We start from the raw sequence: 57671 nt of genomic DNA, 5'->3' as shown, positions 1-57671 counted from the left end.
GTGCTTTACGCTCAACGCGGACTTGCAGGAACACCCGGTCATTATTTACCTAACCGGGGGTGCCTTTTTTGAGCGGCCGCTAAAGGAGCACTGGCAGTTTTTGAACCGGTTGGCGGACAGGACCGCTTCAAAAGTGGTGGTGCCCATTTACCCGACCTTGCCAGCCCACACGGTTGAGGACGCCTTTGCCGTGCTTAAACAGATCTATAACGAGGTCTACACCCAGGTGCCGGTCAGCCAGGTGACCGTAATGGGGGACTCGGCTGGCGCCGGGTTGGCGGCTAGTTTTTGCGAGTACCTGGGTGAACGGGGGCTTCCGCAACCCGGTCACCTAATCATGATTTCACCGTGGTTAGACATCGATTTAACTAATCCCCAGGTCGCTGACTACGAGGAAAAAGACGTTACCTTAAACGCCGCCGGTCTTCGGCAGTTAGGGGCGATATGGGCTGCTAAGTTGGACCACCGTAACTGGCAGGTGAGCCCACTGTACGGAACCCTGTCGCCCTTACGCGACGTGACGATTTTTGTGGGGACCGAAGAGTTGATGTACCCGGACGCCATGGACTTTGCGGAGCGGCTCCGTCAGCAACACGTCCCGGTAACCACCCACATCGGGCGGAACCTGTATCACATTTACCCGGTTTACCAAAGCCCGGAGAGTGAGCAGGCGGTTGAAGAGATCAAACGGGTTGTGAACAGCTAGAAAGAGGGATTCAAAATGACAAAAGTAGCGGTAATGATTGCCCCAGGTTGTGAAGAAATCGAGGCCCTGACGCCGGTAGATGTTTTTCGCCGGTTGGGGATTGAAACGACGATGGTGGGCCTAGATGATCGCCAAGTGATAGGGGCCCACCAGATTGCCTTAACTTGCGATACTAGCCTAGCCGAAGTAGGCGAGGGGCTCTTGGGGTTCGATTGCGTGGTCTTTCCCGGCGGCTCGGGTGGCGCAAAGGCATTGCGCGATGATGATCGCTTGATGCAATTGATGCAACGGCGCCAACAAGCGGGGGAGTGGAACGCCGCCATGTGCGCCGCCCCAATTGCCTTTGCCCGCTACGGACTCTTGGATGGTCACGACTACACTTGTTTTCCGGGGATTGAGCAAACGACCACGCAGGTCGCTCCCAGCGGTCGTTTCCACGAAGACATTAACGTGGTCGATGAAAAGGGAAAGTTGATCACCAGCCGGGGACCGGCAACGGCCTTGGCCTTTGCCTATTGCATTGCGGACGCCTTAGGGGTGGATGCTGCCGAGGTTCGTCGTCAAATGCTCTACCCTTACCTATTAGAGAACAACCACTAGACAATAAAACGCCCTCGCACCTGGGTTTCGAAGTGGGAACCAACCTGTATGGCAGGGTGTATAGCTAAGCTAGGCAGAAGGTTGCTGTGTTAAGCAGCGTTCTTCGGCCGTACTTAGATACTAGGCCTGCGGTTGGTGACCACGTTATCTGTGTAATAGTGAAAATGAAATAGAGATTGTCAAACTTCTTTCCAAGTAAAAAACCGGTCAACTCGTAAATAATTGCGAATTGATCGGTTTTTATTTGATGGTATATAGAAGGTTGGGTCACACTCCTATTTCTTCCACCACATCATTAGTGGGTGGCGGTCAACCTTTTGATCGGCACGTTGGTTAACGACCGATACTAGGGCGATCATGGTGGCCAACAGGGAGTTTTTCTTGCGGTAGACGGTGTAGCGGGAGTGCCACTCGCTAGCGTACTTATCCTTGTAGCGGCGCAGGCCTTGGAAGCCGTAGAGATGGGTCCCGTATTCGTAGATGAAGTGGGCAGCCCGCTCTTCGGTAAAGGAGTACCGCGATTCACCAACGTTGGCTAGTGGGGCCATCCCAAGGTCGAAGTAGGTGTAGCCCTTTTCCTGACCATACAAGAACATTGAAACAAAGATCATATCCATGATTCCGGACGGGGCGGCGTGGGAGTGACGCATCAAGTCGATCGTCAGGATCTCCTTACCCCCGGTCGGCATCAGAGTGGCAAAGGCCACCAACTTGCCGTCCTTGTCATCGACCAGGGCCACCGGGGCGGTGTTGATGTAGTCGGGATCAAAGAAGCCTAAGGAAAAGCCCTTTTCAACTTGGTCACCCAACCAGTCGTCGGAAACGGCCCGCATTTCTTGCATCAGCTCATCGGAAAAGGGTGGTTCAACGATGGTGAATTGGTAACCTTCCCGCTCAAACTTGTGCATTAAGGCCCGTTGGGAGCGTTGTTTCTTACCGGCCAAGGTAAAGTCGGCAAGTTTGACCAATCCGTCTTCACCGGTCTTTAGGAAGTCAAACCCAAATTCGTGCAGGAGCATAGTTAGTTGGCTATTGACCTCGTAAAAGACCAGTTGGTAACCGTATAAGTTGGCTTCGCGTAGAAATTCTAGGCTCGCCTCACGGACGACGGTTTGGTCTCCGACCGGATTCCCCATCACGATCAACTTATCGTACTTGCGCCGGTACATGAAAAAGAGGCGGTCGTGGCCGTCAACCTGGTAGAAGTAGAGGTTCTTGTCCTTTAAAAAGGCCAGGTGGGAGGTTTCGTTGCCCCCAAATTCTTCAATCAGGGCGTTGACCCGGTCAACCGGTAGCTTTTGTTCGCCAGCGAAGGGGTCGGGCCCCGAGGTGAAGTAGTGGATGATCAAAAGCATGATCGACAGACCGATCAGGATGCCAATAAAGCCCGACAGCCACACCTTTTCGCCGGGGAAGAGCAGGAAACTCGGGATCGAGTGCTTGGCCATGTAGGTGGGGTTGTTAACGAGACCAACGATGACGTATAAGATCACCGCCCCGGCGTAGATAACGGCGTCGAGGGTGAACTTACCTAGCGAGTACTGGAGTTTTTTACGGTATAAGACGTGGCGCATCGCCAGGGTCAAGAAAAATAGGACCGCTAAGAAGATCGCTAAGCTAAGGGTGCCTAGGTACCACAGGGTGTTGGCAATTCCGATTACGAGCAGGGCTAGCGAGGGCCAGTAGGCTTTAGCAACCTTGGCCTGGATCCCGCGGGCACAAGCCAGCAGGGCGATTGCAAAGGCCACCGTCGTTAGCTGATGCAAGAAGAAAAAGGTGAAGGGGTAGACCTGTTGCAAGAGCTTGTTGTTATCGGCCAGGTCGGGAACCGAAGCGGCTAAAAGCATCAAGATCCCCGAGCCGTACATGAAGGTCGTCACCACCCAGTGGGCGACTTGGTGACCGGCCGCTTGCGGGAGGTGGTCCAAGAAGTTATCGAGCTGGAGCCAGAGGTAGTGAACAAAGAAGATCCCGGCCAGGGCCAGTGGAATCAAGTAGTAAAAGACCCGGAACAAGACCAACCAGACGACAGTGGTGGCGTGGGGAACCCCCAGCATGACCAACTCGACCATCATCATTAGGTCAAAGGAACCCAGCGCCCCCGGTAGCATGGAAACGACCCCGAGCAGTTGGGCGACCACGTAAAGCGGGAAAACGGCGACCAGATTAACGTGGACGCCCATCATTGCCCCAACGAAGACGAAGAAGAGGGCGACCCCTAGCCATTCGAGCGTCGAGGAAATGATGATCAATAATTCCAGGCGCCACGACAGGTCGGCAAAGAGGCTCTTGGACTTCCAGCGGGTGAAGAAAAAGACGGCCGGGAAGTATAGTCCACCGCCGACCAGCCAGATGGCGTAACGGTTAAAGTGGCCCCCCTGGTGAAAACCAAACATGAGGACCAAGGCGACCCAACACATCACCGATAGACCGGCCACCAAGAAGATAGCAATTTTGGCAATTGCGTTTAGGATTTCCTTTTTGCTGGCCTGCTGGCCGTAAAAAGTCGCCCGCAGAGACGCCCCGAGCAGGCCACCGAAGCCGGCGACGTTGGTCAGGGTGTTGGTGACCCAGCCGCTCCTGATGATGTGGCCGACGGTAAACTTGCCAGGCAAGAGGTGGGTGATGGCGACGTCATAACCCAGCATCGGGATGACAGAGACAATCCCGGCGATGGTGAGCAGGGCGATCGTTAAGGGCGAAAGCGAGCTCAGCCCGTCGCCGACCCGGTCCCAGTTAACGCCGCGCAGGAACCCGGTCAAAGAAGTAATCACAAACAGGATTACCGAAATGATAAAGATAACCTTTAAGTATCGTGAATAATGTCCCCAAAGGGTCTTGAGTTGACTAATCAGGTGACTCATTTTTTCTCCTCCTATTCGCCATTCATTATACCGGGGAATGGGAAAGGGCGCTCCTGTTTTGAACAAAAAAGCAAAAAATGGTTGACGGTGAATTCACTCTCCCGTATACTATTATTTGTTGTTAAATGGTCCGTTGGTCTAGCTGGTTAGGACGCATCCCTGTCACGGATGAGATCACGAGTTCGAGTCTCGTACGGACCGTATAATTTTTCAAAAACTGGGTCTTCGGATCCGGTTTTTTTACATTCAACAGAAAAAAGGAGCCAAGCCGAGATGGAAAACACGTGGGTCTACCGGGGCCAAGAACCAATTAAGATTAAAACCTTTCTTCATTCGCTAGGGATGGGGCACCGTCTTTTCAACGACATCAAAAACGGGGCTGGCGAGTTCCAAGTCGACCACCGGCGGGTACGGCCAACCACCAAAATTTTGCCGAACCAACCGCTGACCCTGACCGTCCAACCTGAACCGGGTGACGCCACCGTAGCGACTTCCGAAGAGCCACTGACGATTGTCTACGAGGATGACAACTGGTTGGTCGTGAACAAACCAGTGGGGGTAGCCTCGGTTCCCGGCCCCCACGTGGTCAACGGGACGATCCTAAACCGGGTGAAGGGCTACCTAGTGGCCAAGGACGCGCCGGATCTGCGCCCCCACTTAATTACCCGCTTGGACCGCGATACGGCCGGACTACTATTGGTGGCTAAGCACAACGTCGCCTCCAGCATGATCAGCCCCCAAGTTGAGGGGCACACGATGCAAAAAGAGTACCGGGCGATTGTGGCCGGAACCTTTGCTAAGGAGCATGGTATCATTGACACTCCGATCGCTCGCATCAAGGGGCAAATCGAACGTGAGGTTAACCCGGCTGGCCAACCGGCAAAAACCGAATACTGGGCCGAAGAAAGTCGGGGGGATTGGACCTTGGTGCGCTTGCGCTTACACTCCGGGCGGACCCACCAGATTCGGGTGCACATGGCCAGCGTTGGGCACCCACTTTTAGGCGACCACTTGTACGGCGGTGACCTTAGCGTGACCGACCACCAAGCCCTCTACGCCAGCCACCTGGCCTTCACCGATCCGTTTACCCAAACGAACCTGGCCTTTGACGTTGAAATGCCGGTTGCCTTCAAGACCCTGTGGGATGGGTTAAATTAGTAGGGAGTGGGAGATAACTTCCGGTGGACGGTTGGTTCCCGTGTTTGTTATCCAAGGTTTGAAAAGACAGTAAGAGGTTGAGAGAAAACTAGCTTGAAGTGAACCCACAAGATTGGACAACAATCTCGGGGGTTCACTTCAGCCGCTCAAATCAAGTTTGGTTGGACAGTTGATTACTACCCGACCAACGAATTGGTAGCGGTGGTAAACGGAATCGCCGAAGACGAAATCGACGCCGCTTACAAGGACTTGGAAGCTAACTATGACTTGGTTGAAGGTGACAACGACCACGAAAAGTACGTTCACAACGTTCGCTACCAACTCCGTGAATACCTGGGGATCAAGAAGTTCTTGGATGACAATGGCTACGATGCCTTCACCGACAACTTCCAAGACCTGGAAGGCTTAGAACAACTGCCAGGGCTGGCCGTTCAACTGTTGATGATTGATGGTTACGGCTTTGGTCCTGAAGGGGACTTCAAGATGGCCGGCTTAACCCGCTTGCTTAAGATTGCCGCCGACAACAAGCAAACCGCCCTGATGGAAGACTACACGCTGGACCTTCGTCACGGTCACGAAGCCATCATGGGTTCGCACATGCTAGAAGTTGACCCAACCCTGGCCTCCGACAAGCCGCGCGTGGAAGTTCACCCACTGGGGATTGGTGGCAAGGACGACCCGGCGCGCCTGGTCTTCACTGGGGCCGAAGGGAAGGGTTACGACATTACCCTGTCTTACTTCGATGATGGCTACAAGTTCATTGGCTACCCGGTTGACTGCAAGACGCCAGAAGCCGAAATGCCGAAGTTGCCGGTCGCTAAGCAAATGTGGACGCCAGAAATTGGGTTGGCTGAGGGTGCTAAGCAATGGATGAAGTACGGTGGTGGTCACCACACCGTCTTGACCCTAGCCCTAAGCGAAGAACAATTAGAACAATTGGCACGTTTGTTCAAGGTCGACTTTATCAACATCAAGTAGTTATTTACCCCACACTCTTTAGCTAACAATTCCTCTAACCACAAAAAAGGGGCTCCCCAATTCGGAGAGTCCCTTTTAGTGTGGCATTAATTACTTTAACATTTGGCCGATAACGGTTGCCTCAGCGCTCTTTAAAGCGGCAGCCTGGAGCGCGGCTTGGTCAGTGGCGCTCATCGTTGGGTTAGCCTTGAGTTTGGCGGCCACTTCCTCCTGGACTAGGGCAGCGACCTTGGACTTCATCGCTGCTTGAGCGGTGAAGTCCTTCATCAGGGCTTGTAACTTAGCGGCTTGGGTGCTAGAAAGAACCAGCCACTGGTCGTTGATGTTGAAGGTGTAGGTTACTTGGTCGACTTCGTTATCGTCGCCTAAGATGCCAAACATCAGCTTGGAAAAACCATTCTTGTAAACCCAACGCTTGGTGTGCTTAACCACCGTGGCGTTGGTTGACGTGGTGGTCTTCACCGTTGACTTAGTGTTGGCGGCTAGGCGCGTTGTAGTGGTTTTCTTGGCGTTGGGGTCGGTCTTGTAGACGTAGACCTTTTCACTCCCAGATCCTAGCTGCTTGTACACTAAGACGTTGAGGTTCTTGATGGGAGACACCAAGCTAGAAGTGGTGTTGGTCGTTTCTAGTTTCATTCCCATGTGGTGGTTATCGTGTAAAACAAAGGACACGATCGAAAGCACCAAGACGACTAGACTTACAAACGACCAGAGCGTTCGGCCGGGCATTTTTTGCCAAACGGCGGTGAAGAGGTAAAAGGCAATTGTTGATAGTAATACTAAGACGATGATCATTGCTTATTCCCCCTTCTGTTGTTGCAAGGCGATTTCGCGGGCCCGGTTACCGTTCTTCAGGAAGAAGGCGAGGATCAAGGAGATCACGGCAAAGAGGGCGGCCACCAAGAAGGCGGCGTGGAAACCGGCCAGAGTAGCGTTGATGTAGTGGTCCTTGTAGGAAAGGGGCGCCTTTTCTAGTAGGGCGTGGGTTGGTTTTTGCATGTTGGTGACGTTGGTCAAGACGGTCGTCATAATGGCGGTCCCAATGGAACTCATCGTCTGGCGGAAGGTGTTGTTAACAGCCGTCCCGTGCGCCATTTCCGTGATTGGCAAGACGTTCATCCCCGAGGTCGTTACCGGCATGAAGACCATTGAGACCCCAAATAACCGAATGGCGTAGAAGACCACGATTGAAATAACGGGGGTGTTTTTAGTCAGGGTTAAAAACGGCACCGTTCCGATGATCAAGAGGGTCAACCCGGTGATCGAAAGGAACCGGGCCCCGTAACGGTCGAATAAGCGCCCAGTTACTGGAGACATTAACCCCAGCATCAAAGCCCCCGGCAACAGCATTAACCCGGAGTGGAAGGCCGATTCACCACGGATATTTTGGATGTATAACGGCAATAGCATTTCCACCCCGACCATGGCCAAGTTAACGGCACTGGATAAAACGGCCGCCAGGGTAAATTCACCGTACTTGAAGACGGTTAGGTCCAAGAAGGGGTCGTCCAAGTGGAGTTGCCGGTGGGCAAAAAGGACGATAAAGATGATCCCGATCACGATGCAAGACAGGACTAAGGCGTCACCCCAGCCGCGGTTGGATGCTTCTGAAACCCCGTACAAGAGGCCCCCGAACCCAACCGTAGAAGTGATGATTGACCAAAGATCCATTGGTTGTTGGTGCACCTTTAGCACTGGCTTCATGTAAACCAGGGCTAGGGCAATCACGATCACGATGGCTGGAATCATGATCCCGAAGAGGTCCCGCCAGGACCAATTGTCGACGATCAAACCGGACATGGTTGGACCAACGGCAGGGGCTAACCCCATGGCGACCCCCACCACCCCCATGGCGGCGCCCCGCTTTTCCGGCGGGAAGATCGATAACATGACGGTCTGGTTTAGCGGCATCGAAACCCCTACCCCGATTGATTGGATCACCCGGCCAGTTAAGAGGAGGCCGAAGTTCGGGGCGGTAAAGGCGATGATCGTTCCGATTAAGAACGTCGCCATCGCCGAAATGTACATCACCCGGGAGTTCAGCTTGTTGATTAACCAAGCCGAGATCGGGATCATGATCCCGGTCACCAGCATGAAACTAGTCGTCAACCACTGAACGGTCGAAGTGGAAATGTCAAAGGAACGCATGATGGCGGGGTAAGCGGTCGCCAAGAAGGTCCCGGTCAACATCGTAAAGAAGGAACCAACGGTCAGCACGGCAACCAGAATCGCCCGGTTGTATGGCTTGCCGTTGATGTCCATTGGTCGTTGATTGGACTGCAAGATAAAGCCTTCTTTCTTACTTTTTGTAAAATCTAAACAGGAATTAATATATTACTCTTGGAGATCTTTGTCAAATTATTTGACAAAGATTACGCAAAATTAGATAATAACCCTGTTTTATTTCGTAAATTAAGAGGAGGGATAGGCGTGTCGCTAGCATCGATCTACCGGAAACGATTTATCAAGGCGAACCTGCGGCTAAGTATGCGAGAACTAGCCGAAGCCGCGGAAGTCTCACCCAGTCAGCTCCGCTATTGGGAGCGCAAGGGCTACATCCACTCGGAGCAAACCCAAGAAAATTCCAGCCATAAATACCAGTTAGCAACCCTCTTTCAGGTAATGGGGATTAAGTACTACTTAGATGAGGGTTACACCCTACCAGTGGCGGTTGCAAAAGAAGACGAACGGCGCAGTCAAATGAAGGACTTTCAGCGCTTTATTATTGACCGGGTCTTTGAAATAGAGGCGACCAAGGAGGGAACCCGCATTGATTTAGGGCCCTTAGCAGACGACCCCAAGAAGTCGGTGGAGGCGATCGTCAAAGAAGATGACCACGTGGAGTTACGCCTGTTTGATACTAAATAATTGGTGACTCTTCTATGCCGAACCCGCTAAAAAGTGCTAGGCTATATTTATATAGTAGAAACAGGTTGTCTTGGTTGTGAAAGGAAGGCAAAAAATGCCAGAACAATACCAATTTAATCAGTTAAATGACGAAGCACAGACCGTGGCGGTAATGGAATTTGCTCCTTTTTACGTAGCACACTTCAAGCACGATGATTTGGAGATCATTGCGGCCCTGGCCGATGACCGCTTGGTGGCTGAAATTAATCACGTTTTAGGTGAGAACCGGCAGGGGACGATTGAACACGACACCGCCGTTAGCCTCCGGATGACGGTAGCGGCTTACCGGGGGGTCTTAGCGGCCCTCGACATGACCTATGATCAACGGGGGCATACCACTACTACTTGGCAACAGTGGTACGCCGATAAGCACGCCGGCCTAATTAAAGAAAACTAATTTGTGCTTAGGGGACTAAAACCGAACTATCTTTAAAGATTTAAACGGGGTTGAGGGAAATTCGCTTTCTCTTGGCCCCGTTTTAGTTACTCAGGTGATCCAACTATGATTCACCCCCCGCATGTGGTAAACTATTCATAGTTTATTACGGACGAAAAAATAACGAAAAACTGAATAAAACGTCAGGGCGGCAACAACTGGAGAAGCCCTCCTTTTGGTGTATCCAGAAGTTCCGATCGTTATCGCAACTAAAGATAAAGGAAAGGTACTTATGCGTAAGTTACAAATTAAGAATAATGAAGTGGCCTTCTTTGCTGTCGGGGGCCTAGGGGAAATTGGGAAGAACATGTACTGTGTTCAGTTCCAAGATGAAATTGTGATCATTGACTGTGGGGTACTCTTCCCGGAAGACGAACTACTCGGGGTCAATTACGTCATTCAAAATTACGATTACCTAGTTGAAAATAAGGAAAAGATTAAAGGGATTTTCATTACCCACGGTCACGAAGACCACATTGGAGGCTTGCCCTTCTTCTTGCAAAAGGTTAACGTGCCGATCTATGCCGGTCCGTTTGCCACCTCGTTGATTAAGGGGAAGTTAGACGAAAAGCACCTCTTGCGGAGCACGGAACTGCACGAGATTGATGAATTCTCCGAGGTTCACTTTAAGAAGCTGTGGGTTTCCTTCTTCCGGACTACCCACTCGATTCCGGATACGGTGGGGGTAGCGGTTCACACCCCGCAAGGGACGATCATTCAAACCGGGGACTTCAAGTTTGATTTAACCCCGGTTGGCAACTTGCCGGCGCCCAACTTCCAACAAATGGCCAAGCTGGGTGAAGAAGGGGTGCTCTTGTTGACCTCGGACTCCACCAACGCCGAACGGCCGGAGTTCACTAAGTCCGAACGCTGGGTTGACATCCATATTCGGCGGGTCTTCGAACGAATTAAGGGGCGGATCATCTTTGCCTCCTTTGCCTCCAACGTTTACCGGTTGCGGGAAGCCTCTGACGCCGCCATGCGCCAGGGCCGCAAGATCGCCATTTTTGGTCGGTCAATGGAAAACGCCATTGCGGCGGGTCAGGCACTGGGTTACCTAAAGATCCCGGAAGACTCCTTGATCGACCCCAACGAGTTAAACTCCTACCCACCGGAAAAGGTCATGATCATGTGTACTGGTTCGCAGGGGGAACCGATGGCCGCCCTGTCACGGATCGCTAACGGGACCCACCGTCAGATCACGATCCAACCTGAAGATACGGTGGTCTTCTCCTCCAACCCAATTCCGGGGAACACGACTTCGGTCAACGCCCTGATTAACAAGTTGGAAGAAAGCGGCGCTACCGTTATCCATGGTTACGTTAACAACATCCACACGTCCGGGCACGGGGGCCAAATTGACGAAGAACTAATGCTGCGCTTGATGAAGCCGAAGTTCTTCGCCCCGGTCCACGGTGAATACCGGATGCAAAAGATCCACACTAAGCTGGCCCAATTGACCGGGGTGCCAAAGGAAAACACCTTCATCCTGGAAAACGGGGACGTTCTGGCCTTGACCAAGGACACCTGTCGCTTAGCCGACCACATCGAATCGATGGGGGACGTTTACATTGACGGACGCGACGTCAGCGATTCAGTTGGTGATCCGGAAATTCGCGAACGGCGGATGCTCTCCGAAGAAGGGGTTGTAACGGCGGTGGCCGTGGTCGACTTAAAGGACTACCAGATCGTGGCGGGGCCAGATATTGTTTCCCGGGGCTTTGTTTACATGCACGAATCCCAGGAACTGATCAAGGCGGCCAATCACGAAGTCTTCTGGGCGATCCTAAACACCTTCAAGAACCACAAGCGGGTTGATCGCCGGGCCATTAACCGGATGATCGTCTTACGTTTGCAACGGCTCTTGTACGACCGGACCGGCCGGCGCCCAGTCATTATTCCGATGGTGACGATCCTAAACGCCGATGCTCAGGAACGGGCACCAAAGAAAAACCAAGCCGAAGATGGTAAGGAAGGATCCGGGGCAACCCGGCGTAACAACCGTAAGTGTCGTCCGAACGCCAAGAAAACGGCTGCGAAGGAAACGGCTACGGTCACCGAATAGTTAAATCAGGTTTCGTAAGCAATTAGGGTTCCGGTAGGTTCGGTTAACGAACTTGGCAGGGCCCTTTTTGATTGTGCGAACATTAAAATTTTGCTTTTCCCTTTTGCTTGACCCGGGACTTTGTTACCATCATAGTTATAGGAAATGAAAGTTTGATTGGAGGTAATAAGATGTCAGGAAGAGATTACCTGCACATCTGGTATGAGACCCAATTGGTCGCCGCACTCTTTTTCCTGCTCGTTATTAGTGGGTGGGAAATGTACGTTGGCATCCATCAGGGCTACCTGATGATTTTTTTAGGCGTAATTACGGCAATTGGGCTAATCGTTGCCTCCCTGCCGGCGGTCCCTACATGGCTAGCGGCCACCAACCGTTGGCTACAAGCCATCTTTCAGCCCCTGGCCTTGCTCATGGTCTGGGGAACGGTGACCCGCCAAATTATCGTTCGGCTCCAGCTTCCGGCCCGGGGCGTCGTCGTTTTGGCCCTAATCTACTATCTGATCATGTTCGCCCCCCTTGCTAGCGAAATTGGGGGTGCCTTTAAGTGGGGGCTTTCCCGGCTTTGCTACAGCTTTTACTGGTTCTTGTTGATTATTTTAGGAATGACAATTTCCCTACCGGTGAAGTTCGCTGGGCCGCCGATCATGCAAACCATCGTTAGCTCTCACGTGGTGGGGGCGTTGGCCTTTTTAATCACCGCTACTACCCTCATGCGGGCCTGGGAGCTGGCTTGGCCTGGCCTCCTGCCTAAATTTGGTTGGGGCTGGAGCTGGCTGACCTTCGCCTTCCTGGTGGCCGTGGACCTGGTCGTGACCGGAGTTAACATAGGTGGGGTTAGCCTAACGACCCTGCGCCAGGGCCTAACTAGTAGCAGTAACTTTTTGGTGGCCCTGTGTGCCGGAATTGGGGAAGAAACCCTTTGCCGCTTTGTTATCTTGGCGGTCCTTTTGGTGGCCTTAAAAAACACCCGCTGGCCCCTTGGTGGCCCCTTGGCCGTTTCGGCGCTACTGTTTGGGTTCGCCCACCTCTTGAACGCGGCTGGTCAACCCTTAGCAGATACCGTCCTGCAGATCACGGGGGCCGTGGGATTTGGCCTTTTTTACCTGGTGGTCTTTTTGTACACCGGCCAGCTTTGGTTAACGATTTTGATGCACTTTTTATTTGATTGGCTAGCCTTTGCGGCTGATGGAACTGGGGGGGTTACCCCCTTAACTGGAACGCCAACCACCTCTAGCTGGGTGTTGACGTTAGTGGAACTGGTCTTCTTCATCCTTCTAACGGTGTGGATGATGCACGGTAAGCGGCGGACGGTGCTAGAACGGCACGCCCAACGCTTGATGGGGAGTGACCAAAGCTTTGGCTACCGCCTTGATTTTCGCTTCTAATTAAAAACCTCCACCCTGACTAAGTTGATGGTCGGGGTGGAGGTTTGTTTATATGGCGGGGTGGGTCATTTTAACGTGTGGGGTTTGGGCGAGAATAAACGGCGCCCCTTCGCTTTGGAAGCCCCACTGGTGGTAGAAACGTTCTACCTGTTCTTGGGCGTGGATATGGATGGGATTTCCCGGGAAATATTTCCGGATGCAGTCCATTACGCCATCCATTAATTCCCGGCCCAGTCCTTGGCCGCGATGGCTGGCCGCGGTGACGACCCGCCCAAAGGAAACGCCGCCGTCCGCAGGGTACACCCGGGCGTATGCGACGATTGCGTCTCCGTCCTTGATGAAAATATGGCGAGCGATGAGGTCGACGTCGTCGGGGTCTTGGACGACCCGGGACTGGGCCACGATGAAGACGGCCGCCCGGAGCCGGTAAATTTGAAAGAGTTCAGTGGTGGTTAATTGCGAAAATGTCTTATCAAACAGCATCGAAGGTCCCCCTAAAAAGATGATTGACTAAGTATAGCACGGATCAGGGCTGCGACAATGGGATGAATTTCTAGGGTTAGAAAATAAAATTAGGGAAGGCTAAAAAATCTGATTTACAATCGGTGCTAATAGTGCAATACTAATTTATGAACACAATTAGGGGGACGATCCGGGTTGCCGGCCCCCGAAAGAGAGGAGAAATTTCATGTTTGAAATTAAGCCAAAAACGTTCCATAAGATTCTCGTCGGGGTCGATGACGCACCCGATGCCCGGGCAGCTTTTGCCTACGCCGTGGGGAAGGCCAAGCGTGACGGTAGTGAATTAGGGATTGTATCCATTCACGAAACCAACACGGTTAATGTCTTCCAAGCCCTCGACAAGGATTACGTTCACACCAGCCGCCAGGACCTCGAAAAACGGATCGATGAATACGTTCAGGCCGCCATTGATTACGGGATTGACCCCAAAAAGATCACGGCGATCGTAGACGAGGGGGACCGTCCCGCTGAACGGATTTGTAACCACGTCATTCCAGAGTTCCAACCGGACTTGCTGATTGTAGGCTCGATTAGTAAGCCGGGAAATCGCAAGGTGGTGGGCTCCCAAGCTTCTTACATGACTAAGCACGCCGGAACCTCAGTTTTTGTGATTCGCACGGAAGAGATCCGGGATTATCAATAGCATCCCGCCCGAGACGGACAACGCCAATTAAGGTGTGTCCGTTTTTTAGAACTATTCTAAATTTTAAACTATAAATTTGATAAACCACTTGCTTTTATATTCAGTTATATTATAATGGTTCTAAAGTAAAAGAAGAAGGGGTGGCGTAATGGCGAAGAAAAAAACATCGTTAGCGCGGCGGATTAACATTTTGCGGGCTAGCGTGATGGGCGCCAACGATGGCATTATTTCGGTGGCGGGGATCGTCATTGGGGTGGCAGCGGCCACTAGCAATAGTTATGCAATTTTAATTGCCGGTTTATCGGGGGCCCTGGCCGGGACGATCTCAATGGCAATGGGGGAATACGTTTCGGTTTCTACCCAAAAGGACTCGCAACGAATGGCCCTGATTGAAGAAAAGGAACGCCTAGACGAAGACTACCAAAGCGAGTATGACTTCGTGAAGCAAAAGTACCTGGATCAGGGGATTGACCCCGCGCTAGCCACCCAGGCGACCAACGAGTTGATGGCTAAAGATGCGTTAGGGACGGTTGTCCTGGAACGCCATGGCTTTAACCCCCATGAATTCACCAGCCCTTATGCGGCGGCGATCGCTTCTATGATCTCGTTTCCGCTTGGATCGATCCTGCCAATGGTGGCGGTGATGATTACTCCGGCGGCCACCCGGATTTGGGCCACCGTGGTTGCCGTTTTGATCGCCCTATGCATCACCGGGTACGCGGCAGCGGTGTTGGGGGACGCTGAACGCGGAAAGTCGGTGGTTCGTAACGTAGTGGCCGGCCTATTAACGATGGCGGTAACCTTCGTCATTGGGCAGCTCTTTGCCCGTTAAGCTAAAGGGGGATTAAAATGCAAAAAGTTAAGGTTAAAAACCTCCATAAGCAAACGATGGAAGAGCGCCTGAATACCTTGCGGGCCGGTGTCTTAGGCTCTAACGACGGAATTTTGACCGTAGTCGGGGTCTTGGTATCCGTGGCTGCGGCCACCACCGATCAATTCACGATCTTAATTGCGGGATTATCGGACCTTTTGGCCTGTGCCTTTTCAATGGCCTCCGGTGAGTACGCCTCCGTCTCCACCCAAAAGGATACCGAACGGGCCGCCGTTGCCAAAGAAGAAGGCCTGTTGAAAACGGACTGGGACGGGGAAGTGAGCGCCGTGCGGGCCTACTACCAAGAAAAGGGGCTCAGTGAAAAAACGGCCCAGTCAATCGCTGAGGATTTGATGGCCAAGGCGCCCTTGAAAACAATTGTGCGAGGTCAACCACCACTGACTAAAGTCAGTGGCTTGTGAGCAAGCACCCTTCTGATGAGTGTTTGAATCACAATTTGCATAGATACACCACTGCGAACAGTTCTACGAACCGTTTCGTCTTACACGGCAATTACCAATGCCTTTAGCGTCCCCAGGTTGCCATAGGGACGAGCCAAATTAGGCTAATTTAATAATTCCTTTAGTTAGAATATTCTGCGCAGCGTTATGGTCACGAACGTGGTGAGCATGGCACTTTGGGCATGTCCATTCTCGGTCTGCAAGTGTGAGTTTTTCGGTCCCTGCTGTGCCCATCACAAAACCACATTCATGGCAAGCCTGCGTAGTATTCTTAGGATTCACCGTAAGGAATTGGCGATGGTAGAGTTCTGCTTTATAAGCCAACATTCCTAAGAAAGTCCGCCAACCTACGTCCGCAATACTCATCGCTAAAGCATGATTCTTCAGCATATTTTTACTCCGCAATTCCTCTGCGGCTACGAAATCGTGGTTCTTGATTAGTGTAGTCGAGACATTGTGGAGAAAGTCACGTCGACGTTCAAAGACTTGGGCGTGTAATTTAGCCACCAACAAGCGTTGCTTTTGGTAGTTCTTACTAGTCCGTAATGGTCGATGTTCTTGTTTGGCCCGACGAGCCCGTCGCGATAAGATGCGCTGTGCTTTGGCTAAGCGACCCTTAATTATGCGGTAATAGCGTGGATTAGCCACAGTATCGCCATTACTAGTAGTTAAGAAGTTTTCAGTATTAAGATCAATCCCAATCTGCTTGCCTGTATTTTGCGGCCAATTGACAAAGGGAGTATCCGACGCTAACTGCATTGAGAGAAAGAAACGACCGCTAGCGTCCTTTACGATGGTTACCGTTCCAATACGGGTTTCAGCACTGCGAGCTAAGACTCGTTGATGGGAACCTTTAACACGGAGCCGACCTAATTTAGGCACTATAACATGCTTACTATCTTCAAAATGTACAGTTCCGTTAGTTAAGTATGCTGCCTTCTGTTTCAAATACTGGCAGTTAGTTTGATAACGCCAAACGTAACTTTTCCGGTGAAACTTAGGCACACCTGCGGTATGAACTTTGCGAAAAGCATTCCAAGCTTTATGGTAGTTTTGAATGGCATTGGCTTTAGTCAAGCTATCGATCCTTTTATCTTCTAAGAACTGGAAATGATTAGACATTTGTTTAGCGCTTTGGCGAAGCTCCAGTTGCTCAATCCGGTTCTGAATGGTATCAATCGGGAGTTTAACCTGTTTTAGCCGCCAAAGTTCCTTGTTAATAGCGACCATTTCGTTATAGATGAATCGACTAGCATCACTATTGATCTTGATAATTTTCTTTTGCCTGTCGCTTGGATAAATCCGCACCTTGAGTCCGTAATGATATTTCATCTGCGCCATTGACTTCATTTATTTTCACCTCCTTCACTGATATAGTGTTATTATACCACATGTCAATGACAATAATAATTAAGGAGCGTGGCAATCATGTCGAAGGACAAAATCGAAGATGCCATTTATACACGGCGTTATATTTATAACTTTCACTACCATTTGATTTGGGTAACCAAGTATCGTAATCCAACTTTTACTAGTGAAGTGTTAGTGAATGAAATGAAAGAAATCCTTACAACGGTTGCGGCAGATAACGAAATCGTGATTGAGCACATGGAAGTAATGCCTGACCACGTCCATGTGTTGATTAGTTTTCCACCTAGTAAAGCACCAACTAGCGCTATCAAAGCCCTCAAAGGACGCAGTGCCTTCATTTTCCTCAAGCGACACCCGGAAATCCGCCAGTCGCAGTATTGGGGTGGCCACCTCTGGTCCCCTAGCTATTACATGAGTACTTTAGGGAATATGAGCAAGGAGGTCGTTGAGCAATATATCAATAATCAAAAGTACAATGAAATAAAAAAACGCCCTAAAGGACGTAAGTAGAAGCCTATCCATCCCATGACTAAAGTCACGGGATTTCCGGCCAATATTTATTAAATATGATATTGAACTTGGCCACTACCTCAACCCGTGGGACGCCGCCTTTGCCTCGCTATTTGCGGCTGCTCTAGGGGGGATCTTACCTCTAATGGCGATGATTTTGGCCCCGGCGGGCTTGAAGTGGTACGCGACAATCTTAGCAGTGATCTTATCGTCTGCTTTGACCGGTTACATTTTCTCGAAGTTGGGGGATGGGTTGGTTAAGGTCGCCGTAATTAGAAACATCGTGATTGGTTTAATCACGATCACCATTCACTACGGCGTTGGACGGTTATTTTAAAGAGAGTGGCAATTAGCTGCAGGTCGGATGACTAGGCCCATAGTTGTTGGCCACGCTTTCTCTCTAACATTCTGATATACAGTAAGAGGCAGGGAGAAATCCGTTTTTCTCCCTGCCTCACTTTTATAATTTTAAACGTTATACGAAGCGCATATTATTCGCAAATGCTTTGACGGTCCGGTGGGGTGTCGAAGAGCTCCTCGTCTTGACCCCGTAAGCACTCGGCTTGAATGGTGACGTGGCAAATGCCGTACTTGGTTTCGAGGATTTGTTCGGCCTGGTGGTAGACTTCTTCAACCTGGCTCAAGAGCATGTCTTGGCAATTCAAGTGGGCAGAAAAGATGATCCGGTGTTCATCGATCGACCAGGCGTGGACGTGGTGGACGTTGACGACCCCGTCAATTCCGAGCAGGTCCTGTTTGATTTGGTCGTAGTCGAGGCGGGGGGCCGATTGCATTAGAATGCTCAAAGTCTGGCGAATGATGGGGATGGCTTCATAGCCAATGTAAAGGGCAACGGCGATCGTTAAAACCGGGTCCAACCAGGGGAGGTTGACGAAGGTTAGAACTAGCCCGCCGAGGATCACGGCGACCGAAGATAGGGCATCAGATAAGACGTGTAAGTAGGTAGCTCTGACGTTTAGGCTGTGGTGACTCCCTCCTTGTAAGAGGCCGGCCGAGATCAGGTTGGCCAGTAAACCGACAATGGCAACGGTGAGCATGATTGGTCCGTTAACGTGTTCGGGATGGTGGAGGTGTTTAATGGCCTCAATGATTAAAAAGACGGACACCACGATTAAAAAGAGGGCGTTTAGCATGGCGGCTAGAATTTCCGCCCGCCGGTAACCATAGGTGCGCCGGTGGTTTTCCGGTCGTCCGGCAATTGATTGGGCAAAGTAGCCCAGCACAATTGAAAGTGAGTCACCAAGGTTATGAAAGGCGTCGGAAAGTAGGGCGAGGCTCCCGGATAAGAGCCCCCCGATGATTTCAACAATGGTAATGGCGACGTTTAAGATGGTGACGGCTAGAAAACGGCCGCCACTCACCCGGTTGTTATGCATTGGTCTCCCCCCTTGGTACAGGAAAAATTAATTCTTTAAAAACAAAAGTTTAGGTTATCCAAATCGTTAAATTAATGATATGCTATAATCATTCTGGATTCAACCGGGACAAAGTGATCCGAACAAAAAGAAAGAAGGTTTGAGGCGATACAATGACGCCAATGAAAGAAGATTATTTGAAAATTATCTTTGAGCTAGGAGGGGGCCGCAAAAAGGTTTCCAATAAGGAAATTTCCCTGGGGCTAGGAATCGCCGCCGGGTCCGTGACCGAAATGATCACCAAGTTGGCCGATGAAGGACTCGTAGAGCATGAACCTTACGCTGGCATCGCTCTAACCGAAAAAGGGGGACGCTACGCAGCTGAATTGGTTCGTAAGCACCGCCTGTGGGAAACCTTCTTAGTTGATAAGCTTCACTATAACATGACTGACGTCCACCCCGAGGCCGAGATCTTGGAGCACAAGACCAGCGACCACTTGGCAACCGCCTTGGATGATTTCTTGGGGCACCCGGCCTACTGCCCGCATGGGGGCGTGATCCCTAGTGCCAACGGCCGCTTCACCAATATTAGCCACCGCTTACTGGCGGAGGGGGAAGATGGCGAAGAGGTAATCATTGAGCGCTTCTTGGATAATCACGACCTTTTGACCTACCTTAGTGAGATTGGCTTACGGTTGCGCGATCACATTAAGATTGTTAAGCACGAACCCTTTGAGGGGCCGGTCGTGGTTGAGCGACTAACGGATGGTCAAACGCTCAACATCTCTTACAAGGCGGCGCACAACGTATTTATTGCGCCGAAAGATAAATAAGTAGCTTTATAGTGGGGCGCATGCTATACTTATAAATGTAGTTTGACTCGGGTACGAAGTGGTAAATTGTTTCATTGAAGGAATCTCCCAGTTTGCTCAGGTAGAATTACCAAGTTTGATACATTTGTTTTAACAGGAGGATTCATCCATGGAACAAGGAACTATTAAGTGGTTTAATGACGAAAAGGGTTACGGGTTTATTTCCCGCGAAGCTGGTGACGACGTGTTCGTTCACTTCTCCGCCATCCAAGGCGACGGCTTCAAGACTTTAGAAGAAGGTCAATCGGTAACGTTCGACGTTGAAAACGGCGACCGTGGGCTCCAAGCAGCCAACGTTTCTAAGTCGTAATCATTTTTAAAAAGCGGGTGGTGACTTATGTCGCCGCCCGTTTTTTGTTTGCTTGGAAAGCCGGGGAATCCCTCGTTGGCTTGATTGATGATAAGTTTTTGTCCGAAAAGGCTTGTCAATCATGACGGCGCCCTTGCATAATGTTGCTATCGAATAAGGGGGTGGCTAGCCATGACACAAGAAGAAACCGACCTGGCAATCAGTACCTGCCTACTGGCGGGGCAGATCCTAATTGAAAACGGGTCAAACATGGAGCGGGTTAATGACACGATGTACCGAATCGCGGCCAACGCCGGTCTGCAGTCGTTTCAAGCCTTTACTACGGTGACCGGGGTCGTTGCCTCATCGAATCACCGCTCCAACGCCCAGGTAGTTGACGTCCGGATCCGCCGCAACGACTTAACTAGGATTGCCCAGGTCAACGCCATTTCGCGGGATTTTGCCGACCGTAAGATTGACTTGCGGGCGGCCTACCAGCGCCTAAGCCTCGTCGATCAAATTTCCACTAAGCAGCCGGCCTTGTTACAGTGCTTAGCAGCAGCGGTGATGAGTTGTGTCTTGATGGTTGTCTTTACGGGCGATACCAAGGATACGCTGGTGGCCTTTTTGGTCGGCGGCTTTTCCTACTGGGTCTACCTGTGGTTGGTTAGTACCTTCAAGGTTCGTTACCTGGGGGAATTTTGCACGGCCTTAGTGATTGGGGCCCTAGCCAGCACGGCGGTCCACCTTGGCTTTGCCCACCGGGTGGACGACATCATCATTGGTGCCATCATGTCTCTGGTACCCGGGGTGCCAATTACCAATGCGGCGCGCGATATTGTGTCTGGTAACGTAATTTCTGGGATCGCCCGGGCACTGGAAGCCGTTCTGACGGCGGCTTCCATTGGGTGTGCAATTGTCCTTGTCTTGCGGTACTTATAGGGGGTGGCCATGATTGAACGACTCTTGCTCCACTTTGTTTTTGCCTTTGTGGCTACGATTTGCTTTGCCATTTTACTTAACGTCCCCCGGCGCGCTTACTTAGCTGGGGGCGTAATCGGGGGGGCGACCTGGGTGATTTACGTGGTAATGTACTTTCACCTGCACGTTGGCTTAGCCCTTTCAAACTTGAGCGCCGCGATTTTAATCGGGATTCTCGCGATGATGGCGGCCAAGGTTCAGCACCAGCCAATGATTTTGTATAACGTTCCGGCCCTGGTCCCCTTTGTGCCCGGTGGCCAGGCGTACAAGGTGGTGCGTTACTTTGTTTTGGGCGATTACGGGCTGTCCTTATCCTACCTTTATCAGGTGGTCGTGATTGCCGGGGCGATTACCCTGGGCTTTGGGCTCGGTGACCTAATCAACACCGCTTTGTACGGTCGCCACCGCAAAGAGGCCCGGCCCTTTAGCCAACTCAAGGGCTGGAAAAAACGTGATTGAGATTCGACAACGTGGTATACTCAGCACATACTTTGCAAATGGAGATTTATTAAAATGCTAATTGAACGAGATCGCAAGCGTCCCATGCGCTTGATCGTGACAACCGTCATTTTTTTGGTGGTGGCTGCGATGATTTACAAGAATTCGATGCTGATCACAACGGTAGACACGGTCTGCCAGGCCCTCTTTACCTCTAGCAAGACGACCGGTTTTGTCCACACCCTAATGGTGTTGACCGCCTTTTTGGCTAGCCCGAAAATGGATATCCTCTGGGGCTTAATTATTGCCTTTTTCCTCTGGGGCTTTAAGGGTAAAATTCCCGCGGTCTGGGCCCTCTTGACCCTATTTGGGGGTGACGTTTTAGGGACCATCGTCAAACACGTTATTAAGCGAGACCGCCCGGCCCAACACCCGGTGTCTGACACCGGCTACTCCTTCCCGAGTGGTCACGTTTTGGGCTTCTTCTTGATTGCGGCGATCATTAGCCTGGTCGTGGTACCGTTGATTCGGAGTGGGGCCACCCGGGTAATTATTCAACTGGTGTTGATCTTTGCGGTGGTCCTCGTGGCAATCTCACGGGTATACTTGCAGGCCCACTACCCATCTGACACCTTTGGCGCCATGCTGTTGGCTTACGCCTGGCTACAATTTTCCGAAGGGGTGTACGTTTGGTACGCCCCACGGCTGCGGCGGTGGAAGATGACCCATAACTCTTGGTATTAAACATGCGAAAAAACAACAAGAGGCTGTGAGAAAAGCGCATTTCTCACAGCCTCTTACTGTATTCACGAATGTTAGATAGAAAATGTGGGGAATAACCACAGGCCTAGTGACTAAGCAGGCCGCAGAATGGTGTGTGCCGCATCAAACGTTCGGCCAATTTTACGTACGACCCACAGCGGATGTTATTTCTCACCCACCCCTTGTTTAATTTTCCGCCGTTATAGGGAGAGTGTTTGGGTGAGCCACTCATCGGCAAGGGTGACCCAGTGGTGAACGTGGGGTTTGTGAGGTTCTACCGTGGGTCCAACCAGATCGGTTGCCACGTCCATGGCGTGGGGACCGCCGTCAAAGAGGTGGATTTCCTGGGAAATGTTTTCCCGTTGCAGGGCTTGGACGTAATTAAGGGAGTTTTGCACCGTAATCAAGGGGTCGGTAACCGTAGCCCAAGTGAAGGTGGGGCGGTTTGCTTGGTTGACGTGGTGACTAGCGTTATATTTGGCCGGGTCGTCGGTCCACTTGGTAAGGGTGGCTTCGTCTGGAAAGCCCAGGTCGAGGTCAATAACCGGGTAGCCGAGGACGGCGGCGTCGAAGTGACGCTCGGCCTCTGTTAAACCACTCTCTTCCCCTAACCATGTTGATTGCCAGTAGTCGTTGTAGAGTGCCACTACTTGACCCCCGGCGGAAAAACCCATTACGGCAACCTTGCCGTTCAGGTGCCAAGAATCTTCGTGATGGTGAACCAAGCTCACAGCCTGGGCCAAATCAAGGAGCGGGGCGGGGTAGAGGGGCGTGGCCTCGCCGACAAAGCTGTAGCGCAGGATGAAGACCTGGTAGCCTAAGGCAGCAAAGGTCAGGGCCGTTTTTTCCGATTCTTCTTCTGGGATGTGGGTCATTGACCCGCCCGGGACAAAGATCAGGGCCGGGAATGCTTGAACGGGGGCCTTGGGGGTGGGGGTCTGCAGGTAAGCGGTCAGGCTCGCTTGGGTTGTTTGCTTGCCGTTGGTCAGTGAAAGTGTTTTAATTTCCATAACAAACTTCCTTTCTGTAATCATAAATCTATGGGGTAATTATAGTGCAAGCAGATCCACAAAAACAGTTAGACATCCGCTTGGTGACCGAAGCGGACATGGGCTTTGTTAACCAATGTTTTTCCGACCCCCAGCTAGTCAAAGAGGTGGGTCTTACCCTAAGTGATAATCCAAGTGCCCGCCAATGGGCCTTTGCCATGTGGCGCCAGTCGGGTGACTTCTGGGTAATTACCCTAGGTGATAGTCGGGTTGGCTTAGCGACTAGTTTCGTGATTGAAAAAGGGGTTCGTGAAGTGGGCTACTTGATCTTGAGACCCTGGCAGGGCCAAGGGCTGATGACTAGGGCGCTGCAAATATTAATTTCTAACTTACGGGCCGGGGGGCAAACGAAACGGGTTGAGGCGCAAACTCGGGGCGATAATTACGCTTCGGCAACGGTCTTGGCTAGAAATGGATTTATAAGGACGGCTGAAAATGAGGCGGTCGTTAACTGGTGCTTAGAACTTTCTTAGAAAAGGGGTTGCCATCCCCCAATCCCCGTTATAAAATACTTATGTTTATCACACAAGAAGAGGTCGCACGACTCATCAGTATGGCGGGTTAGGCAAGCAAATGCCCCAGCCCGTTTGAAAGGGTGTCGTGCCGAAACATCGGTAATTTTGCTGTTACCTTTGTTGGGACGTGGCTTAAGAGGCCACGGACTGTCGCAGTTTGCGGAGTGCTTCCAGATACTAATTCAAATCATGAGTTGGGTCTTCTAGCACTTGCTAGGGGGCCCCTTAATTTTGCCCCACCTCTTTAGCCATATAGGAGGAAAAATCATGGATGAGCAACAATCATCTGGCACACAAGGCGGCCACATTGAACGGACGCTAAAGACGCGCCACTTAACAATGATCGCGCTCGGGGGATCAATTGGGACCGGGCTTTTCATCGCATCCGGGTCGGCAATTACCACGGCCGGACCAGGGGGCGCCCTGATTGCCTACGCGGTCATGGGGGTAATGGTCTACTTCTTGATGACCAGTTTGGCTGAAATGGCGACTTACATCCCGCTGACCGGGTCCTTTGCCGCCTACGCAAGTAAGTTCGTCTCGCCGGCAACCGGGTTTGCCCTCGGGTGGAACTACTGGTTTAACGCCGCTATCACGGTGCCGGTGGAAATCACCACGGTCGGGTTAGTGATGAACTTCTGGCTTCCCCACGTACCGGCCTGGGTCTTTTCCGGGGTCGCCTTTATCTTGATCTTCATTATTAATTACCTGTCGGTTCGTTCTTACGGGGAAACGGAATTCTGGTTAGCCTTGATCAAGGTGGTCACCGTTATCATCTTTATCATCGTGGGGGTCTTAGTGATCCTCGGGATCATGGGCGGCCAAGGACCAACCGATTTGACTAACTTTACCTACAAGAAGGCGCCGTTTGTTAACGGGGTACCCGGCATAATCACCGTCTTCTTGGTGGCTGGATTCTCCTTTCAGGGGACCGAAATGATCGGGATCACCGCCGGGGAATCGGAAAACCCGGAAAAGGCGGTTCCAGAAGCGATCAAGTCCACCTTCTGGCGGATCCTCTTGTTCTACATTTTGACGATCTTCGTGATTGCTTGTATCTTACCGTACACCGATCCGCACCTGCTGTCGTCTGACGTGCAAGACATCGTGACCTCACCGTTTACCCTGATCTTTAAGCGGGCCGGTTTAGCCGCCGCTGCGTCGGTTATGAACGCCGTCATCCTGGTGGCCGTCCTTTCTTCGGCCAACTCCTGGATGTACGCATCAACGCGGATGCTGTACTCCCAGGCCCGGGAAGGTTACGCTTGGAAGATGTTTGGTTACGTTAACAAGCACGGGATTCCGATTTACGGTCTGTTAGGGACGACGGTGGTCGGCATCCTGGTGTGGGCAACCCAATTCATTGGCCCTAACGCCTACAACTACTTAATCAGTGCTTCCGGGCTCTGTGGGTTTATCGCCTGGTTGGGGATCGCTATTTCACACTACTGCTTCCGGAAGGCCTTCTTGGCCCAGGGACACCAACTGTCCGAACTCAAGTATCACGCTAAGTGGTTCCCGTTTGGTCCTATTTTCGCCTTCGTATTATGTATCGTCGTAATCGTGGCCCAGAACCTGAGTGCCTTTGCCAAGTTGGATTGGTCCAACATTGCCATCACTTACATGGCGGTGCCGATCTACATTGTTTTGTACCTGTACTACAAGCTTCGTTACGGCTCTAAGATGATTAAGCCGACTGACGCCGATCTTTCCCGGTCGACCAAGGGGGAAAGCTACGAGCCAACCGAAGATAAGTAAGTTAAGACCGAAAACCAAGGGGCGTTGTATTTTCAACCACCCTTGGTTTTTTCTTTTCAAAAATGACCGCGGGGGTGTTAGAATAGTCCTTGTGTCTTTTGAAACGGAACGAATAAGTGAGGTTTAACGGATGATTGTATTAGCCGGAACGATTGGGGCGGGGAAGACGAGCCTGACGCAGATGCTCGCCGACCACCTGGGAAGTAAGCCGTTTTTTGAATCGGTCGATGACAACCCGATCTTGCCCCTCTTTTACAAAGACCCGCAAAAGTACGGGTTCTTGTTGCAGATTTACTTTTTAAACAGGCGCCTAGACGAAATCAAGGATTCCTTTGATAACGATTTGAACGTGTTGGACCGGTCAATCTTTGAAGACGCCCTGATGTTTAAGATGAACGCTGACTTGGGACGGGCTACCCACACGGAAGCTGATATCTACACCTCCTTGTTGGGGAACATGATGGAAGAGTTACCAGATCAGGCCCACCAAAAGGCGCCCAACCTTTTGATCCACATCCGGGTCTCCTTTGAAACGATGCTCAACCGGATCAAGCAACGCGGGCGGTCCTTTGAACAAATCGAAAACGACCCGAGCCTCTACCAGTACTACAAGACGCTCAACCAGCGTTACCAATCCTGGTACGAGGCATACGATAAGAGCCCGAAGATGATGATCGATGGCGACCAGTACGACTTTGTGGCGGATCCGCAGGCGGCCAAGGTCGTCTTGGAACAAATCGATTCAAAACTTTCTGCATTAAATTTAAAGTAATGATTGACAGTTTGACTGACATCGCCTATACTATAGAAGTTGTCAGTTAACATGGAGGATTAGCTCAGTTGGGAGAGCGTCTGCCTTACAAGCAGAGGGTCACAGGTTCGAGCCCTGTATCCTCCATTTTATTAGGGCGTCCGAGGGGATCGTCCTTTTATTTTCGACGTTTGTCATGCGGATATGGCGGAACTGGCAGACGCGCAAGATTTAGGTTCTTGTGTCTTTATGACGTGGAGGTTCGAGTCCTCTTATCCGCATTGACCAACCAACTTAATTATTTTAAAAAAGTAATTGACAAAGTTGGTCTAGAAGAGTAACATATATAAACGTTGAAAGGCAAGTAATTGCCAATCACCCCGAAAATTGCGGAAGTAGTTCAGTGGTAGAACATCACCTTGCCATGGTGGGGGTCGCGGGTTCGAATCCCGTCTTCCGCTTTTTCTTACGCACCCATAGCGCAATTGGATAGAGTGTCTGACTACGAATCAGAAGGTTGAAGGTTCGACTCCTTCTGGGTGCATACCTCGGGAATTAGCTCAGCTTGGTAGAGCGCTTCGTTCGGGACGAAGAGGTCGCAGGTTCGAATCCTGTATTCCCGATCGTTATTCCCAAAAGGCGCCGTTGAGGTTATCCTCAGCGGCGTCTTTTTGTGTTGAAATTAGTGGTTAACCCAAAACGTCATGATTATAATAGCGGTAACGCTTACAGTAATTGAAAACGAAAGGATGGTGCCATTATGACGGGACGTTTAACGGGTAAGGTCGCTATTGTAACCGGGGCTGGTTCCGGAATGGGGAAGGCGATCAGCCAACTCTTTGCTAAGGAAGGGGCCAAGGTGTTCTTAGCAGACATCAACGCCCAAGGGATCGAAGAAGTTAAGCAAGCGATTGAACAGGCGGGTGGCTAAGCCGCTGCTAAGGTGACCAACGTTGTGAAGCAAGAAGACGTTGACGGGGTGATTGACTTTGCCACCCAGACCTTTGGCCAATTGGACATCTTGGTCAACAACGCGGGGATCATGGATAATTTCACCCCAGTCGGGAACCTAACCGACGCAGAATATGAGCGGGTAATGGCCATTAACTTGACTGGCCCCGTTAAGCTATGTCGGGCGGCCATTCAGGTGATGGAAAACAAGAAACCGGCGGGGTCATCATTAATAACGCCTCAGTCGGTGGCCTCTTCGGGACCCGGGGTGGGGCGGCTTACACCATGGCTAAACACGCTTTGGTGGGGTTGACTAAAAACATCGCCGGGACGTACGGACGTTTTGGTAAGGTGCGGGCCAACGCCATTGCGCCAGGTGGGGTGGCTACCAACATCCAAACCACGATTACAGCACCGGACCCACTGGGGATGCAAGCCCTGCAGGCCACTGGTGAGACCCCAATTGGTCAACCGGGACAAATTGCCAACTTAGCCCTCTTCTTGGCCTCAGACGAAGCAAGTTTTATCAACGGCGACATCGTCAAGGCCGATGGGGGTTGGACGGTTAACTAACTGCATCAAAAAAGACCGGCTGGTAATCACAGCCGGTCTTTTTGATGCAGTTAACGGATTAGTGGGCTAACAGGGCGAAGTAGGCAATCACGATCACCCCGAGGATGATCCGGTACCACCCAAAGGCCTTGAAGTCCTTGGTCTTGATGTAATTTAACAAGAAACGGATCGAGGCGTAGGCCACCACGAAGGAAACGATCACCCCAACGGCCAAGATGAGGCCTTGGTTGCCGGCCAGGGTCCCGCCGTGGGCGAAGAACTTGTACAACTTCAACAGGGAGGCCCCGAACATGGTCGGGATCGCCAAGAAGAAGGAGAATTCGGCGGCCACGTAGCGTGAAGTCCCAATGAGGATCGCCCCTAGGATCGTAGCTCCCGACCGCGACGTTCCGGGGATCAAGGAGAGGATCTGGAAGCACCCGATCAGAATGGCCACCTTGTAAGGTAGGGTGTTGAGGCTGTCAAAGCGGGGCCGTAGGTTTTGGTTGTGGTTTTCGATTACGATGAACAAGACCCCGTAAACGATCAGGGCGATCGAAACCACCAGCCAGTTCATGAGGTGGGCGTCCATCCAGTCGTTGAGCGGTAAGCCGATGATCACCGAAGGAATCACGGCGATGATCACCTTTTTCCACAGGGTCCAGGTTTGGGACCGTTCCAAGCGGGACTTTTTCGGTGACCAGGGGTTGAGTTTGTGGAAGTACAAGACCACCACCGCCATGATGGCCCCAAGTTGGATCACGACGTTGAACATGTCGATAAACTTCTTGGGTTCGTTGAGCTTAATAAACTCATCGACAAGGACCAGGTGACCGGTCGAACTGATCGGTAAAAATTCGGTGATTCCTTCAACGATTCCTAAGATCACGGCTTTCAGTATTTCAAGCACAGCATATCCTCCTTGCGCCCCGACTACTTTAAAGGGGCTCCGCAAATTTATTCAGCTACCATTATAGCAAGGGGAAGAGGAGCTATGGTCAGTCTTTGGTAAAGTTCTTGTAAATTTTGGTCCCCGGTAATTCAAACTGCCCCTTTTCTTTTGGGCGGAAGTGTGGTTGACTTAGGGTAACGTAAATATCAGAATCTGTCTGGGGTGCTATTGATTTAGCTGAGAAATACCCATTGAACCTGATCTAGTTAATACTAGCGGAGGAAGATAGTTGAATCAACGGAATTTCCCCGCCATTCCAGCTCTTCTGCCCCCGGACAGAAGGGCTTTTTTTGGAGTGAAAACCATGAAGCATCTCACACTCAAAGACATTATCTTCATCATGTTGATCGCCCTAATATTTGGGGCGCTCTTTGTCGGAACAGACGTCATTTACGCCCCGCTTTACCTCGTGATCGGTCCCTTTGCCAACGAGGTCTTATTTGGCCTTTGGATCATGGCCGGACCACTAGCAATTGCCATTCTCCGGCTCCCGGGGACGGCCGTGATTGGGAGGTGTTAGCCGCCGTGGCCGGGAGTGAACTGGGCTTTTTAACCCTGCGCTACAAGAACTGGGGCTGGCCGGCGCTGATTTCATCGGCCTTTTGGGTCACGGTGGTGTCCTTTGCCTACGAAATCTTTAAGCAGGGTTACATTCACTTAGCTCTACCGATGATTCTCGCCCTGTTTTGCACCCGGCTCGTTTCCGACCTTTTGTTTGGGGCCGTCTTAGTCCACTACGTTGTCCGCCTCTTGGTCAGGGCGCACGCCATTCAACCAGCCTAACTAAAGGGGGAGCAACTAATGGAGCCAAAGCAAACGCAGATTAAAAAGTTGGTGTTGACCGCCCTGTTTGTCGCCATTGCTACCTACGGGGGGAGTCTCTTTTCCTTTCCGATCGGGATCGCTAAGTGCGCACCGGTCCAAAGCCTGGTCAACGTCTTGAGTGGGATCATCCTGGGTCCCTGGTGGGCACTTGGTCAAGCCTTGGCAACTTCAATCCTACGGAACCTGCTGGGAACCGGGACGGTCTTTGCTTTCCCGGGTAGCATGATCGGCGCCTTCTTGGCCGGTTGGTTATACCAGAAGTTCAAAAAACCGGTCCTGGCCGTCCTCGGGGAGGTGGTCGGAACCGGCTTGGTGGGCGCCCTAGTGGCGGTCCCGCTGGCAATGCTTTTATTCGGTAAGGGTGGTTTAATGTTATTTATCCCAAGCTTTTCGGCTAGTGCGGTCGTTGGCGCCGCACTGGCCTACGTCTTGGTACGGGCGCTATGGCCAGTCATTTCCTGGGAAATAGAGCGGGGCTAAAGGTCGATTAACTGACGGAACTGGTCCGGCGGGGTTTGCTGCTTAAGTTTTAGGTACTGTTCGTGAATGTCTGGTTGGACGACGTTGGTCCCCTCCATAAAGTGGACGGCTTCGGTCCCGGCCTGTAGAGACGTTTTGTAGTACCACTTTTTGAAGCGCAAGAAATCGAGTTGTTCTTGCAATTCGGCCACCTTAGCTTCGATGACCGTTTCTTCTTGGTCTAGGTAATCGTAGCGTTCGGCAAGGGTTTGATCCCCTTGCATACATAAGTTGATAAAGCCCGCGATGTCTTTAACCGGGACACCACTCTTCTTGAGGCAGTTAATGACCTTCAAGAAGTTAAAGTCGTTATCCATGAAGGCCCGGCGCCCATTCTGGTCCCGTTTGACAAAGGGGAGGAGGCCGTTTTTGAAAGCGGGCAAGGAAACACGTTCTTTTAAGGACGTGATGAATTGCCTTTTTTTGTGCCCTTAGGGCACATGATCGAACCGTAATGTAATATAATTATTGGTATGAAAGATACAAAAAGAATTACATATGGTAGAACGTCAGTCTACAATCTTAATTATCATTTAATTTGGGGAACTAAATATCGTAATAAAGTGTTGAAAGGACACGTAGAAGAAGTCTTGAAGCAATCATTATATGATATAGCTTCAAAATATGGATTTACGATTGCTCATATGGAGATTGGTAAAGATGACCATATCCACTTACTAGTGAGCGCTCCGCCAAAACTGTCTGTAACTAACATCATGCGCTGGCTTAAAGGCATTTCTGCACGGCACCTCTTCCGAGAATGTCCAGAACTACAAACTAGCTACTGGAAAAAGCAAGGTCGTCACCTATGGTCACCAAGTTATTATGTTGAAAGCATTGGGAGCGTTAATGAACAAGCAGTAGCCAAGTATATTGATGATCAACGCAAAAAGGAGGTGAAATTAGAATGACCAAATTAATTAAAGGGGTCAAGCTACGCTTGTACCCTAACAAGCAACAACAAGCTCAACTATGGCAAATGTTCGGCAATGACCGTAGAGTGTGGAATCTCATGCTAGATATGGCTAAGCAACGCTATCAAAACAATCCTAGCAGTCATTTTGTAAATGAATATGGAATGAATTACTTGCTTAAACAGTTGAAACAAGAATATCCCTATCTTAAAGACAGCGATGCGACTAGTTTCCTTGTGGTGAACCATAATCTAGTCCAAGCTTTTAAGATGCTGTTTAAACATCGTGGTGGCTATCCACGCTTTAAAAGCAGGCACGCCGCCAAACAGTCATATACTGGTCGGTCGGTCTGCACAGTGATTGCCAAGAGAAGAATGAAGCTACCTAAGTTAGGAAGCATTCGAACTAGTAAGACCTCTCAAGCTGTAAATGGCAAAATTAAGCGTTATACCGTCAGCTATGGTCCAACTGGTCGCTACTACTTATCTTTGCAGGTCGAGACTGTTGCTCCAGAAGCATTGCCAAAAACAGGCAAGACCGTTGGCCTGGATGTTGGGATCGCTGACTTAGCGATTAGTTCTGACGGTGAAAAGTTTGGTACTTTCAATGCTAAGTGGTTGGAAAAGCAAGCCACAAAGTGGCAAAGCAAGTATAGTCGCCGAAAATATCAAGCAACCGTAGCTGTTCGCCAATGGAACCATAATCATAAAGACGTAAAAATGGATCTCAATGATTATCAGAATTGGCAACGGGCTCAAAAACAAAAGGCTCGCTACCAACAACGGATAGCGAACCAACGTCAAGATTACTTACACAAACTAACAACAGCCTTAGTTAAAAAATACGATGTGATTGTCATTGAAGATTTGAAAGCCAAGAATCTACAAAAGAATCACCATTTAGCTAAAGCTATTGCGAATGCCAGTTGGTACCAATTTAGAACCATGCTGGAATACAAGTGTGATTGGTACGGTAAACAGTTAATTACTGTTAATCCTAATTACACCAGTCAGATCTGTAGCACGTGTGGTTACCATAGTGGGAAGAAACCACTTGAAATTAGAGAATGGACTTGTCCTAAATGTGGTACTCATCACGATCGAGATATTAATGCGGCAGTTAATATACTCCATAGAGGATTAAAAGCCGTTGGCTAGGGACTAGCCGTGGTAAAAGAACGGAGTTCTGTAAGTTAGGTATTCTGAATACAGAAGCAACATCCTAAATACTACTTCGTGTTCCCAGAAGCTCGGTCATTTATGGCCGAGTAGTTCACGACTAACTACAACCTAACGATCTTAGACATTGCCAAGGTGACGATTGGCGACCACGTGATGATTGGCCCCAACGTTGATATCTATACGGTTAACCATCCCCTTGATAAAGAGGGGCGCCGCCATTATCACGCCACGGCCTTACCGGTGACGATCGGCAACGACGTTTGGATCGGCGGGAAAGCAACGATCTTGCCGGGGGTGACGATTGGTGATAACGTGGTGGTGGCCGCGGGTGCGGTGGTAACTAAAGACGTCCCCGCTAACACAATTGTGGCCGGGGTGCCGGCCCGGGTGATCAAAGAGCTTCCAGAATAGTGGTATCATAGATCCAAAAAGGAGTGCCTAAAATGGACCTAACTGCTAAGTACCAAGCAATTAATCAACGGGGCACGGAACTATTGCTGGCGGGGGGCGACATTGATCCCTGGTTAAGTGACCGGGCAGCCGATCGCCGGCGGGGGTTAAGCCTAATCTTTACCCTGCCGGCTCACGTTAGCCGTAACATTAGTTTCGCCCTGGGGAAGTTGCGTGAGGTTGAGCCCGGGCAATACTACTATCCTGCTCAAGACATGCACGTAACCGTGATTGATTTGATCCGGGCGACGCCAGACTTTGCCCTGACTCCAGAAGAAGAGGCTGCCTACGTTTCCGCCGTCAAGTTAGTGGTGGAAGGGGGGCACCCCTTTGAAGTGGCCTTCCGGGGGCTGGTTGCGAGCGGCAGCGCGGTCATGGCGGCTGGCTTTTACCAACCGGGGCTAGCGGACTTGCGCCAAGCGGTCCGCCACCACTTAGGGGTGCACAAGCTTCAATTAAAGGAGCGCTACCAGCAGACGACTGCTCACGTGACCGTCGCCCGCCAACAAGCGCCCCTGATTGATCCGCACCAGGACCTCGCTACCTTGGCAACTTTAGCGAACCTCAACTTTGGGACGCTGGTGGTCGACCAGGTGGAACTAGTGGTTCACGATTGGTACAACAGCCGAAAACGGGTGTTGGCAAAACTAAGCCTATAAAAAAACCGGCCAGTTCGCAAAATCGCGAACTGGTCGGTTTTTAATTTGCCAGCTACTTGCTTTAATCCACCGTCACTTCGGGGTGATCCTTAGTTAAAATGAACTGTTCGCTGGGGGTAACCTTAAAGAAGTCGGCCACCAGTTTACTCAGTTCGGCCATTGCTTCGGTTGCCCGGACGGCTTGTTCGGCGTTAACGGATTCCATTACCGCTACCCCGTTAGTCGTGGTCTCGGTCAGCATGGTCCGTTCCGCTTCCCGCCAGTTGAGTGAGCGGCAAACGGCCCCGCCGTTGTCGTAGTAGATAACTTCGCCTTCGCGGGCCGGGTCGTCTTCTTCAGCCCCCAACGGGAAGAAGCCTTCGCCACCCTTAGCAAGTCCCAAGTGGAGATCGCCTTCGATCTTATCAAGGTCTTCAATCCCAACCGGAACCCCGTAGCTCAGGGAAACGCTGTTGTAAAGGTCAACCAAAGGGATGGTTGGTTCAAAAACGTGGCCTTGGTTCGCCCGCTTCAACAGGGCTTCGATGGATGCGCGGGCACCCTTACGCTTCTTGAATTGGGAGTACGCATCCCGCCACTGCGCGATGACCGGGTTGTCACGGAACGGGTCGGCGGCGGTGAACTTAGCGGATTCCTTGACCGCTTGGGCTAACAGATCGGCCCGTTGCTGGTGGGTTTCGGGGGTGTCGTGGTTATCAAACCCCTTGATCGTCATGATGTTAATTTGTGCTTCTGGAAATAGCTCCCAAAAGCCCGGATCGATGATTACTTTCTTCATAAAAACAGACCTCCTAAAAAGCTTGAATGCATTTATTTATCCATTGTAGCCGGTCCAACGACATGGTTGCAAGTTTGTATTATTAGACGCTTTGTGAAATAAAGTCTAAAAGCGCTTACATTGATTAAATCCTTTTTGCCTGGGCATTTACATTATTAATTTATTATGAATAAAAACTTAATTTTCAATCCTGTGCTAAATTTCACCTTTAAAAGTCACATCTTTTTTGATAAAATGAGAGCCGTAAATGAAAAGTTATACGGAATTAGCAAAGGAGATAGACTTTATGAAGGCAGCTGTTATTAATGATCCCGTAGATGGATTTGTTACGGTCAAAGATGTCCAACTTCGCGACCTCAAGCCGGGTGAAGCCCTCGTTGACGTTGAATACTGTGGCCTTTGCCACACTGACTTACACGTCGCAGCCGGCGACTTTGGAGAAAAGCCAGGCACGATTATCGGTCACGAAGGTGTTGGCCGCGTAAGCAAGGTTGCTCCTGGTGTTACCTCCCTGAAGGTGGGCGACCGGGTTTCGATCGCTTGGTTCTTCAAGGGCTGTGGCCACTGTGAATACTGCTTAACTGGTCGGGAAACCTTCTGTCGCGAAGTCATCAACGCCGGTTACACCGCCGATGGGGCCATGGCACAACAATGTATCGTTCCTGCTGATTACGCAGTTAAGGTTCCGGAAGGCCTGGACCCAGTCGAAGCTACTTCGCTGACTTGTGCCGGGGTTACCATGTACAAGGCCCTCAAGGTTGCTGGCATCAAGCCAGGCCAATGGGTATCAATCGTTGGTGCCGGTGGTCTCGGGAACTTGGGGATCCAATTTGCTCACAACGTCTTTGGTGCTCACGTGGTTGCCGTTGACGGGAACGAAGACAAGCTTCAAGCTGCCAAGGAAAACGGTGCTGAAGTCTTGATCAACCGTCATGATGGTGACGTTGACAAGCAAATCCAAGAAAAGGTTGGTGGGGTTCACGCTGCCGTTGTTACGGCCGTTAACGCTTCCGCCTTTGACCAAGCCGTTGACTCCCTGCGCCCAGACGGGAAGTTGGTTGCCGTTGCCTTACCACAAGGTGACATGCAATTAAACATCGCTAAGACGGTGCTAGACGGGATTATCGTGGCTGGTTCCTTGGTTGGGACTCGTCAAGACCTGGCTGAATGCTTCCAATTTGGGGCTGAAGGAAAGGTTAAGCCGATCGTTAAGACGCGGAAGTTGGATGAAATCAACGACATGATCCAAGAATTAAAGGACAATAAGGTCGTTGGTCGGAACGTGGTTGACTTCGTTCACGAATAAGCTTGTTTGCTAACTTAAGTTAAAAAAGGTCGCCCTGCGGGGAGGCCCTTTTTTATATCTAAAGAGCTTTGTGGGGGTTTCTCAACCAAAAGAATGGTATAATTAAGGTCAAAATTAGTCAGGGATGAGGTGAACACTCTTGGAAGAAAAAAGTATCTCGGACGTGATTGAGGATTACTTAAAGCAAATCCTCGGTAACTCCGCTCAAATTGAAATTCGGCGCGCAGAAATTGCCAACCACTTCGATGTGGTTCCCTCACAGATTAATTACGTGATTAAAACCCGCTTCACCCCTAAAAATGGCTACCTAGTTCGTAGCAAGCGGGGCGGTGGTGGCTACATCCGCATTGAGCGGGTCAGCCTACTTGATAACGTCGACGTGATTGAGATGATGATGGATGTGGTCGGGGCGGCCATTAATGAACGTGACGCCTTTGCCATCATCCAGACTCTGTACAAGGAGAAGTTGATTAGCCGTCGGGAAGGGGATCTCATGCTAGCGGCCACCGCTAAGTCAACCTTGGCTCCCCATGGAACCCGGGGGGAGGAAAACGGCCTGCGGGCTCAGATCCTTATGTCACTCTTGAATCGGTTACGCTATGAAAGCTAACCAGAAAGCGAGCTTTAAATGGATAACGAAAATCTATACACACCAAGCGCCAATAACGTCTTGCGGATTGCCCAGGAACAGGCGCGCTTTTTTAAACACCAAGCCGTCGGGACGGAACACCTCCTCTTGGCCTTGAGCCTCGAAAAGGTGGGGGTGGCTGCGACGGTTTTGCACCAGTTTAACGTCACTAGTGACGACCTGCGTGAAGAGATTGAACGCTACACCGGGTACGGAACCATGCAAAACACCGCTAGCGATGCGTACCTGCCTAATTCGCCAAAGTTACGCGAAATTTTGGCCCTGGCGGCCCGCTTGGCCCAACAAATGGGGGCAAGACGTGTGGGGACTGAGCACCTATTGTTGGCCCTGTTGTCAGATGAGACCATCCTTTCCTCGCGGATCCTTTTGAACTTGGACGTGGAACCAAAGCAAGCCCGCCGGATGTTGTTACGGCGTTTGGGGGTTTCTCAAGAGGGACGGCGCAACCGCCGGCAAAACCAATCCAATACCCAACCGGAGGAGGGGGAAGGGACTACGCCAACCCTTGATAAGTACGGCCGTGATTTGACAAAGGTGGCCAGGGAAGAAGGGCTTGACCCCGTAATTGGACGGGAAAAAGAAATCAAGCGGGCGATTCAGATCCTCGCCCGGCGGGCCAAGAATAACCCGGTCCTGTTAGGGGAACCGGGGGTCGGAAAGACGGCGATTGTCGAGGGCCTTGCCCAACGGATAGTTAACGGTGAAGTTCCTGATGAACTAGCCGAAAAGCGCTTGGTGGTCCTGGATATGGGGACCTTGGTTGCCGGTACCAAATTCAGGGGTGAATTCGAGGGGCGGATCAAAAACGTCATCGATGAAGTTTACCGGGACGGCAAAATTATCTTATTTATCGACGAAATCCACACCATGATTGGTGCCGGGGGAGCAGAGGGGGCGATTGACGCCTCCAACATTCTCAAACCGGCCCTGGCCCGGGGGGAACTCCAGCTGATTGGGGCGACTACCCTGGACGAGTACCAAAAGTACGTTGAAACCGATGCGGCCTTAGAACGGCGTTTTGCGACGATCATGGTTGAAGAGCCAACTAAGGAGCAGACCCGCCAAATCCTCGAGGGAATTCGGCCCCGCTATGAAAAACACCACCACGCCAAGATTACTGATGAAGCGCTGATAGCGGCGGTTAACTTGTCGAGTCGTTACATTACCAACCGTTTCTTACCGGATAAGGCGATTGACCTGATCGATGAGGCCGGGGCAATGGTCCGCATCGATGGTGAAGAAAAGGGGAACCAAAAGAATGGCTTGACGGTCAAGTTAGAGGAACTCCGGGCACAAAAAGAGGACGCAATTGCCGAGCAAGACTTTGACCGGGCGGCCGACTTACGCCACGAAGAGCTAACGGTTAAGCGACAAATCGAAGAACAGCGGGAACGAGACGCCCAGTTGGTTGCCGATGGCAAGTTCCTGTACACCGTGACGGCTGAAGACATTGCCAAGGTAGTTAACGAATGGACCGGGGTGCCGTTAACCCAACTCCAAAAGAAGGAAAGCGATCGCTTGGTTAACCTGGAGAGGGTGCTTCACAAACGAGTGATCGGCCAAGACGAAGCCGTTTCGGCTATTGCCCGGGCAATTCGCCGGGCCCGCAGCGGCTTAAAGGACCCGAACCGGCCGATTGGTTCCTTCATGTTCTTAGGACCAACCGGGGTTGGGAAGACCGAGCTGGCTAAGGCGTTAGCCGAAGCGATGTTTGGCCAAGAAGACAACATGATCCGGATTGATATGTCCGAGTACATGGAACGCTATTCGACCAGCCGGTTAGTCGGGGCGGCGCCAGGTTACGTCGGCTACGACGAAGGTGGACAGTTGACCGAACAGGTTCGCCAACACCCGTACTCCGTCGTCTTATTAGATGAGGTGGAAAAGGCCCACCCAGATGTCTTTAACCTCCTGTTACAGGTCTTAGATGATGGGGTTTTGACCGATTCCAAGGGACGTAAGGTTGACTTCCGGAACACGATTTTGATCATGACCTCCAACTTGGGGGCGACCCAGTTGGCCGATGAAAAGACGGTCGGCTTCGGGGCGACTGGCGTTCAAAATAATTACCAAGCGATGTCGGCGGCCATCAAGCAACAGATGCGCTTGCACTTCCGGCCGGAGTTCTTGAACCGGATTGATGAGACCGTGATCTTCCACTCGTTGACCAAGGAAAATATTCACCAAGTGGTTAAGCTCTTGAGCGCCCAGTTGGTAAAGCGGGTGGCGGAACAAAAGATCAGCCTGAAACTGACCCCGGCTGCCATTGAGTTAGTAGCGGCGAAGGGGTACAACCCTGAATACGGGGCGCGGCCATTACGGCGGGCCTTACAAACGATGGTGGAAGACCCGCTCTCCTTATCGATGATTGATGGCCAAGTTGCGGCCGGTGATCAAGTGACGATTGGTGCCCAACGGGGGAAATTGAGCTTCAAAGTCAAAACTTCTGACAACGCTTCCCGGAACCTAGTTCTCCAAAATTAACAAGTTGATTATGCAATTAAGCCGCTAGCTGACGGGGGAAGGGCGCCCCCGCCGGGCGGCTTTTATTGCGAAATAAATAAAAGATAAGTTAAACTAATTATTGATAATTAAGCGGAACAATGTACAATTAGTTATTGGTGAACACATAATGATAAGGAACTAAGCAGTTTAAGAAGGGAAAACTAATGAAGCGAGCGGAACAATTAGCTAAAACCCGAAAAGCGATCTTGCGAACGGCCACCAAGTTATTCTTGGAGAATGGCTTCAACGGAACGTCAACCCGGGACATTGCCAAACACATCGGAATTACTCAACCAGCCCTTTATCACCACTTCAGTGATAAAGAGGTCTTGTACTTAGACGTCTTGACGGCCTTATGCGGAAAGGTACGCCAAGACATCAACAAGGTGATGAGAAAAGAAGACATGGACCCAGAGGAGCGACTCTGGGAAATTGCCAAGGTCATCTTGAAGTACCACCCGTTGAGTGTCTACAGCCAATATCAATTTGCCCGCCGGTCGCTTACGGCCAGCTCCCAATTGAAGTTGGACATGATCTTTATGATGGACTACGTGGAACCCCTGTCGGAATACTTCAAGCTGCCAGAGGTCAACTTACGTCCAGACCTGTTGCCAAAAGAAGCGGCAGAACTCTTTATTGCCAGCTTGACGCCACTGTTTGGAACCTTCCAACAGGTCGGTGGTCGGGCCATCAACGAAGAACAACGGCAACGAATCATCTTGAGCTGCATTCTGCACGGCTTTGTTAAGCAAGCATAGCCGTTGACATTCAAACCGAAAGCTTGTATGATACAAGAGTATGTAATTGTGAGTTCAGTGAGCCTCATGATCTCTTGTCCATCAGGCTCTTTATAAAAAACCAAAGGCACCGATCTGGTTGCTTTTGGTTTTCTTTTGCCCAAAAATGGACTTTTGGTTAAATTGTAACCGAAATGTAACATTACGCTCCTGGACCCGTTTATCAAACTAGAGAGGTGAATAGTTTGGCTGGACACTTAGTTAAGTACGGTAAGCACCGTACCCGTCGTTCTTACTCCCGAATCAAGGAAGTCTTGGACCTGCCTAACTTGATCGAGATTCAAACCGATTCTTACAATTGGTTTATGGACAAGGGTTTGCGGGAAATGTTTGACGACATTATGCCGATCGATGATTTCCAGGGGAAGCTATCCTTGGAATTCGTTGACTACCAATTGTTGGAACCAAAGTACACGGTCGCTGAAGCGCGTGAACATGACGCAAACTACTCAGCACCACTGCACGTAACGTTACGCCTGACCAACCACGAAACGGGCGAAATCAAGTCCCAAGACGTCTTCTTTGGTGACTTCCCACTGATGACGGACCAAGGGACCTTCATCATCAACGGGGCCGAACGGGTTATCGTATCCCAATTAGTTCGTTCCCCAGGGGTTTACTACAACGAAGAAGCCGACAAGAATGGGCGCCCAAGCTACGGTGCCAACTTCATCCCGAACCGGGGGGCTTGGCTAGAATACGAAACCGACGCTAAGGGAATTTCCTACGTCCGTATCGACCGGACCCGTAAGCTACCAATTACGGAATTAGTTCGGGCCCTTGGTTTTGGTTCCGATGACGAAATTTGGGACATGTTGGGGAGCGAATCAGAATCCCTGAACGCCACCATTGAAAAGGACCTACACAAGGAACCGGAAGACTCCCGGGTTGAAGAATCCTTAAAGGATATCTACGAACGGCTCCGTCCAGGTGAACCGAAGACGGCCGACTCCGCACGGTCCCTTTTGACGACCCGCTTCTTTGATCCAAAGCGCTACGACATGGCGCCAGTTGGTCGTTACAAGACTAACAAGAAGCTGCAAATGAAGTACCGTTTGTTAGGTCTGACCCTGGCTGAAACCCTGGCCGACCCAGAAACCGGTGAAATTATCGCCAAGGACGGGGACGTCATCACTAAGGAAGTCTTAAAGGAACTCGAACCGGTTCTGGAACAAGACGACTTTAAGATGATCACCTACACGCCATCCGATGAAGCAGTGGTAACCGCGCCGGTTCAACTGCAAAAGATCATGGTTTACTCCAAGAACGACCCTGAACGCAAGGTGCCGGTGGTATCTAACGGTCACATCTCCTTGGACTTAAAGCACATCCAACCAGCCGACATCCTGGCTTCGATCAACTACTTCTTGAACTTACAAGAAGGGATCGGGACTACCGATGACATCGACCACTTGGGTAACCGGCGGATTCGTTCCGTTGGGGAACTGTTGCAAAACCAATTCCGGATCGGGCTCGCCCGGATGGAACGGGTGGTTCGCGAACGGATGTCAATCCAAGACATCAACACCGTAACGCCACAACAACTGATCAACATTCGCCCAGTCGTGGCTTCAATTAAGGAATTCTTTGGTTCCTCCCAACTTTCCCAGTTCATGGACCAGACCAACCCACTGGGTGAATTGACCCACAAGCGGCGTCTGTCCGCCCTGGGACCGGGTGGTTTGACGCGTGACCGGGCCGGTTATGAAGTCCGGGACGTTCACTATACCCACTACGGCCGGATGTGCCCAATCGAAACGCCGGAAGGACCGAACATCGGGTTGATCAACTCGCTGTCCTCTTACGCCCGGGTGAACGCATACGGCTTTATCGAAACGCCGTACCGTCGTGTCTCATGGGCCGACCACAAGGTAACCGACCGGATCGACTACCTGACGGCCGACGAAGAAGATAACTTCATCATCGCCCAGGCCAACACGCCACTGAACGAAGATGGTTCCTTTGTTCACGACGAAATCATGTGCCGTGATAAGGAAGACTACATCGAAACGGCGCCAGAAAACGTCGACTACATGGACGTTTCGCCAAAGCAAGTGGTTTCCGTTGCCTCCGCATGTATTCCGTTCTTGGAAAACGACGACTCCAACCGGGCCTTGATGGGTGCCAACATGCAACGGCAAGCCGTTCCGTTGATTAACCCACACGCTCCGTTGATCGGGACCGGGATTGAATACAAGGCCGCCCACGACTCCGGGGTCGCTTTGATCGCTAAGAACAGTGGGACCGTTGAATACGTTGACGCCCGCGAAGTACGGGTACGCCAAGAAGACGGAACGTTAGACACTTACAAGCTGATGAAGTTCCGCCGCTCTAACGGTGGTAAGAACTACAACCAACGGCCAATTGTTAAGGTTGGCGAATGGGTTGACGCTGATGACGTCTTAGCCGACGGACCATCAATGGAACAAGGGGAATTAGCCCTTGGTCAAAACCCACTGATCGCCTTCATGACTTGGCAAGGTTACAACTTCGAAGATGCCATCGCCATTAACGAACGCCTGGTTAAAGACGACGTTTACACTTCGATCCACATCGAATCTTACGAATCCGAAGCCCGCGAAACTAAGCTCGGACCAGAAGAAATGACGCGCGAAATTCCAAACGTCAGTGAAGACGCCCGCAAGAACCTTGATGAATCCGGGGTGATCCGGGTAGGGGCCGAAGTCCACGATGGTGACATTTTGGTTGGTAAGGTAACGCCAAAGGGGGTTACCGAACTATCCGCCGAAGAACGGCTCTTACACGCCATCTTTGGTGAAAAGTCACGCGAAGTCCGTGATACCTCCCTCAGGGTGCCACACGGCGGTGGCGGGATCATCCAAGACGTGAAGGTCTTTACCCGCGAAAACGGTGACGAATTAGCCCCAGGGGTTAACAAGATGGTCCGTGTTTACATCGCCCAGAAGCGGAAGATCCAAGTCGGGGACAAGATGTCCGGTCGTCACGGGAACAAGGGGACGGTTTCGATCGTCGTTCCAGAAGAAGACATGCCGTACATGCCAGATGGGACCCCAATTGACATTATGCTGTCACCAATGGGTGTGCCGTCCCGTATGAACATCGGTCAGGTGATCGAACTTCACTTGGGGATGGCTGCTCGCGAGCTGGGGATCCACATTGCCACGCCAGTCTTTGATGGTGCCAACGACCAAGACGTTTGGGATGCCGTTAAGGAAGCCGGCTTGCCGTCCGATGGGAAGACGATCCTTTACGATGGTCGGACCGGGGAACCATTTGAACAACGGGTTGCCGTTGGGGTCATGCACTACCTGAAGCTGGCCCACATGGTTGACGACAAGATCCACGCCCGTTCGACTGGTCCATACTCACTGGTTACCCAACAACCACTTGGGGGGAAGGCCCAATTCGGGGGACAGCGGTTCGGTGAAATGGAAGTTTGGGCCCTGGAAGCATACGGGGCTGCTTACACCCTGCAAGAAATCTTGACTTACAAGTCTGACGATACGGTCGGCCGGGTAAATACTTACCAAGCCATCATTGACGGGGACCAAATTCCAAAGCCAGGGGTACCGGAATCCTTCCGTGTGCTGGTTAAGGAATTGCAATCCCTTGGGTTAGACATGAAGGTCTTAGATGACAAGCACGAAGAAATCCAGCTTAAGAGCATGGATGAAGACGTTGCTGACGTTCGGAAACTGGCCCGCCGTGGCCACGAAACGCTGGAAGAACAACCAGCGCAAGCGACGAGCGCCCAAGACGAAGCCAAGCAAGATTAGGTTCGCCACTTAGGGATTAAATAAGGAGGATTATCCTTTGATTGACGTCAATAATTTTGAAAGTATGGAGATCGGTCTGGCTTCCCCAATGAAGATCCGGAGTTGGTCTTACGGTGAGGTTACCAAGCCGGAAACGATCAACTACCGAACTTTAAAGCCAGAAAAAGACGGTCTCTTTGATGAACGAATCTTCGGCCCGACCAAGGACTTTGAATGTGCCTGTGGTCGCTACAAGCGGGCGCGTTACAGCAAGCGGGTCTGTGAGCGTTGTGGGGTTGAAGTAACCTCTGCCAAGGTCCGCCGGGAACGGATGGGTCACATTGAACTGGCTGCTCCTGCTTCTCACATCTGGTACTTCAAGGGGATTCCGAGCCGGATGGGGCTGGTCTTGGACATGAGCCCACGGGAACTGGAAGAAGTAATCTACTTTGCTTCTTACGTCGTTTTAGACGCCGGGGACACGGGACTGGAAAAGAAGCAATTGCTTTCCGAACCACGTTACCGGGAACTCAAGGAAGAATATGGCAACCGTTTCACCGCTGAGATGGGGGCCGAGGCGATCCAAAAGCTACTGGCCGACGTAGACCTGGCCAAGGAAGCAACCGAATTAAAGGCGGTCTTAAAGGAAGCAACTGGGCAAAAGCGGACCCGCGCGGTTCGGCGCCTGGATATCTTGGAAGCCTTTCTCAAGTCCGGGAACAAGCCTGAATGGATGGTGATGGACGTAATTCCGGTTATGCCACCTGACTTACGGCCGATGGTTCAACTGGAAGGTGGCCGCTTTGCCACTTCCGACTTGAACGACTTGTACCGGCGGGTCATTAACCGGAACAACCGGTTGAAGCGCCTGTTAGAATTAAACGCTCCGGGCATCATCGTTCAAAACGAAAAGCGGATGCTCCAAGAAGCCGTTGACGCCCTGATTGATAACGGTCGCCGTGGCCGTCCGGTTGCCGGTCCTGGTAACCGTCCGCTCAAGTCCTTGTCCCACTTACTTAAGGGGAAGCAAGGACGGTTCCGTCAAAACCTGCTCGGGAAGCGGGTCGACTACTCTGGTCGTTCCGTTATCGATGTTGGTCCATCCATGAAGATGAACCAAATGGGGTTGCCGGTTCCAATGGCGATGGAACTCTTCAAGCCATTTATCATTCACGAACTGACCAAGCGGAACCTGGCTACCAACGTTAAGGCAGCCAAGCGGATGATCGACAAGCGTGACGAAAAGGTCTTCGATGTCTTAGAAGACGTGATCAAGGAACACCCTGTTCTCTTGAACCGCGCCCCTACCCTGCACCGGTTAGGGATCCAAGCCTTCGAACCAATCCTGGTTTCCGGGAAGGCCATGCGTTTGCACCCACTGGTTTGTGCCGCTTACAACGCCGACTTCGACGGGGACCAGATGGCCATCCACGTACCACTGTCCGATGAAGCCCAGGCCGAAGCGCGTCTGTTAATGTTAGCCGCTCACCACATCCTTTCACCTCGTGACGGGGAACCAATCGTGGCCCCATCCCAGGATATGGTTATCGGTAACTACTACATGACGACTGAAGACAAGGCCCGTGAAGGGGAAGGCATGATCTTTAAGGACACCAACGAAGCCCGGATGGCCTACCGTAACGGTTACGTGGCCTTACAAACCCGGGTTGGGGTGCTGACTTCTTCCTTTGACAAGAAGCCGTTCACCGCTGAACAACGCCAAAAGATCATGGTGACCTCGGTTGGGAAGTTGCTCTTCAACAACATCATGCCTGAAGATTACACTTACATTAACGAACCGACCGCCGACAACCTGCAAAACGGGGTTCCGGACAAGTACTTCTTGGAACCTGGTGAAGACATTCACGCCTACTTAGAAAACGCGCCGCTGGTGCCGCCGTTTAAGAAGGGCTTCTTGTCGGACATCATTGCCGATGTTTACAAGATCTACAAGGTGACCGTCACCTCCCAACTTCTTGACCGGATCAAGGACCTTGGTTACTACGAATCCACGATTTCCGGGTTAACCGTCGGGATCGCCGACGTGACCGACTTAAAGGAAAAGCCGGAAATCATCGAAAAGGCGCACAAGCAAGTGGCCCTGGTTACGAAGCAATTCCGCCGTGGTTTGATCACCGATAACGAACGTTACGAACGGGTCATTGGGATCTGGAACGATGCCAAGGATGAAGTTCAAAACAAGCTGATCGAACACATGGATATCCACAACCCAATCAACATGATGTCCGACTCTGGGGCCCGGGGGAACATCTCCAACTTTACCCAGCTGGCCGGAATGCGTGGGTTGATGGCTTCCCCATCCGGGAAGATCATGGAACTGCCGATCCTTTCTAACTTCCGGGAAGGCCTTTCCGTCTTGGAAATGTTTATCTCTTCCCACGGGGCACGGAAGGGGATGACCGACACGGCCTTGAAGACTGCCAACTCTGGTTACTTGACCCGGCGGCTGGTTGACGTGGCCCAAGATGTGATCGTTCGCGAAAAGGACTGTGGCACCGACCGTGGTCTGGAAGTGACCGCCATCACTAACGGGAACGAAATGATCGAACCGTTATACGACCGGATTTTGGGTCGTTACACGATGAAGTCCGTCTTTAATCCGGAAACCGGGGAAAAGATCGTCGGTAAAAACGTCCTCTTGAACGAAGAGATGGCGCAAAAGATTATCGATGCGGGCGTTCAAAAGGTAACGATTCGCTCCGCCTTCACTTGCAATACCGAACACGGGGTTTGTGAACGTTGTTACGGACGCAACGCCGCTACCGGGGACCAAGTGGAAGCCGGGGAAGCAATCGGGACGGTGGCCGCACAGTCAATCGGTGAACCAGGGACCCAGCTGACGCTGCGGAACTTCCACACCGGTGGGGTGGCCGGTAACGACGACATCACCCAAGGGCTTCCGCGTATCCAAGAAATTGTGGAATCACGGAACCCGAAAGGGAAGGCCACGATCTCCGAAGTTACTGGTCAGGTGGTTTCCATCGAAGAAAACCCAGCTGAACAAACTAAGGACGTTACGATCAAGGGTGAAACCGACACGCGGACTTACACCCTGCCGATCACGGCCCGGATGCGGGTGGCCGAAGGTGATGATATTCACCGTGGTCGTGCCATCAACGAAGGGTCAATTGATCCAAAGGAAATGATTCGGGTTCGCGACGTCTTGTCCACGGAAACCTACCTGCTCTCCGAAGTGCAAAATGTTTACCGTATGCAGGGGATTGACCTGCTCGACAAGCACGTTGAAATCATGATTCGCCAAATGATGCGTAAGGTGCGGGTGATGGATCCTGGTGATACTGATGTTTTACCGGGTGAACTGTTGGACATCAGCCAATTCCGCGATGCTAACTACCAAACCTTGATTTCCGGGGGAATTCCGGCCACTGCCCGGCCAGTTATCCTCGGGATCACTAAGGCGGCCCTTGAAACTAACAGTTTCCTTTCGGCCGCTTCCTTCCAAGAAACGACGCGTGTCCTTACCGACGCCGCCATCCGGGGCAAGAACGACCCGCTGGTGGGGCTCAAGGAAAACGTTATTATCGGGAAGATCATTCCAGCCGGAACGGGGATGGGTGCTTACCGCAACATCAAGCCCAAGGAAGTCAGTGTCAACACTGGCGCAACCGATGGGGCCATTACCTCCATCCGCGAAATGGAAGAACAACTAAAGGATCAAGACTAAGCGCTTGATTGAATAAAAAGGGCTCTTTGTCAAATCCTGTTGATGGGTCATTTTAGGCGGCGGCCGGTGCTTGCACCTGGCGCCGCCTTTTTTCAGCTTCCGTTCCCATTTGATGCAATCGGATCCGGGCGATGAAATGACCAAAGTTAGTAAAGCCATATGCCGTCCGTTGAATTAACTTGATCATGCGGTTGATCCCCTCAACCCGACCGTTTGAGTACGGTAATACGGTTGCGTTGTACACTCCTTCGCTGTTCTTACGGAGGGTCTTAAGAACCGTTTGGAACGGCGCTGGCACGTCCCATTTGGTGAACAAGAGGTCCATTAATTGGTCAACATCGTGCTCTTCAAGAGCGGTCATGGCGCCCTGTAAGAGTTCATAACCGGCCGCTAACTGGGGATCAAGGTCCAGACCAATTCCCACCCGTTCAGCCATCGTTACCTTTTGTCGTAAGTGGCGATCATAGTACTCCTTAGTGTAGTTAAGCGATGTGCTTTTAAGTAAGTACAGTCGCCACGAATTCTTCAATGCCCGATACTCACGCGTATTAGGGTCGAATTGCTTCATTACTGCGACCCGGACTTGGTTAAACGCCCGCGTAAGCATTGAAACGATGTGGAATCGATCCACAACCAGCTTTGCGTTTGGGAAGTAGCGGCGTACAAGGCCTTGATAGTAACTGTTTAAGTCTGTCGAGACTGATTTGACTCGTTTGCGCTCTTTTAGCGAGAATCGATCAAAGTAATGCGTAATACTACTCTTAAGCCGATCAGGGAGAATTTGGTAGATTTGTGAGGTATCATTATCAACGATAATGAAGCAATACTTCCCCTGCGGACCACGGAACTCATCAATGGCAATATTAGTGGGTAAAGTGCGACTATTAAAGCGAAGGAGCGCTTGATCACTGTCTAGGAGGCGGCCAATGGTACTAGGTGACACACCGGTAAACTTAGACACGTCCTTTTGAGAGACATTACTTTCAAGCATCGTAAGTGCCTTGTGTTTAACTGCTTTGGCAATGGAACAGTATTTATCAACGACGTTGGTCTTCGCCATGAACGAATCTTGGCAATTCTTACATCTCAGGCGTTGCTTACCGATCCGCAACATGGTGGGACAACTTTCGTTAATTGAGAGGTACTTAATGGTTTGGTAAGAATGGCCATTCTTGATGAAGGTATCCGCAAAGCCGCAATGTGGGCACCGATCCAATTTAAGCGAGACCGTCCCAATGAAGACCTGCGTCTCCCATCCGTCATTATTTTCAAAGACAACGTCTGTGAAATGAAGATTGGGGTCTTTAATTTGAAGGATATTTTTAATATAATCAGTCATAAGGTCACACCTCTTACTTTCTGGAATTTGCGTGGTAGTTAATGATCAGAATTTTAAGGCTGGTGGGGCCTTTTTTTGTGCCCTCAAAACCAAAAAATCCTGTCAACGAATCACCACTATGGTAATCCATCAACAAGATTTAGTGTAGAGCCATAAAAAGGACCCGTCAAACCAAGCTGGTTTGGCGGGTCCTTTTTGATGTTGAATTTAGATTTGTTGGCTAGCGCGGTCAATCAGGTCCTTGAAAATGACTTGTGATTCCGGTGTGTGTTTAAACATGTTTTCGGGGTGCCACTGAACGGCGAGAATTTGATTAGAATCGATGGATTCGACCGCTTCGATCACCCCGTCGTCAGCGCGGGCAACGACTTTGAGTCCCGGCGCCACCTCATGAATTGACTGGTGGTGGCGAGAGTTGATGTAGATTCGATTACCAACCAGTTTTTGAAGCTGGGAGCCCTCGTGGACATTAACGTGGTGGGTGGGGAGGTTTCCTGGGGCTAACTGGTGGTGCTTAAGGCGGGCGGTCGGGTCTTCAGAAAGATCTTGATAAAGGGTGCCGCCGAGCCCAGCGTTAATCAATTGCAACCCCCGGCAGATTCCCATGATCGGTTTGCCGGCCTCAATGGTCGCCTTAAGCAGGGCGATTTCAAAGAGGTCCCGTTTACGGAAGGTTTCCCCTAATTCAAAGTGGGGCTCCTGACCGTAAAAGGTGGGGTCAACGTCAAAACCGCCGAGCAACAAGAGCCCGTCGAACAGGTCAACGTAAGAGGCGGCGTTTTCGGCGGCCACGGTTGGCAAGACGATCGGAAGCCCTCCCGACTTGGTGATCGCTTTAATGGCCGGATCGGGCGCAAAAGCGGCGTTTCGTAAGTTGATGATGCTAGTTGCCTCGGTATAGGTATCGGCTGGTAAAGCAATCATTGGTTTTCTCATCGTGAGTCCCCCCGTAGTTTAAGTGTATTGCCCTAGTCTAGGGGAGGGAGTGGCGCATGTCAAACTTTATAATTAAATTTTAGTGAGAGTGTGGTAGTGGTCTAAATTGATGATAATCTAGTAAGTATAAAATCAGTTAACAAGGAGAAGTGGATTGAAGAATTATCGCGTGGAAGTTCCCAAGGTCGCCCGGGACCAGTTAGAAATTAAAGATGGCGAGCCCTTAGCAATGTGGGTGGAAGGCAACCAGTTGGTGATTCGCCCACTGCGGTTGGCTGACAGTTTACCCCAAATCAAGCTCCGGTGGTACTTTGGCCCCGCCTTAGTACTGACGTTGTTGTTTTACGCCGATATGATTAACCAAGGCTACCACCTCTTGCCACTGGTGGGGGGTGATTCGGTGGCGTCGTCTAGCCTTTACCTTGCTACTTTAAGCGGGTTATTGGCCTTTGCCAGCACCTTCATTAGCCAAAAACGTCACCATCGTGGCCGGGCGCAGGAATTTTCTTGGCGGGCTATGATCAGCATTATGGTTGCTTGCGGGACGATTACCGCCTTTTCGTTGGTGGCGGGAGCCTGGTTGGTGGGGTCGCTTTTTCACGGGGCCGTTTTTGACATTTACACGGCCGGCGCCCTGATTTTTTTGGTGATTGCCATGGTTACTTACATCATGATCAACCTGGCCATGACGATTTCTCCCGGGGTGATTACTAACCTAATGACATTCATGATTATTGGGGGGGTGTTCTTCTCGATGTTAACTAATTCCAATAAGGATTGGTGGCGTCATAATTTTAGCTTCCTGGGGACGGCAAACTCGTCGAATAGCTGGCAGTTTAATATTACCCTGATCTTTTCGGCAATGCTGATGTTGACCTTGATTGACTATTTGTTTGTCAACCTGTCCAAGAAGTACCCCGGCTGGCGGGTTCAAGTGACCCGCTGGCTACTTAACTTAATGGCAGCTTGCCTAGGTGGGGTCGGGCTGTTTCCAAATGACCCACGTTTTCACCTTCTTCACGATCGCATCGCCATGTGGATGGTTTACACCATGTTAATTTTGGTGGTAGTGGTTCGGTGGACGATGCCAATGATGACTAAGACCTTCTTGACCCTTTCTTACGTGATCGGTGGCGTGTTGGCCGTTAGTTACATCGCTTTTAAGTTCGTCCGCTACCTTTCTTTAACCGCTTTTGAAATGCTGGCCTTTGGGATCGCGTTTTCGTGGATTTTGTTACTTTTCCAGTTAATTGAAGCCGTCGTGCAAAGGGACGTCCGCCTCTTTACCGTCGAATTGGTGGCCGAAGAAAATGACGGGGTTAGTCATTAATTATAACTAGGGGGCTGAGGAAACGTGTTTTTCCAGTCCCCTTTTGAATTCCCGGAGAATTTATAAAAACATACCCAAAGAAAACAAAAGACCCGGAGGTTAAGTACGGCTAAAGAACGCCACGGACCAACTACCCTACCGCTAAATTTAGTCATTCCCGTTGGAAACTTAATTGCCACTCGTTTTCTAGATCAACAATGAAACGAGCAGCCCGGTAGAAAGGTAGGGCAAAAAGGGGAGTGGTTGGCGGTGCCATAACTTAGGGGAGGTTAAGGCTAGGCCGCAGCCAATTAGCAGGGTTTGCCAATAGCACTGCCACCCAGCTAAAAGTAAGACGACTAAGAGCCATTCAAGATCACCTAGGCCCAGTCCGTGGCTAAGTAAGGTGATCAATGAGAGTAATCCCGCCACTAATAAGAAGAGGGCGGGTTGTTCTATCCCCAGGGGAGACAACGCAATTAAGGGGAGGGGGAGTAGGCTAGTCAGGGCGAGGGGGTTCATCCACCCGGCGTACCAGTCGGTAGTGGCCATGGCTGACAGGCCAGTTAACAGGACTAGGCTTGCTAACCACTCGGTTAAGTCAAGAGGGGTGTATAGGGCTAACCACGTTCCGCAAGTTAGTTCGCACACACTGGACCAGGGGGCGATGGCTTTTTTGCACCACCGGCACCGCCCCAACTGAAGGGCGAAGCCGACGAGGGGAATCAATTGCCACCAGGCTAGGGGGTGGGCGCAGTGATCACAAAGCGAACGGGGGGAAGAAGGTCCCATTTCTAGAAGGTGCCGCTGGGTCATGGTGACGATGAACGATGCTAGGCAAGAGCCGGTTAAAAAGGCGATTAGTTGTTCCATAATTAGTTCCTCCTGCCCATTAAGTACGGCAAAACCACTCAATGTTACGAATTTGATCATAGTTGTCGTTGACTTTAGTCGGAGAGCGTGTTAATTTAATAAAGGTGCTTTTTTGAGCAACGGATTGGTCTGTCGTTGGGCAGACGGCATGCGCAGCGATAGCACAAAACTAAATAACATCCAGCGCCCTTTTTTTATTCCAAAAAAAGAACCGCCTGGATGTGTGGACTTAAATTAAGGAAGGGGAAAAATTATGCCTACCATTAACCAATTGGTTCGTAAGGGCCGCAAGAGCCACAAGGGTAAGTCAAAGTCACCTGCCCTGGGCTTTGTATACAACAGTTTTAAGAAGGAAGAAATCAAGAACCCATCACCGCAAAAGCGTGGGGTTGCTACCCGTGTTGGGACGATGACGCCAAAGAAGCCTAACTCCGCCCTGCGGAAGTACGCTCGTGTGCGTTTATCTAACCTGATCGAAGTGACGGCTTACATTCCAGGGATTGGCCACAACCTTCAGGAACACTCCGTTGTCCTGATCCGTGGGGGCCGTGTTAAGGACCTTCCTGGGGTTCGTTACCACATCATCCGTGGGACGCTTGATACCGCCGGTGTTGACGGCCGGATGCAAAGCCGTTCCAAGTACGGTGCTAAGAAGCCGAAGAAGTAATCTTTATATAGGAGGGATTAAGCAATGCCACGTAAGGGACATGTAGCAAAGCCGGAAGTTTTACCGGATCCAATTTACAACTCAAAGCTGGTTACCAGCCTGATTAACCACTTGATGCTTGATGGTAAGCGCGGAACCGCTTCTAAGATCCTCTACCAAGCCCTTGACCAAATCAAGGAACAAACTGGTAACGACCCGATCGAAGTGTTCGAACAAGCAATTGAAAACATCAAGCCGGCCCTTGAAGTTAAGGCGCGCCGGATTGGTGGTTCTAACTACCAAGTGCCGATCGAAGTTCGCCCAGACCGTCAACGGACGTTGGCACTTCGTTGGCTCGTGCAATACGCACGTCTTCGTGGGGAACACACGATGGTGGAACGTCTTTCTGGCGAAATCATCGATGCTTCCAACAACACTGGTGCTTCCATCAAGAAGAAGGAAGACACCCTGCGGATGGCCGAAGCTAACCGGGCCTTCGCACACTACCGCTGGTAAGATTGCGGTTTGAAACTAGCCCTTAAACTAGTTACAATCAGGAGGGGTGACGGCGGAAACTCCACTCGTCACCCCTTTTTCTAAAAATAACAACACAAACACGGAAGGAGACCACTTTTAAGATGGCTAACAAGCGTGAATACCCTCTTGAAAAGACCCGTAACATTGGGATCATGGCCCACATCGATGCCGGGAAGACGACCGCCACTGAACGGATTTTGTACTACACCGGTAAGATTCACAAGATTGGTGAAACCCACGATGGGGCTTCCCAAATGGACTGGATGGAAGAAGAAAAGGAACGTGGGATCACGATCACTTCTGCCGCTACTACGGCCGTTTGGAAGGATACCCGGATCAACATCATCGACACCCCAGGACACGTGGACTTCACTGTCGAAGTTGAACGTGCCCTCCGGGTGCTCGACGGTGCCGTAACCGTTCTTGACGCCCAAGCCGGTGTTGAACCACAAACTGAAACCGTTTGGCGTCAAGCCGACGACTTCAACGTTCCGCGGCTGGTCTTCGCTAACAAGATGGACAAGATGGGGGCCAACTTCGACTATTCCGTTAAGACCATCAAGGAACGCCTGAACGTTACGCCGCTTCCAATCCAAATGCCAATTGGTGCCGAAGACGAATTCGCCGGTGTGATCGACCTGGTTAAGATGGTTGCTTACATCTACGACGAAGACAAGCTCGGCGAAAACTGGGACACCGTTGAAATCCCAGCCGACATGAAGGATGAAGCCGAAAGCCGTCACGACGCAATGATCGAAACGCTGGCTGACGTAAACGACGACATCATGGAAAAGTACCTTGAAGGTGCCGAAATCTCCGTTGATGAAATCAAGGCTGCCATCCGTCAAGCAACCCTGGACCAAGAACTCTTCCCGGTAATGGCAGGTTCTGCCTACAAGGATAAGGGGATCCAAATGATGCTTGATGCCGTCTTGGATTACCTGCCATCCCCAGTTGATGTTAAGCCATTCGTTGCTCACGACGAGGAAGGTAACGCCATTGAACTGACTGCCGGCGATGACAAGCCATTCGCCGCTTTGGCCTTCAAGATCGCAACTGACCCATTCGTTGGTCGTCTGACTTTCCTGCGGGTTTACACTGGTTCCCTTAAATCTGGTTCTTACGTTCTGAACGCAACCAAGGGCAAGCGTGAACGGATTGGTCGTCTGCTTCAAATGCACTCCAACCAACAAAACGAAATCTCAGAAGTCTTCTCTGGTGATATCGCCGCTGCCATCGGTCTGAAGAACACCACCACTGGTGACTCCTTGACCGACCCAGACCACCCACTGCAACTTGAATCCATGGACTTCCCAGAACCAGTTATCCAGGTTTCTGTTGAACCGAAGTCCAAGGCTGACCAAGACAAGATGGACAAGGGTCTGCAAAAGTTGGCTGAAGAAGACCCAACTTTCAAGGCTGAAACGAACCCTGAAACTGGTGAAACTCTGATCGCCGGGATGGGTGAACTGCACTTGGACATCATCGTTGAACGTCTTCGCCGTGAATTCAACGCCGAAGTTACGGTTGGTAAGCCACAAGTTTCCTACCGTGAAGCCTTCACTAAGCAAGTTTCCGCCCAAGGGAAGTTTGTTCGTCAATCTGGTGGTAAGGGTCAATACGGGGACGTATGGATCGAATTTACGCCGCTGGAAGAAGGGGCCGGCTTCGAATTCGAAGACGCCATTGTCGGTGGGGTTGTTCCGCGTGAATACATCCCAGCCGTTGAACAAGGGTTGAAGGAAGCGATGGAAAACGGTGTTCTGGCCGGTTACCCATTGGTCGACCTTCACGCTAAGCTTTACGACGGTTCCTACCACGAAGTCGACTCCTCTGAAGCTGCCTTCAAGGTTGCCGCTTCCTTAGCATTACGTAACGCCGCTCCTAAGGGTGGAGCCGTTATCCTTGAACCAATCATGAAGGTTGACATCGTCGCCCCAGAAGATAACCTGGGTGACGTGATGGGTCACGTTACCGCTCGTCGTGGTTCGATCGACGGGATGGAAGAACGTGGGAACGCCCAATTAGTTCACTCCTTCGTTCCGCTGTCCGAAATGTTCGGTTACGCAACGACCCTTCGTTCCGCAACCCAAGGACGTGGTACCTTCACGATGACCTTCGACCACTACTCAGCTGTGCCGAAGTCCATCCAAGAAGAAATCATCGAAAAGAACGGTGGTAAGTAATTAACTTGACCCGTAAAAAAACAGGTGCTAGCAGCTGCTGGCACCTGTTTTTTGTATGGAATGCTAGGGAGTGTTTCGATCAAGGAAGGGGAGAAGAGCGCCGTCGAAAAAAATTAAGCGTCTTTTTTCATGGTCGAAGGACAAAGAAAAACGACGAAACCACTTTCTTGAAATTAATCCCAGAAAATCCTTGCTACACCAGGCTTTTTCTTGTATTATAGAAAAAGTGCTTGAACAAAAGAGGAGCAGAGAGTGGCCCTCGCTAGGATTTCAGCACGCAGGCGATGAAGTGGAAGGTTGCGACACACCCGGCCGCTTTGCCACAGGATGTGGCGGTAATTTCCATGGAGCTAGTCATAATTTCAAATTTGACGAAGGAGGGAACACAATGGCAAACCAAAAGATTCGTATTCGTTTAAAGGCTTACGAACACCGCGTTTTGGATGAATCAGCAGACAAGATTGTTGAAAGTGCAAAGCGGACCGGTGCTCAAGTATCAGGCCCGATTCCGTTACCTACTGAACGGACTCTTTACACGGTGATTCGTTCACCGCACAAGTTCAAGAAGTCACGGGAACAATTCGAAATGCGCACTCACAAGCGTCTGATCGACATCATCGACCCAACCCCTAAGACGGTTGACGCCCTGATGAAGCTCGATCTGCCAAGTGGTGTTGACATCGAAATCAAGCTTTAATTCAAAATCTAAAAACAAACAAAAATCAAATTAAATTGGAGGTGTACTCATGACCAAAGGAATCTTAGGTAAGAAGGTCGGGATGACTCAAGTCTTCACTGACAACGGTGAATTGGTTCCAGTTACTGTTATTGACGTAACGCCAAACGTTGTTATGCAAGTTAAGACCCTTGAAAATGACGGTTACAGTGCCGTTCAACTCGGGTTCGACGACAAGCGCGAAGTTCTGAGCAACAAGCCCGAACAAGGTCATGCAGCAAAGGCTAACACGACTCCTAAGCGCTTCATCGGTGAAATCCGCGACGCTGAATTAGGAGACGACATCAAAGTTGGGGATAAGGTAGCAGCCGACATTTTCGCAGAAGGCGAAACGGTCGACGTTACTGGTACCACCAAGGGTCATGGTTACCAAGGTAACATCCATAAGGACGGCCAACGGCGTGGGCCAATGGCGCACGGTTCTCGTTACCACCGTCGCCCAGGTTCACTTGGTGCCATCATCAACCACGTGTTCAAGGGTAAGAAGCTGCCAGGTCGGATGGGTAACAACACCCGGACTGTGCAACACCTGCGGATCGTTAAGGTCGACACTGAAAACAACGTTCTCTTAATCAAGGGTAACGTTCCTGGTGCCAACAAGTCCTTTGTTACGATCAAGAACTCCGTTAAGGCTAACACTAAGAAGAGCCTTAGCAAGCAATCCAACAAGTAAGAAAGGAGGAAGTAATCAATGACTAGTGTTGCATTATTCAAGCAAGACGGTAGCCAAAACGGCACTGTTGAACTGAACGACAGCGTATTTTCTGTTGAAGCAAACGAATCCGCTGAATTCGATGCGATTCTTCGCCAACGTGCTTCCCTGCGTCAAGGGACTCACGCGGTTAAGAACCGTTCCGCAGTTCGCGGTGGTGGGAAGAAGCCTTGGCGTCAAAAGGGTACTGGTCGTGCCCGTCAAGGTTCCATCCGCGCACCTCAATTCCGTGGCGGTGGGATCGTCTTTGGCCCAACCCCTCGTTCCTACAACTACGCATTACCACGTAAGGTTCGTCAATTAGCCATCAAGTCAGCCCTTTCCCAAAAGGTTGCCAACGACAAGTTCGTTGTTGTTGATGGTTTGAACTTTGACGCACCAAAGACGAAGGAATTCGCTGGCGTAATGAACAACCTCAAGGTTAGCGAAAGGGTCTTAGTTGTGGTTACTGACGAAGACAAGAACGCTCAATTATCAGCACGCAACCTGCCGAAGACGACGGTTGTGACGCCAGCTGGTGTGAACATCTTGAACGTCGTTGACGCCCAAAAGATCATCATTACCCAGTCAGCTCTTTCTCAAGTAGAGGAGGTGCTCGCATAATGGAAGCACGCGATATCATTTTACGTCCTGTAATTACGGAAGCCTCCACGGCTGCCATGGACAACAAGCGTTACACGTTCGACGTTGATTTACGAGCAACTAAGACGCAAGTCAAGAACGCCGTTGAAGAAATCTTCGACGTTAAGGTTGTGAAGGTTAACATCATGAACGTTAAGGGAAAGCAAAAGCGCCAAGGCCGTTACGTCGGCTACACGAAGCGCCGTCGTAAGGCGATCGTTCAGCTTTCTGCTGACTCCAACGAAATCAAGTTATTCGGCGACGATAACGAATAAATCTAACGGATAGGAGGAAAACACAGTGGGAATTCGCAAATACAAAGGCACCACTAACGGACGCCGTAACATGAACGGTTACGACTTCGCGGAAATCACGAAGACGACGCCGGAAAAGTCGTTATTGGCTCCGCTCAAGCACACCGCTGGTCGTAACAACGCTGGTAAGATGACCGTTCGTCACCGTGGTGGTGGTACGAAGCGTCAATACCGGATTATCGACTTCAAGCGGATCAAGGATGATGTTCCAGCAACTGTTAAGGCCATTGAATATGACCCGAACCGAACTGCTAACATCGCATTGCTTGGTTACGCTGACGGGACTAAGTCTTACATCCTTGCACCGAAGGGTCTCAAGGTTGGGATGACTGTTCAATCTGGTCCGGATGCAGATATCAAGGTTGGTAACACGTTACCGCTGAAGAACATTCCAGTTGGTACTGTTATTCACAACATCGAACTTAAGCCGGGTAAGGGTGGTCAATTGACCCGTTCTGCCGGTACTTCTGCTCAACTTCTTGGTAAGGAAGAAAAGTACGTTCTGGTACGTCTTTCTTCTGGTGAAGTTCGGATGATCCTGGCTGCTTGCCGGGCAACGATTGGGTCGATCGGTAACGATGAACACGGTCTGCTCGTTAAGGGTAAGGCTGGTCGTTCTCGTTACGCTGGTCAACGTCCTCACGTTCGTGGTTCTGTTATGAACCCTAACGATCACCCACATGGTGGTGGTGAAGGTAAGGCTCCAGTTGGTT

General features: G+C 51.0%; 52 protein-coding genes, 6 tRNA genes, 5 pseudogenes and 2 riboswitches (2 of these 65 only partly in view). Of the genes and pseudogenes, 50 read left to right on the top strand and 13 right to left on the bottom strand.

The genetic code is table 11. The features are described 5' to 3' along the window. Both FG166_RS08380 and FG166_RS08375 read left to right on the top strand, forming a co-directional pair. Positions 1-706 carry the 3' portion of an alpha/beta hydrolase fold domain-containing protein gene (locus tag FG166_RS08380; protein WP_003681472.1) on the top strand. It extends 293 nt beyond the left edge of the window, so the window shows 706 of its 999 coding nt (coding positions 294-999); its start codon lies beyond the left edge, outside the window; its stop codon occupies positions 704-706. A gap of 15 nt (positions 707-721) precedes the next feature. Beyond that, entirely contained in the window at positions 722-1306 is a 585-nt protein-coding gene (locus tag FG166_RS08375) for a DJ-1 family glyoxalase III (RefSeq protein WP_003681474.1), read from the top strand. Between the two features lie 275 nt (positions 1307-1581). On the opposite strand, the gene mprF is transcribed toward FG166_RS08375, so the two are convergent. Then, the gene (gene mprF, locus FG166_RS08370; protein ID WP_003681476.1) at positions 1582-4170 is read right to left on the bottom strand and encodes a bifunctional lysylphosphatidylglycerol flippase/synthetase MprF; all 2589 of its coding nucleotides are present in this window, start codon (positions 4168-4170) and stop codon (positions 1582-1584) included. A 127-nt stretch (positions 4171-4297) separates the two neighbouring features. On the opposite strand from mprF, the gene FG166_RS08365 reads away from it, so the two are divergent. From FG166_RS08365 to FG166_RS08355, 3 genes and pseudogenes are all read left to right on the top strand, one after another. Further along, positions 4298-4371: transfer RNA gene (locus tag FG166_RS08365), tRNA-Asp, on the top strand. Positions 4372-4443: 72 nt separating this feature from the next. Then, positions 4444-5328, top strand: a complete 885-nt coding sequence (locus FG166_RS08360) for an RluA family pseudouridine synthase (RefSeq protein WP_003681478.1) — start codon at positions 4444-4446, stop codon at positions 5326-5328. A gap of 144 nt (positions 5329-5472) precedes the next feature. Next, positions 5473-6306, top strand: a pseudogene (locus tag FG166_RS08355) (L-arabinose isomerase family protein); the annotation flags it as partial. A gap of 90 nt (positions 6307-6396) precedes the next feature. Here the strand turns inward: FG166_RS08355 and FG166_RS08350 are convergent. Both FG166_RS08350 and FG166_RS08345 read right to left on the bottom strand, forming a co-directional pair. Next, positions 6397-7101 (bottom strand): DUF4811 domain-containing protein, encoded by a 705-nt coding sequence (locus tag FG166_RS08350; protein ID WP_003681481.1) that lies wholly within the window; start codon positions 7099-7101, stop codon positions 6397-6399. 3 nt (positions 7102-7104) lie between these two features. Next, positions 7105-8568, bottom strand: a complete 1464-nt coding sequence (locus FG166_RS08345) for an MDR family MFS transporter (protein ID WP_003681482.1) — start codon at positions 8566-8568, stop codon at positions 7105-7107. Between the two features lie 168 nt (positions 8569-8736). Between FG166_RS08345 and FG166_RS08340 the strand changes: the two genes are divergently transcribed. The 4 genes from FG166_RS08340 to FG166_RS08325 all read left to right on the top strand — a co-directional run bounded on the left by FG166_RS08340 (position 8737) and on the right by FG166_RS08325 (position 13099). Continuing rightward, positions 8737-9174 (top strand): MerR family transcriptional regulator, encoded by a 438-nt coding sequence (locus FG166_RS08340; protein ID WP_004562919.1) that lies wholly within the window; start codon positions 8737-8739, stop codon positions 9172-9174. Positions 9175-9268: 94 nt separating this feature from the next. After that, positions 9269-9610, top strand: a complete 342-nt coding sequence (locus FG166_RS08335; protein WP_003681484.1) for a hypothetical protein — start codon at positions 9269-9271, stop codon at positions 9608-9610. A 271-nt stretch (positions 9611-9881) separates the two neighbouring features. Continuing rightward, positions 9882-11714, top strand: coding sequence for a ribonuclease J1 (gene rnjA, locus FG166_RS08330; protein ID WP_004562921.1), 1833 nt, complete (start codon positions 9882-9884; stop codon positions 11712-11714). A 170-nt stretch (positions 11715-11884) separates the two neighbouring features. After that, complete coding sequence (locus FG166_RS08325; RefSeq protein WP_035430711.1) at positions 11885-13099, top strand: CPBP family intramembrane glutamic endopeptidase; 1215 nt, start codon at positions 11885-11887, stop codon at positions 13097-13099. Between the two features lie 48 nt (positions 13100-13147). Here the strand turns inward: FG166_RS08325 and FG166_RS08320 are convergent, their stop codons facing one another. After that, entirely contained in the window at positions 13148-13582 is a 435-nt protein-coding gene (locus tag FG166_RS08320) for a GNAT family N-acetyltransferase (protein ID WP_003681491.1), read from the bottom strand. A 205-nt stretch (positions 13583-13787) separates the two neighbouring features. On the opposite strand from FG166_RS08320, the gene FG166_RS08315 reads away from it, so the two are divergent. The 3 genes and pseudogenes from FG166_RS08315 to FG166_RS08305 all read left to right on the top strand — a co-directional run. After that, positions 13788-14264, top strand: coding sequence for a universal stress protein (locus FG166_RS08315; protein WP_003681496.1), 477 nt, complete (start codon positions 13788-13790; stop codon positions 14262-14264). Between the two features lie 148 nt (positions 14265-14412). Then, positions 14413-15096, top strand: a complete 684-nt coding sequence (locus FG166_RS08310) for a VIT1/CCC1 transporter family protein (protein ID WP_003681498.1) — start codon at positions 14413-14415, stop codon at positions 15094-15096. Between the two features lie 17 nt (positions 15097-15113). After that, positions 15114-15521, top strand: a pseudogene (locus FG166_RS08305) (VIT1/CCC1 transporter family protein); the annotation flags it as partial. Positions 15522-15695: 174 nt separating this feature from the next. On the opposite strand, the gene FG166_RS08300 reads toward FG166_RS08305, so the two are convergent. Further along, positions 15696-16946 carry an RNA-guided endonuclease InsQ/TnpB family protein gene (locus FG166_RS08300; RefSeq protein ID WP_003684310.1) on the bottom strand — a complete coding sequence of 417 codons (1251 nt, stop codon included), beginning with the start codon at positions 16944-16946 and terminating at the stop codon, positions 15696-15698. Between the two features lie 78 nt (positions 16947-17024). On the opposite strand from FG166_RS08300, the gene tnpA (FG166_RS08295) reads away from it, so the two are divergent. Both tnpA (FG166_RS08295) and FG166_RS08290 read left to right on the top strand, forming a co-directional pair. Next, positions 17025-17477, top strand: a complete 453-nt coding sequence (gene tnpA / locus FG166_RS08295) for an IS200/IS605 family transposase (protein WP_003684311.1) — start codon at positions 17025-17027, stop codon at positions 17475-17477. Positions 17478-17526: 49 nt separating this feature from the next. Continuing rightward, positions 17527-17814: pseudogene (locus FG166_RS08290) on the top strand (VIT1/CCC1 transporter family protein); the annotation flags it as partial. A 154-nt stretch (positions 17815-17968) separates the two neighbouring features. Here FG166_RS08290 and FG166_RS08285 read toward each other — a convergent pair. Continuing rightward, on the bottom strand, positions 17969-18874 hold the full coding sequence (locus FG166_RS08285; protein WP_003681504.1) for a cation diffusion facilitator family transporter: 906 nt from the start codon (positions 18872-18874) through the stop codon (positions 17969-17971). 152 nt (positions 18875-19026) lie between these two features. On the opposite strand from FG166_RS08285, the gene FG166_RS08280 reads away from it, so the two are divergent. The 5 genes from FG166_RS08280 to FG166_RS08260 all read left to right on the top strand — a co-directional run bounded on the left by FG166_RS08280 (position 19027) and on the right by FG166_RS08260 (position 22177). Continuing rightward, positions 19027-19686, top strand: coding sequence for a metal-dependent transcriptional regulator (locus FG166_RS08280; RefSeq protein WP_035430714.1), 660 nt, complete (start codon positions 19027-19029; stop codon positions 19684-19686). A 148-nt stretch (positions 19687-19834) separates the two neighbouring features. Beyond that, entirely contained in the window at positions 19835-20035 is a 201-nt protein-coding gene (locus FG166_RS08275) for a cold-shock protein (protein ID WP_003681509.1), read from the top strand. Positions 20036-20206: 171 nt separating this feature from the next. Then, positions 20207-20956 carry a threonine/serine exporter family protein gene (locus FG166_RS08270; protein WP_003681510.1) on the top strand — a complete coding sequence of 250 codons (750 nt, stop codon included), beginning with the start codon at positions 20207-20209 and terminating at the stop codon, positions 20954-20956. Positions 20957-20965: 9 nt separating this feature from the next. Then, a complete protein-coding gene (locus FG166_RS08265) occupies positions 20966-21454 on the top strand; it encodes a threonine/serine exporter family protein (RefSeq protein ID WP_003681512.1) in 489 nt (162 codons plus the stop codon). 54 nt (positions 21455-21508) lie between these two features. Next, complete coding sequence (locus FG166_RS08260; RefSeq protein WP_003681514.1) at positions 21509-22177, top strand: phosphatase PAP2 family protein; 669 nt, start codon at positions 21509-21511, stop codon at positions 22175-22177. Between the two features lie 218 nt (positions 22178-22395). Here the strand turns inward: FG166_RS08260 and FG166_RS08255 are convergent, their stop codons facing one another. Further along, positions 22396-23205: a lp_1002 family arylesterase gene (locus tag FG166_RS08255; RefSeq protein ID WP_012391608.1), complete on the bottom strand. Its 810-nt coding sequence runs from the start codon at positions 23203-23205 to the stop codon at positions 22396-22398. A gap of 44 nt (positions 23206-23249) precedes the next feature. On the opposite strand from FG166_RS08255, the gene FG166_RS08250 reads away from it, so the two are divergent. From FG166_RS08250 to FG166_RS08205, 9 genes and pseudogenes are all read left to right on the top strand, one after another. Continuing rightward, positions 23250-23717 (top strand): GNAT family N-acetyltransferase, encoded by a 468-nt coding sequence (locus FG166_RS08250; protein ID WP_003681519.1) that lies wholly within the window; start codon positions 23250-23252, stop codon positions 23715-23717. 49 nt (positions 23718-23766) lie between these two features. Next, positions 23767-23937, top strand: a riboswitch (Lysine riboswitch). 89 nt (positions 23938-24026) lie between these two features. Then, on the top strand, positions 24027-25517 hold the full coding sequence (locus tag FG166_RS08245; protein ID WP_003681521.1) for an amino acid permease: 1491 nt from the start codon (positions 24027-24029) through the stop codon (positions 25515-25517). A gap of 130 nt (positions 25518-25647) precedes the next feature. After that, the gene (locus FG166_RS08240) at positions 25648-26289 is read left to right on the top strand and encodes a deoxynucleoside kinase (protein ID WP_003681522.1); all 642 of its coding nucleotides are present in this window, start codon (positions 25648-25650) and stop codon (positions 26287-26289) included. A gap of 53 nt (positions 26290-26342) precedes the next feature. Further along, positions 26343-26415, top strand: a tRNA-Val gene (locus FG166_RS08235). Between the two features lie 51 nt (positions 26416-26466). Then, positions 26467-26549: transfer RNA gene (locus FG166_RS08230), tRNA-Leu, on the top strand. 108 nt (positions 26550-26657) lie between these two features. Next, positions 26658-26729, top strand: a tRNA-Gly gene (locus tag FG166_RS08225). 9 nt (positions 26730-26738) lie between these two features. Beyond that, positions 26739-26812 (top strand) — tRNA-Arg (locus FG166_RS08220). A 5-nt stretch (positions 26813-26817) separates the two neighbouring features. Next, positions 26818-26891: transfer RNA gene (locus FG166_RS08215), tRNA-Pro, on the top strand. A 137-nt stretch (positions 26892-27028) separates the two neighbouring features. Then, positions 27029-27792 (top strand): annotated as a pseudogene (locus FG166_RS08205) (SDR family oxidoreductase). Between the two features lie 58 nt (positions 27793-27850). On the opposite strand, the gene FG166_RS08195 reads toward FG166_RS08205, so the two are convergent. Further along, entirely contained in the window at positions 27851-28681 is an 831-nt protein-coding gene (locus FG166_RS08195; RefSeq protein WP_004562945.1) for an undecaprenyl-diphosphate phosphatase, read from the bottom strand. Positions 28682-28871: 190 nt separating this feature from the next. After that, a riboswitch (TPP riboswitch) is annotated at positions 28872-28964 on the top strand. A 63-nt stretch (positions 28965-29027) separates the two neighbouring features. Between FG166_RS08195 and FG166_RS09680 the strand changes: the two genes are divergently transcribed. The 3 genes from FG166_RS09680 to thiW are packed head-to-tail and all read left to right on the top strand — an operon-like array spanning position 29028 to position 30028. Then, on the top strand, positions 29028-29243 hold the full coding sequence (locus FG166_RS09680) for an ECF transporter S component (protein ID WP_003681533.1): 216 nt from the start codon (positions 29028-29030) through the stop codon (positions 29241-29243). 5 nt (positions 29244-29248) lie between these two features. Further along, positions 29249-29506, top strand: coding sequence for an ABC transporter permease (locus FG166_RS09675; protein WP_240839931.1), 258 nt, complete (start codon positions 29249-29251; stop codon positions 29504-29506). A gap of 18 nt (positions 29507-29524) precedes the next feature. Beyond that, positions 29525-30028 carry an energy coupling factor transporter S component ThiW gene (gene thiW, locus FG166_RS08185; protein ID WP_003681538.1) on the top strand — a complete coding sequence of 168 codons (504 nt, stop codon included), beginning with the start codon at positions 29525-29527 and terminating at the stop codon, positions 30026-30028. Here thiW and FG166_RS08180 read toward each other — a convergent pair. Beyond that, positions 30025-30450, bottom strand: a complete 426-nt coding sequence (locus tag FG166_RS08180; protein ID WP_175402314.1) for a MerR family transcriptional regulator — start codon at positions 30448-30450, stop codon at positions 30025-30027. The genes thiW and FG166_RS08180 overlap by 4 nt on opposite strands. A 90-nt stretch (positions 30451-30540) precedes the next feature. Between FG166_RS08180 and tnpA (FG166_RS08175) the strand changes: the two genes are divergently transcribed. The 4 genes and pseudogenes from tnpA (FG166_RS08175) to FG166_RS08160 all read left to right on the top strand — a co-directional run bounded on the left by tnpA (FG166_RS08175) (position 30541) and on the right by FG166_RS08160 (position 33271). Further along, complete coding sequence (gene tnpA, locus FG166_RS08175) at positions 30541-30978, top strand: IS200/IS605 family transposase (protein WP_015638546.1); 438 nt, start codon at positions 30541-30543, stop codon at positions 30976-30978. Continuing rightward, on the top strand, positions 30975-32138 hold the full coding sequence (locus FG166_RS08170) for an RNA-guided endonuclease TnpB family protein (RefSeq protein WP_003684331.1): 1164 nt from the start codon (positions 30975-30977) through the stop codon (positions 32136-32138). The genes tnpA (FG166_RS08175) and FG166_RS08170 overlap by 4 nt, the downstream gene beginning before the upstream one ends. A gap of 114 nt (positions 32139-32252) precedes the next feature. Continuing rightward, positions 32253-32573: pseudogene (locus tag FG166_RS09705) on the top strand (DapH/DapD/GlmU-related protein); the annotation flags it as partial. Between the two features lie 32 nt (positions 32574-32605). Continuing rightward, a complete protein-coding gene (locus FG166_RS08160; RefSeq protein ID WP_003681543.1) occupies positions 32606-33271 on the top strand; it encodes a 2'-5' RNA ligase family protein in 666 nt (221 codons plus the stop codon). 61 nt (positions 33272-33332) lie between these two features. Here the strand turns inward: FG166_RS08160 and FG166_RS08155 are convergent, their stop codons facing one another. Then, the gene (locus FG166_RS08155; protein ID WP_003681545.1) at positions 33333-34049 is read right to left on the bottom strand and encodes a B3/B4 domain-containing protein; all 717 of its coding nucleotides are present in this window, start codon (positions 34047-34049) and stop codon (positions 33333-33335) included. A 286-nt stretch (positions 34050-34335) separates the two neighbouring features. On the opposite strand from FG166_RS08155, the gene adhP reads away from it, so the two are divergent. The 6 genes from adhP (at position 34336) to rpoC (ending at position 46749) form a co-directional block, all read left to right on the top strand. After that, positions 34336-35355 carry an alcohol dehydrogenase AdhP gene (adhP, locus tag FG166_RS08150; protein WP_004562952.1) on the top strand — a complete coding sequence of 340 codons (1020 nt, stop codon included), beginning with the start codon at positions 34336-34338 and terminating at the stop codon, positions 35353-35355. Positions 35356-35494: 139 nt separating this feature from the next. Continuing rightward, positions 35495-35965: a CtsR family transcriptional regulator gene (locus FG166_RS08145; RefSeq protein ID WP_003681550.1), complete on the top strand. Its 471-nt coding sequence runs from the start codon at positions 35495-35497 to the stop codon at positions 35963-35965. An 18-nt stretch (positions 35966-35983) separates the two neighbouring features. Beyond that, positions 35984-38488, top strand: a complete 2505-nt coding sequence (locus FG166_RS08140; protein ID WP_003681552.1) for an ATP-dependent Clp protease ATP-binding subunit — start codon at positions 35984-35986, stop codon at positions 38486-38488. A gap of 185 nt (positions 38489-38673) precedes the next feature. Beyond that, the gene (locus FG166_RS08135) at positions 38674-39267 is read left to right on the top strand and encodes a TetR/AcrR family transcriptional regulator (RefSeq protein ID WP_003681554.1); all 594 of its coding nucleotides are present in this window, start codon (positions 38674-38676) and stop codon (positions 39265-39267) included. Between the two features lie 215 nt (positions 39268-39482). Then, complete coding sequence (gene rpoB, locus FG166_RS08130; RefSeq protein ID WP_035430717.1) at positions 39483-43064, top strand: DNA-directed RNA polymerase subunit beta; 3582 nt, start codon at positions 39483-39485, stop codon at positions 43062-43064. A 37-nt stretch (positions 43065-43101) separates the two neighbouring features. Further along, a complete protein-coding gene (rpoC, locus tag FG166_RS08125; protein WP_035430719.1) occupies positions 43102-46749 on the top strand; it encodes a DNA-directed RNA polymerase subunit beta' in 3648 nt (1215 codons plus the stop codon). Between the two features lie 52 nt (positions 46750-46801). On the opposite strand, the gene FG166_RS08120 is transcribed toward rpoC, so the two are convergent. Together FG166_RS08120 and FG166_RS08115 are read right to left on the bottom strand one after the other, a co-directional pair. Then, the gene (locus tag FG166_RS08120; protein WP_042513914.1) at positions 46802-48088 is read right to left on the bottom strand and encodes an ISL3 family transposase; all 1287 of its coding nucleotides are present in this window, start codon (positions 48086-48088) and stop codon (positions 46802-46804) included. 207 nt (positions 48089-48295) lie between these two features. After that, on the bottom strand, positions 48296-49024 hold the full coding sequence (locus tag FG166_RS08115) for a gamma-glutamyl-gamma-aminobutyrate hydrolase family protein (RefSeq protein WP_003681559.1): 729 nt from the start codon (positions 49022-49024) through the stop codon (positions 48296-48298). Positions 49025-49178: 154 nt separating this feature from the next. On the opposite strand from FG166_RS08115, the gene FG166_RS08110 reads away from it, so the two are divergent. Further along, complete coding sequence (locus tag FG166_RS08110) at positions 49179-50354, top strand: DUF998 domain-containing protein (protein ID WP_035430720.1); 1176 nt, start codon at positions 49179-49181, stop codon at positions 50352-50354. Positions 50355-50540: 186 nt separating this feature from the next. Here the strand turns inward: FG166_RS08110 and FG166_RS08105 are convergent, their stop codons facing one another. Continuing rightward, positions 50541-51206, bottom strand: coding sequence for a prepilin peptidase (locus tag FG166_RS08105; protein ID WP_015639398.1), 666 nt, complete (start codon positions 51204-51206; stop codon positions 50541-50543). A 253-nt stretch (positions 51207-51459) separates the two neighbouring features. On the opposite strand from FG166_RS08105, the gene rpsL reads away from it, so the two are divergent. The 8 genes from rpsL to rplB all read left to right on the top strand — a co-directional run. Then, a complete protein-coding gene (rpsL, locus tag FG166_RS08100; RefSeq protein ID WP_003681563.1) occupies positions 51460-51873 on the top strand; it encodes a 30S ribosomal protein S12 in 414 nt (137 codons plus the stop codon). A 24-nt stretch (positions 51874-51897) separates the two neighbouring features. Further along, on the top strand, positions 51898-52368 hold the full coding sequence (gene rpsG / locus FG166_RS08095; protein WP_003681564.1) for a 30S ribosomal protein S7: 471 nt from the start codon (positions 51898-51900) through the stop codon (positions 52366-52368). A 122-nt stretch (positions 52369-52490) separates the two neighbouring features. Beyond that, on the top strand, positions 52491-54575 hold the full coding sequence (fusA, locus tag FG166_RS08090) for an elongation factor G (protein WP_003681566.1): 2085 nt from the start codon (positions 52491-52493) through the stop codon (positions 54573-54575). A 388-nt stretch (positions 54576-54963) separates the two neighbouring features. Next, positions 54964-55272, top strand: coding sequence for a 30S ribosomal protein S10 (gene rpsJ, locus FG166_RS08085; RefSeq protein WP_004562959.1), 309 nt, complete (start codon positions 54964-54966; stop codon positions 55270-55272). Positions 55273-55321: 49 nt separating this feature from the next. Then, positions 55322-55984, top strand: coding sequence for a 50S ribosomal protein L3 (gene rplC / locus FG166_RS08080; RefSeq protein WP_003681571.1), 663 nt, complete (start codon positions 55322-55324; stop codon positions 55982-55984). Positions 55985-56002: 18 nt separating this feature from the next. After that, complete coding sequence (gene rplD, locus FG166_RS08075; RefSeq protein WP_003681573.1) at positions 56003-56626, top strand: 50S ribosomal protein L4; 624 nt, start codon at positions 56003-56005, stop codon at positions 56624-56626. Continuing rightward, a complete protein-coding gene (gene rplW / locus FG166_RS08070) occupies positions 56626-56919 on the top strand; it encodes a 50S ribosomal protein L23 (RefSeq protein WP_003681575.1) in 294 nt (97 codons plus the stop codon). Before rplD ends, rplW begins: the two co-directional genes overlap by 1 nt. Positions 56920-56944: 25 nt before the next feature. After that, positions 56945-57671, top strand: partial view of a 50S ribosomal protein L2 gene (gene rplB, locus FG166_RS08065; RefSeq protein ID WP_004562960.1) — the 5' portion only. It continues 119 nt past the right edge of the window; only the first 727 of its 846 coding nucleotides appear in the window; the start codon lies at positions 56945-56947; the stop codon falls past the right edge of the window.

This window comes from Limosilactobacillus fermentum (assembly GCF_013394085.1).
GTDB lineage: Bacteria > Bacillota > Bacilli > Lactobacillales > Lactobacillaceae > Limosilactobacillus > Limosilactobacillus fermentum.
Note: the sequence above shows the minus strand (reverse complement) of the source record. Positions and strands in the feature narration are given on the sequence as shown.

What these genes read in the sequence shown, in the direction of transcription:
- FG166_RS08170 (WP_003684331.1), top strand. Translation starts at nt 30,975, where the DNA reads ATGACCAAATTAATTAAAGGGGTCAAGCTACGCTTGTACCCTAACAAG.
- FG166_RS08375 (WP_003681474.1), top strand. Translation starts at nt 722, where the DNA reads ATGACAAAAGTAGCGGTAATGATTGCCCCAGGTTGTGAAGAAATCGAG.
- FG166_RS08105 (WP_015639398.1), bottom strand. Translation starts at nt 51,206, where the DNA reads ATGGAACAACTAATCGCCTTTTTAACCGGCTCTTGCCTAGCATCGTTC.
- FG166_RS08240 (WP_003681522.1), top strand. Translation starts at nt 25,648, where the DNA reads ATGATTGTATTAGCCGGAACGATTGGGGCGGGGAAGACGAGCCTGACG.
- FG166_RS08315 (WP_003681496.1), top strand. Translation starts at nt 13,788, where the DNA reads ATGTTTGAAATTAAGCCAAAAACGTTCCATAAGATTCTCGTCGGGGTC.
- rplC (WP_003681571.1), top strand. Translation starts at nt 55,322, where the DNA reads ATGACCAAAGGAATCTTAGGTAAGAAGGTCGGGATGACTCAAGTCTTC.
- FG166_RS08320 (WP_003681491.1), bottom strand. Translation starts at nt 13,582, where the DNA reads ATGCTGTTTGATAAGACATTTTCGCAATTAACCACCACTGAACTCTTT.
- FG166_RS08285 (WP_003681504.1), bottom strand. Translation starts at nt 18,874, where the DNA reads ATGCATAACAACCGGGTGAGTGGCGGCCGTTTTCTAGCCGTCACCATC.
- FG166_RS08245 (WP_003681521.1), top strand. Translation starts at nt 24,027, where the DNA reads ATGGATGAGCAACAATCATCTGGCACACAAGGCGGCCACATTGAACGG.
- FG166_RS08360 (WP_003681478.1), top strand. Translation starts at nt 4,444, where the DNA reads ATGGAAAACACGTGGGTCTACCGGGGCCAAGAACCAATTAAGATTAAA.
- FG166_RS08350 (WP_003681481.1), bottom strand. Translation starts at nt 7,101, where the DNA reads ATGATCATCGTCTTAGTATTACTATCAACAATTGCCTTTTACCTCTTC.
- mprF (WP_003681476.1), bottom strand. Translation starts at nt 4,170, where the DNA reads ATGAGTCACCTGATTAGTCAACTCAAGACCCTTTGGGGACATTATTCA.
- FG166_RS08265 (WP_003681512.1), top strand. Translation starts at nt 20,966, where the DNA reads ATGATTGAACGACTCTTGCTCCACTTTGTTTTTGCCTTTGTGGCTACG.
- FG166_RS08310 (WP_003681498.1), top strand. Translation starts at nt 14,413, where the DNA reads ATGGCGAAGAAAAAAACATCGTTAGCGCGGCGGATTAACATTTTGCGG.
- FG166_RS08325 (WP_035430711.1), top strand. Translation starts at nt 11,885, where the DNA reads ATGTCAGGAAGAGATTACCTGCACATCTGGTATGAGACCCAATTGGTC.
- adhP (WP_004562952.1), top strand. Translation starts at nt 34,336, where the DNA reads ATGAAGGCAGCTGTTATTAATGATCCCGTAGATGGATTTGTTACGGTC.
- FG166_RS09680 (WP_003681533.1), top strand. Translation starts at nt 29,028, where the DNA reads ATGAAGCATCTCACACTCAAAGACATTATCTTCATCATGTTGATCGCC.
- FG166_RS08300 (WP_003684310.1), bottom strand. Translation starts at nt 16,946, where the DNA reads ATGAAGTCAATGGCGCAGATGAAATATCATTACGGACTCAAGGTGCGG.
- FG166_RS08120 (WP_042513914.1), bottom strand. Translation starts at nt 48,088, where the DNA reads ATGACTGATTATATTAAAAATATCCTTCAAATTAAAGACCCCAATCTT.
- FG166_RS08135 (WP_003681554.1), top strand. Translation starts at nt 38,674, where the DNA reads ATGAAGCGAGCGGAACAATTAGCTAAAACCCGAAAAGCGATCTTGCGA.
- rpsL (WP_003681563.1), top strand. Translation starts at nt 51,460, where the DNA reads ATGCCTACCATTAACCAATTGGTTCGTAAGGGCCGCAAGAGCCACAAG.
- rpsJ (WP_004562959.1), top strand. Translation starts at nt 54,964, where the DNA reads ATGGCAAACCAAAAGATTCGTATTCGTTTAAAGGCTTACGAACACCGC.
- rplW (WP_003681575.1), top strand. Translation starts at nt 56,626, where the DNA reads ATGGAAGCACGCGATATCATTTTACGTCCTGTAATTACGGAAGCCTCC.
- FG166_RS08270 (WP_003681510.1), top strand. Translation starts at nt 20,207, where the DNA reads ATGACACAAGAAGAAACCGACCTGGCAATCAGTACCTGCCTACTGGCG.
- rplD (WP_003681573.1), top strand. Translation starts at nt 56,003, where the DNA reads ATGACTAGTGTTGCATTATTCAAGCAAGACGGTAGCCAAAACGGCACT.
- tnpA (WP_015638546.1), top strand. Translation starts at nt 30,541, where the DNA reads ATGAAAGATACAAAAAGAATTACATATGGTAGAACGTCAGTCTACAAT.
- fusA (WP_003681566.1), top strand. Translation starts at nt 52,491, where the DNA reads ATGGCTAACAAGCGTGAATACCCTCTTGAAAAGACCCGTAACATTGGG.
- rpsG (WP_003681564.1), top strand. Translation starts at nt 51,898, where the DNA reads ATGCCACGTAAGGGACATGTAGCAAAGCCGGAAGTTTTACCGGATCCA.
- FG166_RS08345 (WP_003681482.1), bottom strand. Translation starts at nt 8,568, where the DNA reads ATGGACATCAACGGCAAGCCATACAACCGGGCGATTCTGGTTGCCGTG.
- FG166_RS08260 (WP_003681514.1), top strand. Translation starts at nt 21,509, where the DNA reads ATGCTAATTGAACGAGATCGCAAGCGTCCCATGCGCTTGATCGTGACA.
- FG166_RS08115 (WP_003681559.1), bottom strand. Translation starts at nt 49,024, where the DNA reads ATGAGAAAACCAATGATTGCTTTACCAGCCGATACCTATACCGAGGCA.
- FG166_RS08255 (WP_012391608.1), bottom strand. Translation starts at nt 23,205, where the DNA reads ATGGAAATTAAAACACTTTCACTGACCAACGGCAAGCAAACAACCCAA.
- FG166_RS08155 (WP_003681545.1), bottom strand. Translation starts at nt 34,049, where the DNA reads ATGAAGAAAGTAATCATCGATCCGGGCTTTTGGGAGCTATTTCCAGAA.
- tnpA (WP_003684311.1), top strand. Translation starts at nt 17,025, where the DNA reads ATGTCGAAGGACAAAATCGAAGATGCCATTTATACACGGCGTTATATT.
- rnjA (WP_004562921.1), top strand. Translation starts at nt 9,882, where the DNA reads ATGCGTAAGTTACAAATTAAGAATAATGAAGTGGCCTTCTTTGCTGTC.
- thiW (WP_003681538.1), top strand. Translation starts at nt 29,525, where the DNA reads ATGGAGCCAAAGCAAACGCAGATTAAAAAGTTGGTGTTGACCGCCCTG.
- FG166_RS08160 (WP_003681543.1), top strand. Translation starts at nt 32,606, where the DNA reads ATGGACCTAACTGCTAAGTACCAAGCAATTAATCAACGGGGCACGGAA.
- FG166_RS08335 (WP_003681484.1), top strand. Translation starts at nt 9,269, where the DNA reads ATGCCAGAACAATACCAATTTAATCAGTTAAATGACGAAGCACAGACC.
- FG166_RS08280 (WP_035430714.1), top strand. Translation starts at nt 19,027, where the DNA reads ATGACGCCAATGAAAGAAGATTATTTGAAAATTATCTTTGAGCTAGGA.
- FG166_RS08140 (WP_003681552.1), top strand. Translation starts at nt 35,984, where the DNA reads ATGGATAACGAAAATCTATACACACCAAGCGCCAATAACGTCTTGCGG.
- FG166_RS08275 (WP_003681509.1), top strand. Translation starts at nt 19,835, where the DNA reads ATGGAACAAGGAACTATTAAGTGGTTTAATGACGAAAAGGGTTACGGG.